This window comes from Streptomyces sp. NBC_01591, from assembly GCF_035918155.1.
Lineage (GTDB): Bacteria > Actinomycetota > Actinomycetes > Streptomycetales > Streptomycetaceae > Streptomyces.
This window is the reverse complement of sequence record NZ_CP109327.1, coordinates 7,201,454-7,259,124: the sequence shown is the minus strand read 5'-3', so window position 1 is coordinate 7,259,124 and position 57,671 is coordinate 7,201,454. Positions and strand designations below refer to the sequence as shown.

Here is a 57,671-nt window from a genome sequence, read left to right as displayed (position 1 = left end):
GGAGTGCCTTTTCTCCCAATCCCAGGTCTTCGGCCACCTGGTTGAAGAGCTGGATGCGCTCCGTCGTCAATCGTTCGACCTCGGCGTCATCGCCGTCGCAGAGGTAGGTGAGCCACTTGTTGGCGTACGCCACGTGCCTGAGCTCATCGGCCAATACGTGGTCGAACATGGCAGCGGCCTCCACGAAGCCGGCCCGCCGCAACTTGGGGATGACGTCGCTGAACGTCTCGATCGCCGCGTCCTCCCCTGTGCGGCTGAGGATGATCAAACGGTAGTCCAGTGGGCGATCAGCGATCGCGTCGTAGGTATCCGGCCGTTTCATCAATGTCTCTTGGGCATCTACGCCCAACCTGCTCATCTCTTCCACGAGCAGGTGAGTGTGTCGCATCTCGTCGTGGGCATGACGGACCATGTCGAGGTAGAAGTCCATCGGCATGTCGGCGAAGGAGGCGATGTTGCGCAACGGCACATCCGTCGAGATGAACTCGATTTGAAAGCCGATCTGCAAGAGCGCGACAACCGATGACTTCTCGAGCGCATCGAAGTTGGCGATGTTGCGTAGCGAGACATTGGACGAGATCGGCTCAGCCGTGCGCCCATCGCGCAGCCGTTCGATAGCCGGCGTCTGGTCCGCGGCGGAGTCTCGTACCTCGCCGTCCTCGGGCGTCCGTGCGGCAGCAGACCCGTCACGCGAAAATTGGAACTTCGCCCACTTCGGGTAGCTGCGGTGAGGGCAATCGAGTGCGTCCAGTTCCACTGTGCCTGTCGGCGTTTGCTGCGAAGACTCCGAACTCACGTAGAGCGCATCGCGCCGGATCTCTCGAGGGGGCAGCGTGAGGCCGTGCCGTTCGGCCACGTCCAGTGCTTCTTGGCAGAGTTCCCGACAGGCGCTGTACAACTTCCTGTCGTGGTACAGAGCCTCGGAACTGCAGCTGCGCACCATTTCGCCATATGCGGCAACCAGCTCCTGCAACAGTGAGCTGGCAAAGGAGAGCGCCTCCCCCGGAGTCGCCCGGACAATCTCACGGGCTTCGGCAACCGCCGCATCGGAGGGGCCTCCGAGTGATTCTTCGGTCACCCGCATTTCCAACAGGCGCGTCCGCAGCGCAGCGCTCTGCTGGATCAGACCGAATACCGTCTGGATGAGGAAGTGACGTTCCGGAAGTTCGGCGACCAGCGGCGCGAACGCAGCAAGCCCTCTTCCGAAGAGAAGTGTCGATTGATGGAGCGAACGAGTAACAGCCGATAACTCGGGGACCGCCATGGTGTCCATCTCACCGAATGGCGTGTGTTCACCGTTCGCCACGTCTTTCCCCCAGGTTCCCTTGGCGATTGACTCGATTCGGTCTTCGACCATGCCTGATTCGTGAGTGAAAATCCACCATTAGCGGGAATCAGCCAAATCCTCCAGGCGCAGGGCTGCGACAAGGCACACCCGCACCGCTGACGGTCGAAGCGGCTCCAACGTACGTGCCTACTGCATGGGAGTCAATGTTTTATTTACGGTCGCCCAACATACCGATGTGCAGGCAACTAGTGGTTCAGTCGGCTGAGTTGAGTCCCAAGCAAGTGCCCGTGCCTATCTGCTGGGGCTGCTGTCGAAGGCGGAGCGGAAGAACTGCCGGCAGTTGAGTTCGACAAGTCGGATACGGCCGTTTTAAGCAGGGCGGCCGGGGAACCGTGAGTTCCCCGTATCCGGTTGGAGGTGCGGGTGGCCTTGGCGGCCCGACTCGGTCGCACTCGACCCGCTACAGCCCAGGCACCCGCAGGGGCAGGTGTTCTCTGCCCCATGTTGAGCAGTCTCGTCCATCCTTTCCGCACAGGACACCGTCTGAGGCCTCCCAGAGTCGGCCGATCAGCGTGTTGCCGCTCGGTCGACGGCGACGAGCCTGAACTCGCTGGTGTACAGATCGCCGTCGGCGTCCGGCAGCCAGAGGTGTTCCCGGTCTGGAAGCATCTCGGTGACCGTCAGCTCCGCGTTGGGCCGTTCGGCGGCCCCCCGCACCAGGTGCAGGAGCGAGGTGATCAACAAGGGGCTCCGCCGGTCAACATAGACCGGCTTGCGCTCCCCGGTGACCCGGATGAACACCCGCCGCGGCAGCCCCAGACGGTCTGCGAACTGCTGATACGCCAGGAATCTAGCGGCGTCGTCGCCACTCCGTGTGAGCCCCGTCCCGGCGATGGGGACACGCCACGTCTCCCGCGCCACAACGAGGTTGTCCACGACGATTCTCGGCTGGTGCGGCAGCGGCGGCACCATGCCGAAGGCATCGACGGTCACCATGGACAGCAACTCGCCCAGGACTTCCACGAGATCGGCGTCGAAGGCGCCGCCCTCGTCCCGCACCAGCAACCGTCCGTCGTGCCGCTCGACGCACAGGCCGCCGGCCGGCAGCACGTCGTCGACCGGCGCGCCGCCGGGATCGTCGCCGATCGACCAGTAGGTGTAGTCCGGCAGCAGGTGGGTCAGAGGCGGGAAGGTCCGTGACGTCACGGCCCGCCAGTTCTTGGGCAGCATCGGCACGATGCGGCCGGTGAGGCCGTCTTCCGCCACCCGGCGCGTCAGCGACTCAGGGTCTGGGTGCTGGGCGGCGTATACCCGGTTCTCCAACGTGTTCACGGCCGTGTGCAGTTCGCCGAGGACGAAGAGGGCGCCCGTGGCGCTTCGTGCGCCGTCGGGGGTCACCAGCATCAGATCCGGGCTGTGGTACCGCGCCGCGGTCCAACCGGGACCAGGGCAGTCAAACGCCGCCCGCACGCGGTCGCGGAGCTCGGCCGACGTCACCTGCACCGGGGCCGTGCCGTCCCCGCACGCGGGTCCCAGGATGTCCCACCACCGCTGCCTCAGTTCCGCGCCCGCTCGGTCGGTTATCAGGTCCTTCCCCTCGATGAGATGGGGGCCGAGGAGCAGAGTCATGGCGCTCAGGCGGACCGGTCTCCCGTCCCCACGCGCCCGCAGTTCGTCGAAGCACCGGTCGGCGGCCTCGCGGCAGTGAGCGGCGACACGGTCGGTCAGCCATCTGGCCGAGCGCAGGACGAGATCGAGGGCGTCGCCGATCCTGGCGAGCAGATCGCCGCCAACCCGGACGTCGACGTCACGCTGCGCGTCCTCGTAGACGAGGGTCCGTCCACCGGCGAACTCCCCGGGTCTTCGAGAGGACGGCGCGTCCGTCACGTCTTCGAACACCGTGTTGAGTTCCTCAACGGCCCGGACCACGGCGTCGGCGTCTCCGGCGGCTGCGTGCGTCGCGTCCCGCGCCGCCAGCAGACGGTCCACCTCCGCGCGGGCTCGGTCCCGCAGCCGGCTGTCCCCCACCGCATCGAGGCGTGCGCAGAGGTCACGCTCGGGCCAGGATCCGAGCGGCAACACCAGGTCCCAACGCAGGAGCCTACGCTGCGCCAGGTCGTCGAGCCGTTCGAAGACCTCGTCCTCCGCGGCGGGGTCGACGAACCCCAGCCAGGCGGCCTCCTCGGCCAGGGCCACCGCCGAGCGTGTGCCGTCGGCGGCGTTGAGCAGCACGAGGGACAACTCGTCCAGGAGGACCGGCTGTCGCTGGGGCGCGGCGGCCCGGTTCCCTTCCACCGCCACGGACGGATTGCGCCGGGGCGCAAGCCAGGGGCGGAGCTCGAAGCGCCTGACGAGCGCCGCGCCGACGGCGTCGACAGCCCAGCTCTCGAAGTGCACGGACCGGCTTCTCAACAGCCTGGCGCCCGTCGTCACGCTCAGGCCGTGGCCGTCGGTCAGCTGTGCCCAGGCGACGGGGCCGAAGAAGCCGATGGTCTCGTTCTTCGTGCAGTACCGCTGCAGGTAGCGGGTGAGCCGCATCGCCTTCTTGCGATCGCTCTTGGTGAGGCGTTCCGGAACCGCCCCCGCGGAGAACGCGTCCACGTACCGTGCGAGCAGTTGGGGGTTCTGCCACGCCACGGCCTCACGGAAGCGCGGCTGCCGGATGGCGTCGCGCAGCCGCTCGAGTGTGCCGCGCAGCTCCCGCGCGAAGTGCACGGCGAACTCCCCGGGCATGGGGCCGGCCCCCGGGTCCGGGGTCAGGGCCGGCGCTTCGAGGCCGGTGACCCAGTCGAACGGCATGCCCGCCGTCCGCAGGACGCACTGGTCCCAGACGGCGAAGGTTCCGTCGGCAATCGGAACGTGGTGCCCGGGCTGGCCGGCCGTCGGCTCAGGCACTGTTCCGGGCCTCGTCGACAGCCGCCGAGAACTCCGCGAGGGTCGGGTGGTCGAAGAGCGCGGAGATCGGCAGTTCCACGCCCAGCTCCTCCCGTACCCGTTCGACGAGCTGGACTGCCGCGAGGCTGTCCCCCCCGGTCTCGAAGAAGTCGTCGTCCGGTGCTCCGGAGCGACCGAGGATCTCCGCCCATAGCAGCCGCACGTTCGCGTCCACAGCCGGTGCGGTGGGATCCGCGCTCTCCTGCGGAGGCGCCTCGCCGGCAGCCTGCGCGGACCGCGGCGACGCCGACTGCCGCACCGACGAGATGGTCAGCGCGTGGGTACGGCGCAGTTTGCGGGAGAGCCCCTCTGGAGCCACGATCACCTGGGGGCCGAGCACCGCACCGGTGAACGCCTCGAACAGCCGCCCGCCCTCGGAGACGTCCAGGAAGGTCTCGTCGCTCTCCGAGCCGCCGTCCGCCGAGAGCTCCCGGCGGGCCGGCCGGGGCTGCTCCGTCACGGTGTTCCGGATGGCCCGGGTGGCCATGGACCGCTCGACCTCGCGTAGCGCGAACCCTTCGACGGTGACCACTTCTTCTCCCTCCTCGTTCAGGAGGGCCACGTCGCGTAGGTGCATGCCCTTGGGGGCGTCCGGCCGCACCCGGATCAGCGCGGCGATCCGGTCGGGCAGTGGGCCGCGCACGACGAGTCGCCGGTAGGTGAAGGGCAGCGCATTGCTGTCACCGGGCAGGGGAACGGCGAATGCGGTAGCGCAGTCGAGCATCGCGGGATGAAGGAGGTTGACGGCGCAGTCTTCCCGGAACTCCGCCGGCAGGCGAAGCTCGGCGAGCGCGGTCCGCCCGTCGCCCCGCACCCCGGCCACGTTCAGCCACCTTGGGCCCACCGTCATCAGTCCCGAACCGTCGTTGAAGCGCGGCGGCGCCAGGGGTTCCGTGTGGGTGGCTCGCAGCGTCGCGAGGTCGTGGCGGGCCGACACGTCGTCGTCGGCCACGGCGACGCGCCCCTGTGCAAGGGCGACCCGGCGTTCTCCTTCGCTGCCGACCCGTTCGGTACGGAACCGCCAGGCGGTGCCCTCGGCGTCGGCTTCGGCGCTGAAGCTGATCGTGAGTTCCACCGCGTCGGGTACGGCCACGGGGACGGTGAACGTGATGTCCCGCAACTCGATCGGCAGCGGCAGGAACGTCCGGGCGGCGCGGAGGACGAGTTCCAGGTGCCCGGTTCCCGGGAGCACCGGCGTCTCGCCCAATCGGTGCTCGTCGACGAGCCAGCAGGCTGGGGTGAGCAGGATGCGGAACGACCGTTCTCCCGTCGAGCCGTCAGGAAGTGACACCACGACAGGTTCGTCTCGCCGCTGGTCCTCGGCGCCGCTCAGGAACCTGGACCGGTTCGCCGCCGCATCGACCGCCATGCCCCCTCCGGCCCAAGAAGGCCAGTTGACCGAGACGGTTCTGCCGGGGCGACGACGGTCCCGATCGTGGGCGAAGGCGTCGAGGAAGGCGTTGGCCGCAGCGTAGTCGGCCAAACCGAACTGTCCCGTTACGGCGGCCACGGAGGAGTAGAGCACAAAGGTCTTCGGCTCGTCCCCGAGAATCTCGTCGAGGAGGAGGGCCCCTGTGATCTTCGGGCGCAACACCTTCTCCGCCTCGTCCGGGTCCTTCACCGCGAGCATCCCTCCGCCCGCGACACCCGCGGCGTGCACCACCCCGATGACCGGGCCGAAGCGCTCACGGACCCCTTTCAAGGCTTCGCGGAGCCGATCGCGGTCGGTCACGTCCACAGCCAGCGGAACGACTGTGCTGCCGAGTTCCTCCATACGCAGCACGGCCTCGACGGCACGACGCGTGCCGACGTCGAGCGCGTCGAGCTGAGACCAGGCCGTACGGTCGGGCAGACCGCTGCGCCCCAGCAGCACCAAGGTGACCGGCGCGCGACGGGCGAGTCGTTCGGCGGCGACCAGGCCGAGTGCGCCAAGGCCCCCGGTGACCACCCATACGTCACCGGCCGCCACGGCGGGTACGGCCGCATGCACGAGGTCCTCCGCGACGGGCCGGAACGACGGAGTCCACCGCCGGTGGCCGCGCACGGCGCACCGCACGGCACCGGTGCCGTAGTCGCCCGTGATCTCGGGCCAGAACCGCGCGACCAGGGCGGAGTCGAGTTCGCCGGACGGCCCGGGCGTCAGGTCGAGGACCCGGGTGCGCAGCGCTTCGCGTTCCTTGACACCGACGTCGAGGAGGGCGGCGATCGGCGCCTTGCCGGGCTCGACGCCTTCGCTGTCCGCTCCCGACACGTCCCACAGTCCGCTCACCATGCTCGTCACCCGGACCGGCCGGTCCTTGGGAGCGTGCCTGCCGATCTCCAGGAGGAGACCCTGGAGTGGGCGGTATCCCCGCTCCAGCCAGTGTTCGGCCGCCTGGGCGTCGGAGAGTCCCTCGGGCCGCGCCCCGAACGCCCAGAGGTGCAGGATCTCCAGCGGCTCGGTGCCCCCGCGGAGACGCTCTCGGACGGCGGCGGGCAGGCCGCCGGGTGACCGCCCGTCCAGGCCCTCCACGGTGACGTGCGCCGCTCCCTCCGCGCGGAGGCGCTCGGTGAAGCGCGGCACGGCCTCGTCGGAGAGGACGAGCCAGTCGCGGCCGGCTACCGCGTCGGAGCCCTGCACTGACGGGGGCGCTTCCATCCAGGTCGGGACAGTGACGCGGTCGTCGACGGTTCCGTCCTCAGCCTCGTCCGTGTGTGCGGCCGGTGTGGTGTCGGAGGTTCCGCGCGGGTCCTCGGGGTCGGGGTGGATCCAATAGGTCTGCCGGTCGAAGACGTATCCGGGGAGGGTGACGTCCCCTCGCCGTTCGTCCCGGGTGAGCCGCGCCCAGTCGACGTCGACGCCCGCCTGCCAGAGGTTCGCCACAGCGCGGTAGAGGGTCTTGAGAGCGCCGGCCGACTCCTTGCCGGTAGGCAGCGAAGCAATCGCCTGACCACCGCGGGAGCCCGTCACCTGGCGTCGTACGAGCGGCGTGAGCTGTCCCGGGCCGACCTCCAGGAGCAGCGGCCGGCCGAGTTCCGCGGCCGCTTCCACCGCTTCGCTGAAACGGACCGGCATGGACATCTGCCGGCCCCAGTAGGCGGGGTCCGCGGCGTCCTCGTCGCTGATCCACTGTCCGGTGACGTTCGAGACCCAGGGGACGGCGGGGCGTCCGAGGGGAAGGGTGGCGACGAAGCGGGCGAGCTCATCCGCCGCGTCCTTGGTGAGCGGGGTGTGGAAGGCGTGGTTGACCTCGAGTCCCACGGACCGCTGTCCTCGGGCCGCGAGCTCGTCCACGGCCTTGCCGACCGCGTCCGGCGTCCCGGAGAGCACACAGGCTCTGGGGCCGTTCTCCGCGCTGATCCATACCTCGGGGTGCTGGGCGAGGAAGGTCTCCGCCTGCGTCCGGGACATCGACACCGCGACCATGCGGCCGTGCGGAGACCGGGCGAGCAGTTTGCCCCGGCGCACGACGAGCCGTGCCGCCGAGGCGAGGTCGAACACCCCTGAGACGGTCGCCGCAACGAGCTCGCCGATGCTGTGACCGATCAACGCGTCGGGCCGGACATCCCAGGAGGCCCACAGCCGGGTCAGGGCCCACTCGACGGCGAACAGGGCCGGCTGGGCGATGTCGGTGGCACGCAGCCGCTCCCGGTCGAGAGCCGCCGTGTCCGGGTCGGATGCGAGCAGGCAGGTGCGCAGGACGTCCGCGACCGGTGCGCCGACGGCCGTGAGGCACTCCTCGAACGCCTCACGGAAGACCGGTTCGCTCGCGTGCAACTCCGCAGCCATGCCCGGGTACTGGGCTCCCTGTCCGGGGAAGACGAATACGACCGGGCCGGCCTTCTTCGGTGCTTCTGCGGGGCGTTCGGCCAGCTCGGCGAGGGCTTCCGCCGTTTCGGTCGGATCGTCACCGACGACGGCCAGCCGGTGCGTGTGGTGGAGCGGCCGGCGCCGGAGCGCGTGGGCGACGTCGGCAACGTCGTCTCCGGCAGTGACGAGGTGCTCGCTGATCCGGCGCGCGGACTCGGCGAGTGAGGCCTGCGAAGCGGCCGCCAGCGGCAGGACGAGGGCGGGGCGGGAGGGAGTGGTGGTGCGCTGGGCCGCAGGAGGCCCCTCGATGATCATGTGTACGTTGGTGCCGCCGATACCGAACGAGCTGACGCCTGCATAGCGCGGTCCCGAGACCGGCCAGGGAACGGTGTCCGCAGTGACCACGAAGGGGGTGGCGTCGATCTCCATCAGGGGATTGGGAGTGGTGAAGTTCGCGGTGCCCGGGATCAGCCCCTTCTCGACTGCGAGGACGGCCTTGATCAGGCCGGTGATACCGGAGGCGGGGCCGAGATGGCCGACGTTGCCCTTGGCCGAGGAGAGCAGACTGTAGCCGCGCTGGTCGGTGAACTCCCGATATGCCTTGGTGAGCGCCTGCACCTCGATGGGGTCGCCGATCGAGGTGCCGGTCCCATGCCCCTCCACATAGCCGATGTGTGCCGGATCCACGCCGGAGACGGTCAATGCCTCGAAGATCGCGGCGAACTGGCCCTCCACACTGGGGGCGGTGAAACCGGCCTTGCGATTGCCGTCGTTGTTGACGGCGGATCCGCGGATGACGACGAGGACACGGTCCCCGTCCCGCTGGGCGTCCGCGAGGGGTTTGAGGACGACCGCGCCGGCACCGCTGCCGAAGATCGTGCCGTCGGCATCCGCGTCGAACGGCCTGCAGCGACCGTCGCGCGAGAAGATGCCGCCCTTGACCCAGCGGTGCCCGGCGCCGTACGGCATCTCCAACTGCACGCCACCGGCCAGGGCCACGTCACACTCGCCGTTCCGGAGGGTCTGGCAGGCGAGGTGCACCGCCAGGAGCGAGGTGGAGCACGCCGTGGCCACGGTGAACGCCGGGCCTCGAAGGTCCAATTTGTAGGCGACGATGGTGGAGATGTAGTCGTTGTGGTTGCCAGCCTGGATCCCGATCTCGCCGTACGTCTGCACGGCTTTGGCGTTGCGCCGCACGTTCAGGTCCGCGTAACGGTTGGTTACGCCCCCCGCGAAGACGCCGACAGATGACTCCGTGCGCCGGGGGTCGACGCCCGCGTCCTCGAGAGCGGCGTAGGCGACCTCAAGGAAGATCCGTTGCTGAGGGTCCCTCAACTCGGCCTCGCGCGGGGTGAACCCGAAGAGGCGTGCGTCGAAGTCGCCCGCGTCCTCCAGCAGGGGGGCGTACTTGACGTACGACGGGTCCTGAATGCTCGACTCCGGCACACCGGCCCGCCGCAATCCCTCGTCGGTCAGGCGTGAGAGGCTCACCTCTCCGGCTGTCAGGTTCGCCCAGTAGGCCGCCGCGTCGGGCGCCCCGGGGAATCGGCCAGCCAGGCCGATCACTGCTATGCGATCGTCTTCGTCAGCAATCATGTAACAGTCAAATCCCTTTGCATAGCGCTTGGTTCGTCCTGCTACCGCACATCGGCACGGCGTCGCCGCTACCTGTCGCCCCTGAGCGTCACTCCGTCGCGAGATCCTCGATCTCGGTAGTCATGACGGGGAGAGAGATGCCGCCGTCGACGGCAAGATTCACGCCCGTGATGTAGGAGGCGGCGTCAGAACAGAGGAACAGGGCAGCGAGGGCGGAGTCCTGCGGCTCCCCCAGGCGGCCCAGCGGGATGCGGCCACGGTGCTTCTCAAACGACGGCGGCACACCCGGCCGGCCCACCGCCATGTTGTTGACGGCCGCCTTCGAGGGCGTCGGGCCTGGAGCGAGCGCGTTCACCCTGATGTTGTAGCGACCCCACTCCCGCGCCCAACTCGTGGTGAGCGCAAGGACTCCGGACTTGGCGGCCGCGGCGTGGGAGAAGTGGGCGCTCCCTCGGTGCGGGTCCGTCATCACGATGTTGAGCACCGCTCCCGCACGCTGCTCGATCATATGCGGAACCACGGCACGGGTGCAGAGGAACGTACCGAGCAGGTCGATGTCGATGACGGTGCGGAACGACCGGCTGGACATGGTCTCGGCCGGCGAATAGAAGTTGCCCGCGGCGTTGTTGACGAGCACGTCGATGCCGCCGGACTCAGTGAGCGTCTCTTCCACCATCCGCGCCACGGCGTCCTCGTCGCGTACGTCGCAGCGCACGACGGCACAGCTCACGCCGAGCCCCTCGAGCCGGTTCCGCGCAGCCTCCAGGCGTTCCTCGCTACGCGAGGCCAGTACGACATGGGCGCCGTGCAGCCCGAACTCGCGGGCCATGCCGAACCCGATTCCCGTGGCGCCGCCCGTGATGACCACGACACGGCCACTGTAGAGATCTCGCCTGAAGTGAGTCACAACAATCCCGCCACGGTATCCGGAGACATCGGCAAGCACATACGTCGTCGCCCGTCTCACACATTCGGACGGGAGTGCCGGGGCACTAGACGATCAAGCCCCGGAGCCAACGTACGCAGCCGGGACCGCCGTAGTCCAGCGCTATTGGAAGAGAGATCCTGATCACCTCGGAGAACCACGACAAGACGGACCTACTGGGCTTCATCAGCATCATCGCGGCGTTGAAGACCGGCCCTTGCCGAACGGCTCTTGACCCCCCCGAGCCGATCATGATCTCCTGGATCGATGCAGCCTGAATTCGACGAGGTGGAAATACGACGACTCGTCACGAAGCAGGTGGAATCCCTGACGGGGACGTCGGCCGGAGAGGACGACGACTTGTTCGATCTCGGCCTCACATCGGCGAACGCGGCTCTGCTCAGCACCTGGATAGAAGCGACTTTCGGTGTGCCGGTGACTATGCGGACCGTATTCGAAAGACCTGAGATCGGGTTGCTCGTCGCGGCCATAGCACAGCCACCTGGCGGAGGAGACCGGACATGAAGCACGCCATCGCCGTGCGGGAATTAACCCGGACCTACACCGGAAGAACCCGGACCAGTCTGTTCCGCTCCTCGGAGAAGAAGTCCTCCACGGCACTGCACTGCATTGACCTGGAGATAGAACCCGGCGAGGTTCGGGGAATCCTGGGTCCCAACGGAGCCGGAAAAAGCACCCTCATCAAAATCCTGTCGACGGTGCTGCTGCCAACCTCCGGGCAAGCCCGGGTGCTGGGCCGCGACGTCACCACCGACGCCGCGGCGGTCCGCCGTCGGATCGGGATCGTCTTCGGCGGAGAGCGCGGGCTCTATGGCCGACTCACCGCCCGTGAGAACCTGGACTACTGGGCGGCACTTTACGGCCTGCCCAAGCGAGTCCGCGAGGCCCGCATCGGCGAACTCCTGGAACGCATCGGGCTGGGCGAGCACGCGGACACACCGGCGGACCACATGTCGCGCGGTATGAAGCAGCGCCTCCATCTGGCACGGGGACTGGTGGGGGATCCCGAGGTCATCTTCCTGGACGAGCCGACCGTGGGCATGGACCCCGTGGCAGCACGCGAGTTCCGCACGCTGGTGGGCGACCTGCACAGGGACGGCCGGACGATCCTGATCACCACCCACGACATGCGTGAGGCCGAGGCGGTCTGCGATCGCATCACCCTGATCGACCGCGGCCGAGTCGTCGGCACGGCCAGTCCCGATACCGTCGGCCAGTGGATCACCGCATTCGAGCGGGTGGAGGCGCAGCATGTCCCGGCCGAGCTGCGCGAGAAGATCGGTCTGCTCAACGGCGTCGCCTCGATCGACACGCACCCGAACGACTGGATCCAGATCAACACGGATTCCCCTGGGGCCATACGCCCGGTCCTGGAGCTCCTTGTCGCGAGCGGGGTCACCATGATCCGCACGAGTCTGCCAAGCCTGGAGGACGTCTACGTGGCCGTGGTGGGAGACCGAGGCCTCTCGGTATGAACGAGTTGTTCGCGGGGACAAAAATCCAGCTCCGCCTCTTCCGGAGAAACCCGGGCCACCTGATGGTCTTCACGACGATCCCGTTCTTCTCAGCCATTTTCCTGTCCTCGTTGAACGCGGCGGACCGAACGGACCTCGCCCCCTACGCGGTCATCGCCCCTACGCTGATGGCGCTCTGGCTGGTCTCCCTCGATCTCGCCGGCTCGGTCATCGACCACGACCGCGAAGAAGGCAGGCTGGAACTCTTCACCGCGTCGCCGGCGAACCTCTCGCTCATGCTCACGGGCCGGGTTGTCGTCGTCTCCATGGCCGGTCTCCTCGCTTTCGTCGAGGCTGCACTCACCGCCCGCGTGTTCTTCGGCGTCTCCCTGCCCACCGCACACCCATGGCACATCCTTCTGACGCTGTTGGCGACCGTACTCGCCACGGCAGGCACGGCCACGGTCATGGCGGGAATCTTCGTGACCGCCCGATCGGCGCACCGCTTCGCTAACGCCCTCGGATACCCGTTCTACGTCCTGGGGGGCGTCCTGGTGCCGGTGACATTCCTGCCGTTGTGGATCAAACCGGTCAGCTGGTTCGTCTACCTCTACTGGAGCGCCGACCTCCTGCGCTCGGCCACGAATCCGGCACCGGTTGAGGACTTCGGACCGCGGCTGGGAGCCCTGTGCCTGCTGGGAAGCGTCTCCTTCGGTCTCGGATTCTTCGTGGTGAACCGATTCATGCACCGCGCTCGCGCCCACGGAATCACGGGGACGGCATGAGACTGATTTCTGAGTGGTGCGGCGTCTTCACGACCGCGGCGCGTATCGGGTTCCGCGAGTTCACTACTTTCTACACCTGGCGTGCCTGGGTATTCGGCTGGTTTCTCCGCCTGGTGGCACAGGTCGTCTTCTTCGGCAGCATCGGACTGCTGGTCCAGTCGCCCGAGCGCATCCGGTATATGGTCATCGGAAACGCCGCCGCGGTCGTGTGCATCGAAGCCCTTGCCGTCGTCACCAGCACGGTACGAGAACGTGCCCTGGGGACACTCGCCCTCCAGGTGGCGTCGCCCACCGACTATTCGCTCACCTATCTCGGACGCGGCATCTACTGTCTGATCGTCGGCATCGTCAGCAGTACGTCCGTGCTCTTCGTCGCGGCCGCCGTCTTCGGACTCCACCTACCCTTCCCCGACCTTCTCGTGACACCGGCCCTCATGCTCGTGACGGGGGCTTCGGCCTATGCGCTGGGAATCGCCATCGGTGCTGTCGTCATGCGCTTTCCCTCAATGCAGTTCCTCGCCCTGAACCTCGCCTATCTGTCCCTCATGACGTTCTGCGGAGTGAACGTCCCCGTGGACTACTGGCCCGGCCCGGTGAGCGCGATCGCACAAGTCCTTCCGCTCACCCACGGACTCGACGCACTGCGCATGGTGCTGGAATCCGGCAGCCCTGCCGATGTCCTGTCGTCCGTCGGACAGGAGATCGCTGTGGGTGGATTCTGGCTGCTAGTCGGAATCCTCCTCCTCAAGCAGGCGGTGACGGGCGAGCGCCGCAGAGGAACTATCGAGCTGTCAGCTTGACCCCCACGGGTGCCCACCGTTCCTTATCGGGAGATGACATGAATCCTGTTGACCGTGCGATCGACCGCATTCGGTCGGCCATCTCAAACGATCGCCACCTGGGAGTGCAGCTCTACGCCTCGGTGGACGGCGAGACAGTCGTCGACGAGGCGTTCGGGGAGGGATCCCCGGGGACGCCCCTGCTCCGCAACGACGCCGTCCCGTGGATCTGTTCGACGAAGCTGCTCGGCGCGATGGCCGTGAGCCAGCTGCTGGACGAACACGGGATGAGCCCCGGCGCACCCGTCGCGGAAATCGTTCCCGAGTTCGGCCGGAACGGCAAGCACGACGTGACGATCGCCCAACTGATGTCGCACACAGTGCCGTACGCGATCGACAGCGAGGCGGCGTTCCACACGACCGACCACAAGACAGCCCTCGCGTCGTTGTGCGCGACCTCCCTCTCCGCCCCGCCCGGCTCTCGCCCGCAGTACAGCCCGTTCGGTTCCTGGATCGCCGTCGCCGAGTGGGTCGGCCGCCTGTCGGGAGTCCCGTATGAGGAGTACGTGCACCGAGACCTGCTGTCGCCCCTCGGGCTGCGTCACACGGTGCTCGGCACCCCCGAGCCGGGGACCGCAGACGAGGTGGTGCCACTACCCCTCTACGGCTGGGAGAAGGATCCGGTCGAGGGTGAGGACGCCCCCGATCTCGTCCCCTTCTCCTTCCTGGTCGGGCATCCGAGCGTCGGCGCCCACGGACCCGCCCACGAGCTGGCACGTCTGCTGGAATGTCTGGTCCAGGACGGCGAGGTGAAGGGCCACCGGGTGCTGAGGCCCGGGGCGGTCAGGACCATCGCGACCGCCCACCGCAGTGGAATGGTGGATGGCTACTTCGGCGGCCTGGACGTCTCCTGGGGACTCGGAGCCTGTGTCGACCCCATACTCTTCGGCGCGCCTCCCGGCTCACCCGTCGTGGGACACACAGGTACCAACTGCGGGATCGCCGTGGGCGACATGGAACGCGGGCTCGTGGTGTGTCATCTGGCTACCAACAAGTCGTTCCAGGGACTCGGGCCCGGCCGCCTCGAGAGCCGGGTGGTGCGGGACCTCTACGGACTCGTGCGATGACGGCCCACGGATCCCCCAGGTCCCGCTCGGTGCTGGTCCACTTCGGGTCGCCGACCCCCGGGCCCCGGCGGCTGCGGCTGCTGTGCATCGCCCATGCCGGCGCCGGCGCCGCGCCCTTCCGGGGCTGGGGCGAGCTGGTGCCCGACTGGATCTCGGTCGTCGGTGTGCGGCTGCCCGGGCGGGAGAGCCGCCTGCGGGAGCCCCTGCTCACATCGATGGAGGACGTCGCCCGGCACATCGTCGCCGAACTCGAGGGCCACACGGGTCCCGTGGCCTTGTTCGGGCACTGCTTCGGTGGGCCGGTGGCCTTCCGCGTCGCGCAGCTTCTGGAGGAGGCCCGCACATGCGAGGTCGTCCGGCTGGTCACGGCCAGCGCGCCGGTGCCGGGCCGGGTAGCGGACGGACGGCTCACGCACGAGCTGTCGTCCGACGAGCTGTACGCCTCGCTTGTCGGCACCGGCGCCATGAACGACGGACAGTTCGGGCAATCGATCTTCGGCCTCACCGAGAACGCGATCCGGGCAGACTTCCAGGCGTTCGAGACCTGGACGTCGGACGACTTCGGCCGGATCGAGGCACCGGTCCTCGCCGTCAGGGGCGAGGACGACCGCGTCCTCGCTGAGGAGAGCGAGGACGAGTGGGCGTCCTTCACCGAAGGGGGTCTTGCCACCCGGTCCGTACCCGGTGGCCACTTCCTCCTCGGCGCTGACATGCCGGGGCTCGTCGACGTTGTCGTGCGTCAGCTCGTGGACGACCACGCCGGTCGCTGAGGGCGCCCCGCGTCCGGATCCTCGGCCTCGCCGGCGTCCCCACGCGCGAGGCCGACCAGTTCGTCCCGGAGGAGCTCCATCAGCTGCTCCTCGCTCGAGAACTGGAAGAAGTGCCCGCCGGAGAACCGGCGTATCCGGAACGCCGCCGTCGTGTGCAGAGACCAGGCGTTCAGCTCCGTCATCCCGACCGACGCGTCGTCCTCTCCCCCGAGCGCGAGGATCGGCACGTTGAAGGGCCGGGGCGCGTGCTCCTCGGCCGTCTCGCTCAGAGCGAAGTCCGCGCGGATCACCGGCAGGAAGAGGTCGAGTATCTCCCGGTTGTCCAGCAACTCCTGCGGCGTGGCACCGAACTCCTCGATCTTGCAGATGAGTTCCTCCCGAGACAGGGTGTGCATCAGCGGCGGCGCTGGCTGATGCGGTGCCCGGTGCGCCGCGACGACGAGAAGTCCCGGCAGGGGGAGCTCACGCTCCGCCAGGGCGTGCACCACCCGGTGGGCGAGTCGCGCACCCATGCTGTGCCCGTAAAGGGCGTAGGGAGGCAGGCACCAGTCGGAGACCGCGTCCGCGACGTCACGGGCCAGCGCGTCGATATCGGTCGCCAACGGTTCCCGGTGCCGCTCCTCACGCCCCGGAAGTCGTACGGCATGGACGTCTGCGACGTCCGCCAGCAGGGCCGGCCAGGTGCGGAAGGCGGTCGCGCCGCCGCCCGCGAAAGGAAAGCAGAGGAGTCGTGGGCGCCCCATGCCGGAGCGCGGGGCGGGCTCCCGGATCCACCTGTTCCGCGTCTCGGTCGGTGCTCCCTGGTTCCGGATCATCGGTTGTCTCCTTCGCTATGGATGGCCGCCCTGGCGGCACGCCTGAGTTCACGGGCGCTCACGTGGCGTGCCGGTAGCGCGAAGGGGCGTTCGCCCGGCCCCGCCGGCGCCCCTGACAGGTGGTCCGTCATCCGCCGGACCGTGGAGCTCTGGAAGACCAGCAGGGGCGGCAGCTGCCTGCCGAGCTCCTCCTCCAGCCGGATGCGGAGCCGCACCGCCATGGAGGAGGTGCCGCCCAGGTCGAAGAAGTTGTCGTCCATCCCGACCGATGGACGGCTCAGGACCTCCTGCCAGACGCTCTCGACGGTCCGTTGCAGGACCCCGCGACGGGGCTCAGCGGAGGGCATCGGCGTCACGGGTGCCGCCGTCCGGCCGCTCCCGGATCCCGTACCGGTCAGGTCCGGACGGGCCGCAAGGTCCGTCAGCCGGCCGCTGTCCAGCTTCCCGTTGGGCGTGAGAGGCAGGGAGGTCAGCAGGCACACGTCGTCGGGCAGGTAGCCGCTGGGGAGGATCGTCGCGAGCTGCCGCAGGACGTCCTGCGGGTCCAGCGGGCTGTCGTCTTCGGGGACCACGTAGGCGACCAGTCGCGGGCCCGCCGTCCCTCCGTAGGGGAGTACCACCGCCGCGTCCGCGACCCCGGGGAGAGCACGCAGTTCCGCGACGAGGTGAGCGGTCGACACGCGGTGTCCCCGGGACTTCACCAGGGTGGCGGCGCGGCCGACGAACGCGACCGAACCGTCCGCGAGCCGACGGCCGATGTCCCCGGTGCGGAAGACGGTCCGCCCTGAGCCGTCCCCGTGGTCGCTCGCGTACACCAGTGCGGTGGCCGCCTCGTCATCGAGGTAGCCCATCGTCAGGAGAGGGCTGCGGACGACGATTTCACCCAGCTCACCGCAGGCGGCCAGAATGCCTCCTGCGGTGACGACGTCGAGACGCGCCTCAACGGCCCCGTGTCCGAGGGAGCTCTCACGCCGGTCGCGTCCGGGTTCGCCGGGCGGCAGGTCGTGGCAACTGGCGGCCTGGGGCGTCTCGGTGGTGCCGTAGACGGACACGATGCGCGCGGCCGGGGCGACGGCTCGCCACGCGTCGACCGTCTCGTCGGTGAGGAGGTCGCCGCCGAAGCACACCAGCCGGACGTGGTCGAGCACCACGCCGCCGCGCCGCGCGGCTTGCGCGATCAGCCGTCCGACCATCGGCGTCGAGTGGACCACCGACGTCCGGTGGGCCGCGAGCCACTGCGCGGCGCGGCCCGGATCGATCCGGTGGCCGGGCGGTGGCACCGTCAGTGTTCCCCCGTTCCACAGGGGAAGCAGCATGTCGCGCAGGTGCGGATCGTGGGATGGGCCGGACAGTGCGCAGAACCGGTCCCGCGGACCGATCCGGTACCGCGCCGACCACCACTCCAGGTAGGCGAGAAGCGGCCGCTCGGCGCCGAGCACCAGCCGTGGTTGCCGCGTCGTGCCCGACGTGGGGAGCAGGTACAGCGGGCGTCCCTTGGCCGGGGAGGCACCGCCGCCGACCCGGTGGTGCGGCGCTCGGGCCCCGGGCCGCAGTTCCTCGACGACCACACCGTCGCCGGTGTGGCGCAGCGCGAAGCGCGGCTGTGCCCTGTCTCTCAGCCGCGCGCGCCACGGGGCGGGATGGTTCGGATCCATGACGAGGAATACGCCGCCGCTCTCCCAGACGCCCAGCACCGCCGAGGTGAGGTGACGGCCGGGGGCCTCCGTGATCTCCACGAGGTCTCCGGGTTCCAGTCCGACCTCCCTGAGCCTTCGGGCGACGGTGTCCGAGGCCGAGAGCAGCTCCGCGTAGGTCCAGGCGCCCTCGTGGTCGGTGACGGCGGGATGCGCCGGCGGGTGGCGGCGGATCCTGTCAAGCACACCGTCCCGGACGGGCACGGATGCGGGACCCTCGACGGCCCGCTGCCGTCCCTCATCGAGGTCTAGGGCGTCGACGTGTACGGACACGTCGTCGGCGAAGGTGCGTGCCACGGCCAGCATCTGCGCCAGCAGGGCGCGCGCGTAGGGGCCTTCCAGGAACGCGGTGTCGTGCACGAGGTCCAGCCGTACGGCGTCCTCGTCGCGCTGGTCCACGTAGAGAGACAGACCGAAGGGCACCCCCGGGACAGGTGCCGGCAAGCGCCGCGCTGTCGCGGTCCCGAGACGGAGAGAGTGAGTCGGATAGCTGAGCACGTTGAACCACGCCGAGAACGGCGCGGCGGGATCCTCGTCCCTGGCCGGCCTTACGGCGGCCACGACGTCCTCGAAGGGCACGTCCTGATGCAGCTGGGCGCCGATCAGCATGTCGTGGGCGCGCTTGAGCAGGTCGCGACCGGAATCGGCCTCCGGGATCCGCAGGCGCAGCACGGCTGTCGAGATGAAGAAACCGACGGTCTGGAGAAGATCCGCGCCGGTCCGGCCGCTGAGCGGAGTTCCCATGACCACGTCGCGGGTCCCGCCCCAGCGCCCGAGGACGACGGCGAAGCAGGCGAGCCAGACGGCACTCGCCGTGACCCGTTCGGTCCGGGCGAGCTCCTTGATCCGCCGGACCAGTTCCGTATCGACGGGGAGGGACTCGCGGACCGCCCCGGTCGGCGCGCCCCGGTCGGCCGGTGGCAGCGTCGGGGGCTGCGGCAGGTCGCGGAGGAGCTGCTTCCAGAAGGTCGTCTGCGCCTCCAGGACCATCGGGTCGACGCGTCGGGACGCGTACGTCCGGTAGGGCGTGGGCACTGCGGGCAGCGTGGGTACCGCCCCCCGCAGCCGCGCGTCATAGAAGGAGGACAGATCGCTCAGCAGGATCTCCAGCGACCACCCGTCAACGACGAGATGGTGCGCAACGAGCTGGAGGAGATGGGTGTTCGCCCCGTTGCGGAGAACCGTCCAGCGCACGAGCGGTGCACTGGCGAGGTCGAAGGGGGTGCGTGCGATGCTCTCGGCGCGTTCGCGTGTGGCGGTCTCGTCCAGGGCACCGGGGATCACCTCCAGGCCCACCGCGCTCACGGCGTGGATCCGCTGCATCGGTTCGCCGTCGATCAGGTGGAAGGTCGTTCGAAGGGCTTCGTGGCGCTGGAGCACGTCGCTAACCGCCGCCTCGAGGGCCGTCATGTCCAACGGGCCGTCGATGGCCCAGAGGTCGACGACGTTGTACTCGGTGCGCCCCGGCCTGAGTTGCTCCGACACCCACATGCGGCGCTGCGTCGGCGCCAGGGGGACGAGGGCGGCGGCGGCCGGCTCGTCGTACGGACCGGTGAGGTGCTCGGTGACCTGCTGCTCAGCCACGGACGGCCCCCAGGACCGCGGTGCGCTCACCGGGTGCCGCCCCGGCTGGCTCCCGCGCAGCCGGCCCTGTGTCGACGGATGTGTCGTTGCGGGCCCGGCCCCAGTGGATCCGTGTCTCGTTGTGGATGTGCCAGATGTCCTCCTCGGTGAGGAGGACGGAGACGACACCGGGAAACGCTTCCTCGAAGTAGATATACGGCTTCCGGTTGTCGACGCGCGGCGAGTGGTAGTCGAGCCGATCGTGCATGCCGTGCTGCCGGGTGACGGGCGTCGCCGGGTGGTACGTGAGGATGTTGGGGCTGGCCAGGTCGATCAGGCCGTCGTCGATGAGACTGCCCACCTCGTGGATCGTCTCATCGATGCTGGAGCGTGTCTCCCCGTCCAGTCCGAACAGCACGGAGGTGCCCAGCCGCAGACCGTGCTTCTTGACGAGGGCGGTCGCCTCCCGCACCTTGGCCGCCCAGGGGCGGTCCACCTCGCGCCGGAGGTTCTTGTGGATGCCGTCCATGACCTGCGAGGACATGCTCTCGATGCCGATGTACACATATGAGCAGCCAGCATCCCGCATCAGGCGGAGGACGTCGTCTGACTCCTCCGCGGAATGCAGCGCGACCAGGGTGTCGACGGTCAGCTGCGCCCCCCACTGGAGGTTGCGCAGCCGCTCCGTGTCGTCCTCGCCGGCGAGGTACGCACGCAGACGCGGGTCGAGGGTCGCGGGGTCGGCCTCCCTGATACGGCCGAGCTCTCGGCAGAACTCCGTCATGTCCTTGTAGCGGCCGCTCCAGAACACGGAATCGTCGAAGAAGACCGCCTCCCCGCCATAGCTCACGTACTCGCATATCCGCTCGATCGCCTTCCCGATCGCGTCGTCACGGAAGCGCCTCAGCCCGTGCCCCACCCGAGCGGACTCGGAACAGAAGTTGCAGCGGTACGGGCATGCGCTGGAGACCATGAAATGCGCGGTGCGAAGCGGGTCGCCGGACTCGGCATCGTCGAAGATCGGGAAGTACGAACGGATCGCGAACGCCTCGTACGGCGAGGGAAGCGACGCGAGGTCGAGGGCGGGGCCGTCGAGCGGCACGGCATGAGAGGGTTCGCCCGCACCGCGCGGCGAAAAGAGCACGAGCGCCTTCCCCGGCCTGACACCCTCCTGCTGGAGTAACCCCTGTAGGCAGGACAGTACGCGGGCCCGGTCGACCCACCGGTCTTCGAGGTCCATGGCCAGGGCGAGCGCCCTCATCAGCACGTCGACCGTGTGGTACGCCTCCCCGGCGACGACGGCGTCGATCACCGGAGGCACCTTGCCCTCCTGGATGACGGCGGGCGTGCCGCTGGGCTTGACCAGCAGACGGCCTCCCCTGGGTGTGACAGTCACGGTCTCGTCCGCGTGACGGCCTCCGAGGACGATATAGGCGCCTGGAACCTCGGTTCTGACCAGAGCGGCGATCTCCAGCGCGTACCTGTGCGCCGGTGAGACGGCGCTGATCAGGACGACTCGGGGCCGGACCTCGCGGAGGAGCCGGAGCCACGTGGTGCGCGCCGCGTCGTCCCAGACGCGCGGATCGAAGACCGTCTGGTCCGTGTTGGGCGCGGTTCCGTAGGAGCGGACTCCGTCATGCCCCACGGAGGCCCGGTACGCCTTGGACGGGAAGGCGGTCCACTCGGGCGCGAGGTCGTTGTAGTGCGTGGCGTCCTTTAGGGGACCCGCGTCGTGCACAGCCTGGTGGACGGCGACGCTGAGCGCCGCGTAGAGGGCCATGGGGTCGCCGGGGTAGGTGATCTCCCCCTCGGCCTGGGTCATCACGGGCGCGAGGACGGCCAGCACCGGGAAGTACCGCGTGCGATCCGGTGCCGCCCCCAGGTCGTCGGCGAGCCGCGCTCGGCGTCGTCGACATCGCTCCAGGAACGATTCTGCATCGATGGAATCCCCCACTCCGTGCATTACCGTCCGGTCACTACCGCTTTCCGTCTCTTCGATGACATGGTTGATCACAAACCCTCCGTACTCGATCGCGATGTCGGTCGACTGGTAGCTGTTTCCGGGCCCGCCCTCCTCGGCATCCGACCTGATGGGATCACTGACGTCTGCGGGAGGCCGCTCCCATGCGTGCCAGCTTCTCGTCGAGCAGCGGCCCGGACGTCGCGAAGTTGAGCCGAACGAAGCCGTTGCCAGCAGCTCCGAAGGCGGGGCCGGAGAAGAGCAGCACCTTCGCTTCGTCCCGGAAGTAGGGCATGGGGTCCGGGTCCGGAAGGCCCAGTCCGCGGCAGTCGAGCCAGGCCAGGAACGTGGCCTCCGGCAGGCGGTAGCGGAGGCCGTCGGGCAGGCGCTCGGCCACGCGCCGCCGGTTGCGGTCCAGCACCCTGGTGACGTCGTCCAGCCAACCGTCTCCCTGGGTCCACGCCGCCTTCAGCGCTTCGACGCCGAGCACGCCCACCTGCCCGAACATCAGGCCGTGTCGTTCGTCCAGGGCACTCCGGACGGCTTTCGGTCCGACGTGGGCCAAGGCACAGCGCACACCGGAGAGATTGAATGCCTTGCTGCCGGAGGTGAGTGTCACCGTGCGCGCTGCGATCTCGTCGCTCAATGAGACGAACGGGATATGACGGTGGCCTGGGTAGGTCAGGTCCGCGTGCACCTCGTCGGAGATGACCAACATGTCGTGCCTGATGGCGAGTTCCGCCAGGTGTTCCAGTTCATCGCGCCGGAAGACTCGGCCGGTCGGGTTGTGCGGATTCACCAGGAAGAGGACCCTGCACCGTCCAGGGTCATGGGACGCCACCGCACGCTCCATGAGGTCGGGGTCGAACTCCCAGCCGGTGTGGTTCGCCTGCAGCGGGACGGCAAGCGGCCGGCGGCCGGTCTTCTCGATGACGTCGATGAACGGCGGGCATGCCGGGGTGTGCAGGAGAACGGCGTCCCCGGGCCGTGTGGCGACCTGGAGCGTGGCCAGCATGGCCTGATTGATGTCAGTGAACATGCGCACGTGCGTCTCGTCCACCGTGGTTCCGAACCGGCGCAGCATCCTCTCCGCGAAGACTCCACCGAGAGGTCCGCCATCGGACTGGTCGAACCAGGCGGGATATCCGAGATCGCCCTCGATCCTCCTGCGCAGCGCCTCTCGCACGGCGGGGGCGGTAGGGAAATCCATGTCGGCGACCCAGGAGGACAGCACGCCGTCCCCCGCAACAGACCATTTCTCGCCGTCTTTGCGTAAAAGGTCCGACTCGTCCAGGGCGTCGAAGAGAGAAGCTGGCCACGCGCTCATGCCGACCACCCCCCTCCGTCGCCGCAGGTAGACATCACGTGGATCTAGCGCATCACCGCTGAGTGGATCTTAGTATTGCCCCAGAGTGACGGTCGATCACCTGTGACGCACCTCACATTGAGGCGGGCGATGTGCGGCGACTACTGTCCCGACGTCCTGGCTGACGACTCAACTGCCTCCGAAACAAACCTAATCAGGGAAGGAAGAGGGATTTGAACTCCTCCGCCATTCAACTCCCCACTGATCGGCCTCGCGGCATGCTCACACCCCGGTGCGGAGCAGTCGCGGCCCAGGAGTTACCTACCCCGTATACGAACGACGTCGACGCCTTGGCGTCGGCCTGCCGGACATCCCCGACCAGCGTCCTCCTCGCCGGCTTCACCGCGCTACTCCACCGCTGCTCGGGCAAGGAGATCGTCGATCTCCACGACGCCGGCACTCCCGGAAGGCTGTTCCGTCTTCCCGTCACCGGCGTGTCGACGCTCCGTGCTCTGACCGAGGCCATCGGTAGCCCCCATGACCTGACGGAGAGCCGGCCCGGCCCGATGCCCATCGCCGTGCGCCTCGACGCGGCCAGGACCGCAGTCGATGACCGGCCGTACGAGCTCGAGTTCGCCCTCTCCCGCGCCTCGGATGCCTCCTGGCGCATCGAACTTCACTACGACGAGCGGCTCTTCGACGCCGCGACCGTGGAACGGCTACTTTCGCACTACGTGACGCTGCTCGGCGACGGCCTTGCCCACTCCGATCACGCGCTGGCGGACCTCGCGCTGCTCGGGCGGGAGGAGCTCCGGCGCATCCTTGTCGAGTGGAACGACACCGAAACGGTGCTGCCTCTGGGCGGGGGGCGCCTTCACGAGGCGTTCGAGAACCAGGCAGAGCTACGCCCCCACATGGCCGCTGTGGTCCAGGGGCCGACGCGACTCTCGTACCGGGAAGTCAATGCGGCAGCCAACCGGTTGGCACACCACCTGCGCGGTCTGGGCGTCGGCCCGGACGACCGCGTCGCGCTGTACCTCCGGCACTCCCCCGATCTCCTGATCGCCATGCTCGCCGTGCTCAAGGCGGGTGGGGCCTACGTCCCGCTCGACCCGGACCACCCGCCGCTGCGCGTCAAAGCCCTGATCGACGGAGCGGCGTGCGAGACGCTGATCACCACCGCCGACCTCGTCGACGGCCTCGCTGGTGCCCGCCCCGGCGGGAGCACCGTGGTACTGGACCGCGAGTCGGCTGTGCTAGCCGGTCTCCCGGAGCACAACCCGGCGCCTGGGGCAAGGCCGGAGAACCTCTGCTACGTCATTCACACCTCGGGGTCCACCGGCACCCCCAAGGCGATCGCCGTATGCCACCGCGGAGTCACGAACAACGTCGCCGACCTCAACACCCGCTTCGGCGTGGGCCCCGGGGACAAGATCCTCGGCCTTTCCTCGCAGACGTTCGACATGTCGGTCTACGAGTACATCGGCATCACCGCTGCCGGTGGCACGCTCGTCCTGCCCTCCCCCGGCCGCGCCAAGGACCCGGGACACTGGGCCGAACTGGCGACGGAGCACGGGATCACGATGTGGAACACCGCACCCGCGCTACTGGAGCTGTTCCTCGAACGCCTGGAGAACGGCGGCGACGACCACAAAGCGGCCCTGGCCAAGCTGCGCGTCGCCCTGCTCGCCGGCGACTGGATCCCGGTACAGCTCCCCGACCGTGCGCGCAGGCACGCCCCCGGTCTCAAGTTCGTCGCGCTCGGCGGAGCCACCGAGGCATCGATCTACTCGACCCTTTACAAGGTGGAGTCCACGGATCCGGCCTGGACCAGCATCCCGTACGGACGCCCGATGGCGAACCAGCGCGCCTACATCCTCGACGACCGGCTGCGGCCCGTTCCGCCCGGCGTCACGGGGCAGTTGTACCTAGCCGGGATCGGCCTGGCCCGCGAGTACCTGAACCAGCCCGCTCTGACCGCGGAACGCTTCCTGACCTGGTCATACGGCGACATCTCCGACGAGCGGCTCTACCGGACGGGTGACCTCGCACGGTTCGGAGCGGACGGACTGATCGAACTGCTCGGCCGGGCGGACCTCCAGGTCAAGGTGAACGGCCTGCGCATAGAGCTGGCGGAGATCGAGACAGCGCTCCTGGAGCACCCTGCGATCAAGGAAGCCGTCGTCACCGCGGAGTCCGGGACGGCGGCCGGTCCCGTACTGGTCTCCCATGTCGTCCCGCACGGGGGCGCGAACCTGCAGGCCCAGGACGTGCGCGCACACGTCGCACAGAAGCTCCCCGCCTACATGGTCCCCGGCTCAGTAGTGGCGATCGAGCGGATGCCCCTGAACCCCCACGGCAAGGTCGACCGGAGCGCCCTGGCCGCCGCCTTCCCGCAAGCCGCCCGAGGAGCGGCCGCGGCAACCACGGAGGACGGGCCGGCCTCCCCGTGGGAGCGGCGGGTCGCCGCGGTCTGGCGGGACGTCCTGGAAGTCGAAGTCGTGCACAGGGACGACAACTTCTTCTCCTTGGGCGGTGACTCCATGAAGGCCCTGCGCATCATGGCGATCGATCCGGCACTCGAATGGTCGGACGTCTATCTCCATCCCACCCTGCGCGAACTGTCGGACCACCTCCAGGCCACGGCCGGGGACGTGGACAGTTCCGCGCTCTGAGGGCAAGGGTCCCTCATTCCACCGCCGGCGCGGCGGTCCGGCCTCGTCCGCACCACCGCGCCGAAGAACTCAGAAGGAACCCTTGACTGCCATCCCGCATTCCAATCTCGACGTCTTTCCCTTTTGCCTCGGCGGCAGTGTCTTCGGTTGGACCGCCGACAGAGCGACCTCCTTCCGCATCCTCGACACCTTTGTCGAAGCTGGCGGAGACTTCATCGACACCGCCGACTCGTACTCGCAATGGGCACCTCCGAACGCGGGCGGCGAATCCGAATCCATCTTGGGTGACTGGCTGACCTCACGGCGCATTCGCGACCGCGTCACGATAGCGACCAAAGTGGGCCGCAAGAGCGACCTCATGGGACTCTCTTCGAAAGTCGTACGACAGGCCGTCGAAGCATCCCTCCGCCGCCTTCGAACGGACTACATAGACCTTTACTACACGCACGCCGACGACCCTCACACCCCCCTGCAGGAGACGCTCTTCACGCTCGACGAGCTGATATCAGAGGGGAAAGTGCGGCATATCGGCGCGTCGAACATCAGCGGTCCACGACTGGCTGAGTCTCTGGCGACCTCGAAGCGATCGGGCCTCGCGAAATGCATCGTCGTGCAGCCCCCTTTCAACCTGATGGAGCGCGAGATCTTCGAGAACGATCTCGCCCCGGTCTGCGAGCGCGAGCGTATCTCCTGCGTCCCCTACTTCTCCCTGGCCCAAGGCTTTCTGACCGGCAAATACCGCCAGAACGCACCCACGCCGGACAGCGTCCGGAGCCCCGCAGCGAGCGCGTACGGCGACACCGACCGCGGCCGGGCCGTGCTCCGGGCCCTGGACGAGACGGCCACCGAGCACGGCACCACCCCCGCGGCGGTCGCTCTGGCGTGGCTCCGCACCCGACCCCACGTGATTGCTCCCCTCGCCAGCGGCAGGACACCCGAACAACTGGCCGAGCTGCTGCCGGGAGCGACGCTCGAACTCACCGAGACTGATATCCACCGCCTGGACGCGGCCTCCCGCCCCACCCCGCACGAGAATTCACACATCGCCACCAGCGAACAGAACGCGTGACCATGAACCCACAGACCGTGTTAATCGATTTCGATTCCCTCAAATTCTTCATCACAGCGGCCCACGACGAATACCAGGCGTGCACACCGAAGCAGCCGCCATCCTGCTTCGCCATCCTCCTCGGAACCATGGAAGACGACGCGGCGACCGTCACCTCGATAGAATTCGCGACCAATGTCCGCGCCACTGATCCCGTCGCTCTAGAGGAGTTCAAGAGCTCGATAGAACCATGCTTCGGAAGCGCCTACCGCAACTCCCGACGTGGCTTCTGGTGCGCCCCCGGGGACCTGCTCCGCATCCACCGGCTCGCGGAGCGCGAGGGCATCGAGGTGCTCGGGTCCATCCACCTGCATCCCGACTGGCAACGCATCGGCCCACCGGAGGAGCGCGGACTCCTCATCAGCGAGGAACCGACGCCCATGGACCGCTACATGTTCGACAACAGCCGCTACCCGGTCAACATGATCTGCTATCTGGAATCGAGCACCCGGACGGTGTCGGCCGCGCTCGCGGCGTGGGGACCGCCACCGGAGGGCGAGCCCGATGCGCCGTGCCCCCGGCTGGCCTTGAGGTTCGCCGTCTCGTGACGGAGTCGCGGGGCCGGCCCGGGGACATCATGAACCCGAGCTCGATGCGCTACTAAGTGGTCCGTTCCGGAAGTCCTTCGGGGGTTGATCAGGCTGCCAGGGCGACGGAGGATTCTTGGTGTCGGCCGGCGGGTGTGTGCCGGTCGAGTCGGGCCAGCAGATCGTCCAGGTCGGAGGTGGTGAACCTCCACTGGAACGGCTGTGCCGTGGCGTTGTAGCGGTCTTCGAATGCTCGGAGCCGGTCCCCGACCTGGGTCAGGTCGGTGAAGTCGTTGGGTGAGACGACCTTGCGCTGCACCACGGAGAAGTAGATCTCCACCTGGTTCAACCAGGAGGCGTGCACGGGGGTGTGGACCATGACGGCGTTGGGGAACGCCGCCGTCAGCCGTTCGGCGGCCCTCTTGCTGCGGTGGGAAGAGCCGTTGTCGACGACCCAGAAGACACGCCTGGCGCTGGCGTAGGGTTCCTGTGTCATGACCTGGACGACCAGGCTCATGAACGGGTCGATGCCGGTGCGCGGTTCGCAGCGGCCGAGCACTCGGGCCTGGTGGACGTCGTAGGCGGCCAGGTAGGCCAGGGCGCCGCCGCGTCCGTAGGTGTCGTTGACGCGCATCGCCCTGGCCTGGCCCGGGGCCAGGGTCGGATGGCAGCGGCAGCGGGCCTGGATCGAGGTCTTCTCATCGCTGGAGACGACGTACTCGTCCATGCCGAGGGGTTCTCCTTCGAAGGTGCGGGCGTACAGGTCCAGGACTCGCTGGGCCTTGGCGCGGAAGTCCGGGTCGCGGATGAAGATCCAGGACCGGTACTGCCAGGACTTGAGCGCGTCCTGGCGCAACCAGCGGCGCACCGTGGACGCGGAGATGCTGTCGGTGATCTGGCGCGCGGTCAGCTCGGTGGCCAGCTCTGGGCACGACCAGCGCGACAACGGGACCCCGTTCTCGGCCGGGAGCTGGCAGGCCAGGGCCTTGGCCTCGGCGACCTGCACGGGGGTGAAACGGGCCGGGCGCCCCGAGCGCCTGCGGTCGGCCAGGGCTGGCAGCCGGCCGTCGGCGAAGCGGTTGCGCCAGGTCCGCACGGTGTCCAGGTGCAGGCCCGTCTCGCGGGCAATGTGCGCATTGGGGCGCCCGCGGGCCGCGTGCAGCACGATCGCGGCCCGCTGCCGGGCCTGGTACGCGGTCTTGTGACCGTAGGCCGCCTTCTTCAACCGCTCACGTTCGGCGTTGGTCAGGACGATCGGACGGGCGAGGGCAACAGGCATGGCAGGCAGGCCGATCGGGAGAAGTGGATCACCGGGACCGCAGTCTGCCGTGCCCGTGCCAGGACTCGTCGGGCAGGATGACCGTCATGCCCACGCCCCCGGATTACACAACGCCACCGTCCTATTGTTGGCTGATGCGCGCACACCATATTGACCGCCCAGCCGATCTCGACGTCGTCCGTGAGTCCTATGACCAGGTGGCCGACAACTACGCCCACATGGTGGTGACGACGGGTATGGGTGACATCCGTCGCCATCCCTGGCTCAAGGCGTCGATCGACGCCTTCGCCGACACCGTGGGCGAGCTCGGGCCCGTCCTCGACGTCGGTTGCGGCCCCGGCACGGTGACCGGCTACCTCGCCGAACGCGGACTCGACGTATCCGGGGTAGACCTCTCTCCCCGCATGATCGAGAACGCGCGCCGTCTTCATCCGCAATGCCGCTTCAGCGTCGCCTCCGCCACCGAGCTCGACCTCGGTGAAGCCTCCCTCGGCGGCGTGCTCGGGTGGTGGTCACTGTTCAACCTTCCCCGCGATGTCCTTCCACAGGTCCTCGCCCATTTCGCGCACGCCCTGAAGCCGGGCGGGCACTTCATCGCCGCCACACACGTCGGCGACGAGGATGCGGTGCGCACCGAAGCCTACGGAGGAGTGCCCGTTCGTTGGACCACGCACAAGTGGCGGCCGGAGCAGCTCGTGGACCTGATCGAGCAGGCCGGACTGCACCCGGTCGCCGAACTCCGGCTCCCTGCAGATGAGCAGACCGGGCCGGGCGTGGTTGTCATGGCCAAGCGCCCCGTCTGAGGACCTCAGGCCCCGGAGGCGGCACGCTCTGGACTGCGCCTGCGCCCTCTACCTCGCAGCCCCCGACATCCGACCAGCCCCACACGACGCCGCCTCCGGAGTCAACCCCCGAAGGACCTCCGGAGGCGACCACTAAGCCTCGATCCGCCGACGTGGTCTGGAAGTGATCTCCTGACGGGCTTCTGAGCCGGTTTTGGGTCGACCGATGGGCATGGGCGTGCTGCATCCGCTGGTCTGCCCAGCTTTTCCACGGTTTTGGTTCCGGTCGGGCCCTGGCGGGCGGGGTGGGCAGAGACTGTCAGGCGGGTTCGGGTGGGCGGTGGACGGTGTCGAACAGGTGCGTCCAGGCTTTTTTCCAGCGCCAGTTGCGCGGAAGGTGCAGGGTGACGCGCCGTGCGGAGCGGGCGATCCGGGCCGGGACCTGGACCAGGTGGGCGCGGAGGGTGGCGGTGGTGGCCTTGGCGTGGAAGGCGGAGGTCAGTGCCCCGGCGGCCCGCAGCAGGTTGTAGGCCATCGCCCACTGGATCAGCCAGGCGGCATTGGCGTGGAAGTGTCCCGACGGCAGGTGGGCCAGGGCGGAGGCTTTGCTGTCGGCGATGACCTGCTCGACGACGGCGTGGTGGCGGTGCTCCCGCTCGGCCTCGAGCGTCGGCGCGGGGGTGTCGGTGAAGAACGGGTGGTAGCGCCAGACCGGGAACAACTCGCCCTGCTCGCCGACGACGGCGGGTTTGGCCAGGTCACGGACCCGGCGCACGATCAGCCGGGCCGTGACCCGCTCGCCTTTCTTGCGGCTGGCGAAGGCGGTGCAGGCGGGTATCTCGGCGACCTCGGCGTCCGAGATGAGCTTGCCGGTCTCAGGGTCGGGTACCGCGGTCGGGTAGGTGATCTGCTGCCACGCGGTGTCGGGGATGCTGTGGATGGCCCGTTTGATGGAGGGGTTCATCCCGGTGGTGAGGGAGAAGCGGGCGCCGGACCGGCGGCAGGCGGCGATGACACCGGCGTTGTAGAACTGCGAGTCCGCGCGCAGGATGCGCATGCCGGTGCAGCCGGCCTCGACGGCGGTGGCCAGCGCCTCGCTGACGAATTTCGGGGCGCCCCGGGAGTCGGCTGCCTTGCCGCGGCGCATCCGCACGGTGGCGATCACCGGTCGGGAGGTGGGGGTGCAGATCGTGGCGAGCAGAGGGTGCAGGGTGCGGATGCCCTTGAACCGGCCGTACTCGCCACCCTGCTTGGTGCGGCCGTAGACGCGTTTGTGGGTGGAGTCGACGTCGATGAACGCCTTCTCGCCGGAGCCGGGCAGCAGCGGGGTGTGCGCGGCCAGTTCGCCGAGGAACCTGCGGTGTACCGCGTGCAGTTGGAGGGCGTGACCGTGGGTGAAGGAGCGGAGGAAGGTGCCCAGGGTGGACGGGGCACGGACCCCTTCGAACACGGCCGACATCGCACCGTGGCGCAGAACGTCGAGGTCGTCGATGCTGTCCGCTCCTGCGGCCATGCCGCCCACGATGCCGGTGACCTTGGCGTCCGCCGAGGCACCCGCGCCGTTCTTCGTCCCGGTCAGCCTCACGTTCTCCCTCACCAGCCGGGGCAGACCGCATCGCTCGGCCAGCCGCATCACCGGGACCAGCCCGGCATGCGCGATCAGGTTCGCGTCATCGAAGGCAGCGGAGACCGCCGCCCGTGTGTGGGAAACTTGCATCTCGGAAGTGCCTTGCCGATTGTGCGTGCTGGAAGCCTGAAGAACTCCCATCATCGCAGGTCACAAGGCACTTCTTCGTTTTCCGAGACGTCATCCACAAGGCACGGGTCGGTGGATCGAGGCTAAGGGCAATACCGTTCAGTTAAGCCCTGCTGGGTTATCGTGGGTGCATGCCGCGTTCTGGTTGGGTGAAGCCGTCTTCTGATGTCCGGTTGTCGGATTTGGTGTCTGTGGGGTTGCTGACGCGGGTGTTTCCCGCGGACGTGGTTGACGCGGTGATCGAGGAGGCGGGGCGTACTGAGCGGCGTCACCGGTCGTTGCCTGCCCGGGTGATGGCGTACTTCTCGATGGGGATGGCGTTGTATTCGGATGGTTCCTACGAGGATGTGTTCGCGCAGCTCACGGACGGGCTGTCGTGGGCGTCGGGGTGGTCGGAGTCGTTTCCGCCGCCCTCGAAGTCGGCGATCTTCCAGGCCAGGGCTCGTCTGGGGTTCGAGCCAGTGCGGGATCTCTTCGCCCGTGTCGCGCGTCCGCTGGCGGGGCCGGACACGCCGGGGTCGTGGCTGGCCGGGCGTCGCCTGGTGGCGATCGACGGGACGTGCCTGGACGTGGCGGACACGGCGGCCAACGCGGAGTTCTTCGGGCGGCCCGCTTCCAGCAGGGGGGAGCGGTCCGCGTTTCCGCAGGCCCGCCTGGTGGCATTGGCGGAATGCGGTACTCATGCGGTCTTCGACGCTGTCACCGGCCCGTGCAGTGTGTCGGAGATCGAGTTGTCCCGGCAGCTCGTCGGGCGACTTGAGCCGGGCCAGCTGGTCCTGGCCGACCGGGGCTTTTACGGGTTCCGCCTCTGGCAGCAGTCCGCAGCCACGGGCGCGGATCTGCTCTGGCGAGTGAAGACGAACCTGAGGCCCCGGTATCTGGAAACCCTGGCCGACGGGTCGTGGCTGGCCAGGATCGTCCCGACGTCGGGCCCGAACCGGGCCACGACGGATCCACTCACGGTCAGAGTGATCGACTACACGGTCGATGACGGCCGGGACAACCCCGAGGAATACCGTCTGCTGACCACGATCCTCGACCCGGCCGAGGCCGGCGCCGAGGACCTCGCAGCCGCCTACGTCCAACGGTGGGAAATCGAGACCACCTTCGACGAACTGAAAACCCACCAGCGCGGGCCCCGCGCGGTACTGCGCTCGAAAGCCCCCGAGCTCGTCCAGCAAGAAATCTGGGGACACCTGTGCTGCCACTACGCCATCCGCACCCTGATGGCCGACACCGCCGCACACGCCGGCCACGACCCCGACAGAGTCTCCTTCGTCAAAGCCCTCCGCATCGCTCGCCGTTCAGTCGCGCAGAGCGCATTTCCCCCCTCCGAGCACTGACACGGCCGACACGATCTGGCATCACGCCATCCGATGGCTCACCCAACACCTCAACCCACCACGCCGAAAGCGCACACACCCACGAGTCGTCAAACGCAAGATCCTGAAATGGGCCGCGAAACGCTCCCACCACACACACTCGCCCCAACCCAAACACAACCCCCACATCACCATCCAAATCCACTAACTGAACGGTATTGAGGCTAAGGGCTCGTAAAGAATCAACACGTTGCTTCACGGTCTCCCTGTCGTTGGTGTGGTATGCGCATACCGAGTGAGGTTCGTGACCAACTTGCCCTGAGATTCGGAGTGTTGTTCCCTCATCTGAATGAGCGGCAGCAGCGGCTGGCGCTGGCCGCCGAGGCCCGGCTGCTGGGGCACGGTGGGGTCCGGGCCGTCGCGCGTGCCGCAGGGGTGAGCGAGACGACGGTGCGGAAGGGTGTCTTCGAGTTGGAGGGCGGTGAGGACCCACTGCCCGATGGCCGGGTCCGCCGGGACGGCGGCGGTCGCAAGAGCGCCGAGAAGCTTGACCGGCTGCTCGTTCCGGCGTTGCTGGCGCTGGTCGAGCCGGATGAGCGGGGGATCCGATGTCGCCGCTGCGGTGGACGACCAAGTCGCTGCGGTCTCTGGCCGGGGAGCTGACGCGGCAGGGCCATACCGCGTCGGCGCCGACCGTGGGCAGGCTGCTGCGGGAGAACGGTTTCAGTCTGCAGGCCAATGCCAAGACCCTTGAGGGCGCTCAGCACCCCGACCGGGACGCGCAGTTCCGGTACATCAACGACCAGGTCAAGGACCATCAGGCGGAGGGCGAGCCGGTGGTCAGTGTGGACACGAAAAAGAAGGAAGTCGTCGGGGATTTCAAGAATGCGGGACGTCAATGGCGGCCGGCCGGTGAACCCGTGCGGGTTGACGTCCATGACTTCCCCAGCGATGCACTGGGCAAGGCCCTGCCTTATGGCATCTACGATCTGGCGGCGGACACCGGCTGGGTGAATGTCGGTACGGATCACGACACCGCAGCCTTCGCGGTCGAATCGATCCGCCGTTGGTGGAACGGGCAAGGACGCCTCGACTACCCGCAGGCCAGACGTCTGTTGATCACTGCCGATGCCGGCGGCTCCAACGGCTACCGCACCCGGGCCTTCAAGACCGAGTTGGCCGCGTTCGCCGCCCGGACCGGCCTGGCCGTCACGGTCTGCCACATGCCGCCGGGCACATCGAAGTGGAACAAGGTGGAGCATCGGCTGTTCTCCGCGATCACCATGAACTGGCGCGGCAGAGCGCTGAACAGCCACGAGGTCGTCGTGCAGTCCATCGCCGCGACCACCACCCGCACCGGTCTCACCGTCCACGCCGAACTCGACACCGGCACCTATCCCACCGGTGTGAAGGTCAGCGACACCGAGCTGAACGCGGCGCCGGTCACCGGACATGCCTTCCACGGCGAATGGAACTACACCGTGCACCCCCACCCCGCCAGCCCGGCAGACCCCACCAGGCCGACGCCCGGGCCGGCGGCGGTCTTCGACCGCGGTGCCCTGTCACATCCCGCGCTGACCGGCATGACCTGCACCGCACTGGCCGAGCTGACCGAGACCCTGACCCCTGGCTGGCAGGCGCTGCAAAACAGGACCCGGCCACCCGACGCGACGGCGGCACCCGGCGCCGGGCCCCGGGCGGCGGCCGCAAAGCCAAACTCGACCTGGCCGACCGGGTCCTGGCCACCGTGCTGCAACAAAACCTCGCTCTGCCGCCTACCGTGCTGGCCCACCTCTTCGCCGTCAGCAAGGACACCATCCGCCACACCACCAGCGAGATCCGACGACTGATGGACCAGCACGCACACACCCCAGCCCCCAGCAGCACACCTCAGCACCCTGGCAGGACTCCTCGTCCACGCCACCGCACACGGCGCGACCCTCACGACAGAGACCAAACCAACGTGTTGATTCCTTACGAGCCCTAAGGATCTTCAGAGTGGTCACCGATCGGGTGACGGGGCTGTCAATCAAACGGCTCTGGCCCGTAGTCGGTGGTGACGCCGGGTAACCGTCCGCAATCATAATCTTGTGATGGATGTCAACTCCCTTGTGGGGATGGTGCTTTCCTGGCTGCCGGTGCTGGTCGTCGAGAACGTGGCGGACTGTGATGACACTGTGGTGGTCTTGGCCCGCACGCGGGATGTGGCGGTGCCATGTCCGGTGTGCCGGACGCCGACGGCGAAGGTGCACGGGTATCAGAGCATGCCGACCGTCGTCCCCAGCCCGGTCGGGCCCCGGCGCATCCACTCCTCCCTCGGGCACTTCTACCGGAACCTCGCCCGGCGAGTGATCCCATCCGGCGACGAGCCTGAGGGCAGCATGATGGCGCTGGCGCCCTTCGGCGATGCCCAGCGCTACGGAGCCCCCGAGACCTGGTCCAGTTCGGCGACGACGACGAGGTCCGCATCGACCACCCCTGGGGCTCGGCGGACAACAGCACACCGCTGCTACTCGGCGGCCGAGCCTGGACCGCCGACAACGTCGCCGAGCAGCCGGAACACAAGCGGGCCGACCTGGCCGCCGCCGTCCAGGAGATCTTCGGCAAGTCCGTTGTCCACATCGCCCGCCACCTGCAACGGCTCGCCAGGGCCTCGACGTTGGTGTTCTCCGGCGGGTGCGCCCTGAACTCCCACCTCAACGGCCAGCTGGCCGCCGACAGCTGGCTTCGAAACGCTCTTCGTGGCGCCGGCCCCGCACGACGCGGGCACTGCCGTGGGCGCCGCGCTCTACGGCTGGCACTACCAGCTCGGACAGGAGCGCCTCCCCGTGCCGACCGATGCGGCCTGGGGCCCGCATCCGGGCGCCGTGCCGACGACGGCGGTGACGACTGGGTACCGCGCCTTGACCGGCCTCGGGCCGGGACTGGAGCCCACCGTGGCCGCGCTGCTCGCGGAACACCACATCGTCGGCTGGGTGCAGGGGGAGCTCGAGTTCGGGCCGCGAGCACTCGGTCATCGCTCGATCCTCGCCCATCCCGGCGATGCCGCCACGCATGACCGGCTCAACGCGATCAAGAAGCGAGCCACGTACCGCCCCTTCGCCCCGGCCGTCCTCGCCGAGCACGCCACAGAGTGGTTCATGTCGGCGGGCGACCCCTTCATGAACCGTGTCGCCCGCGTCCGCCGATGCCGAGCGGACCGCATTGCCGCGGTCACCCACCACGACGGCACCGCCCGCGTCCAATCCGTCGCCGCCGACCACCAGGGCCTGCGCGAACTCCTGGAGCACTTCCACGACCGCACGGACTCCCGCTGCTGCTGAACACCTCGTTCAACCGCAAGGGCACCCCGATCCTGCGGACCGCTCCGCCACCTCGCCCGCCTGGCCCCGACGGTCCGGGCGCTGGACGACGCCAGCGGCACCTTCGTGTGGGACGACCTGAGCCTGCTGCTCTTCACGCCCGAGATGCGGGCCCGCGCAGTCTTTCTTCCTCCTTCACCACTACGAGCCGTTGCAGCACGACTCGGCCCCCGTCGAGGCCATGCTCTGGGAAGGTCTGTTCCAGCTGCTACCGCAGTGCGCCGCCGTAGTGTGCGTCGACCCCTGGGCCGACTTCCTCCGCACCCGAGGCGTCCGCGACGTACGGGTGATCTACAACGCCTTCCACATGACCAAGGTCGAGCGGGCACGCGACTTCGACCGAGCCGAGTGCCGCGCGGAGTTCGGCCTCCCCCCGGACACGATCGGCGTCTACGCGGGCAAAGCCGTGCACTGGAAGGGAATCGAGAGGGTCTCGGCGGCCCTGGCCGACGCTCCCGAGCTATGGGTGATCACCAGCGGCAGCAACACCATCGGCTTCGACGGCGCGCACTTCGACGTGGAGCGTGAGCGGTACCTGCGGCTGCTTTGCGCCTGCGACGTCGGCGTCTTCCTCCCCCGTATGCGGGAGGGCTGGAGCCGCTGCGCGGCCGAGCCCTGCTGCTTGGCCTGCCCTGCCTGATTCGCTGGTGGCAGGCCTGGGCGACCTCGCCGCGCTAACCGGCCAGCCGACATCGGACCTCGGCCGCCTGCCGACGCAGGTCCGGGAACGAGCGGAGGCGCGCCAGACAGAGGCCAAGGCGCGTACGAGCCCCTGGCCAGGTTCGATCTGACCTACTTCGGCAGCGCCTGGGGCGGCCTCCTCGCGAAGGTCGCCTGACCAGCGGCTACGCCTGCGCGGCCAGCCTCTTGGCCGCAGCGTCCAGACGGGCCAGCACGCGGTCCCGGCCGAGCAGCTCCATGGACTCGAACAGCGGGAGTCCGATCGTTCGGCCGGTAACCGCGACCCGGATGGGCGCCTGGGCCTTGCCCAGCTTGAGGCCGTGCTTCTCGCCGACAGCGAGCAGGACGGCCTTCAGGTCGTCCGCCTTCCAGTCCGCGACGGTGGTCAGCTCAGTGCGGGTGTCCGACAGGATGTCGATCGCGCCCGCCTTCATCGCCTTGTTCCACGACGCCTCGTCCTCGACCGGCTCGTCGAGGAACAGGAAGTCCACGTAGCTGGTGATCTCCGACAGCAGCGCAATCCGGGTCTGAGCCAGCGACGCCGCCACCTCGAAGACGTCCTTGTCGAACGCCTCCGGCTGCCACGGCGCGCACGCGGCGGCGAACTGCTCCGGCGCCAGGGCGCGGATGTAGTCGCCGTTAAACGCCGTCAGCTTCTTCACGTCGAAGAAGGCCGGCGCGGTGTTGACGTCCTCGATCCGGAAGAGCTGCTCCAGCTCCTCGTACGGCATGATCTCCCGGTCGTCGCCGGGGCCCCAGCCCAGGAGCATGAGGTAGTTCACCACCGCCTCGGGCAGGAAGCCCTCGGCGAGGTAGTCCTCCAGCGCCACCTTGTCACGGCGCTTGGACAGCTTCTGCCGCTTCTCGTTCACGATCACCGGCAGGTGCGCCCACACCGGCGGCGTGGTACCAAGCGCCTCCCACAGCAGCTGCTGCTTCGGCGTGTTCGACAGGTGCTCCTCACCCCGGATGACCTGCGTGATGCCCTCGTCCAGGTCGTCGACGACGTTGGCGATCAGGAAGACCGGAGACCCGTCACCACGGGCGATCACGAAGTCCTCGATCGCGCTGTTCGGAAACGCCGGCTCCCCGCGGATCAGGTCGACCACGACGGTCTCGCCCTCGTCCGGCGTCCGGAACCGCAGCGCCCGGCCCTCCTCGAAGGCCAGCCCCCGCTCCCGGCAGAACCCGTCGTACCCGAGGTGATCCGAGCCCGTGCGCTCCTTCAGCTGCTCCCGGGTGCAGTCGCAGTAGTACGCCCGCCCGGCCGCGAAGAGCTGCTGAGCCGCCTCGCGGTGCCGGTCGGCGTTGTGCGACTGGAAGTACGGGCCCTCGAAGGCCGCGTCCTCGCCGTGGATGCCGATCGCCGCGAGCGCGTTGATGATCCCGTCGATCCATTCCGGCTTGTTCCGCGCCGCGTCGGTGTCCTCGATCCGCAGGACGAACGTGCCGCCAGACTGTCGCGCCACCGCCCAGTTGTAGAGAGCGGACCGTGCACCACCGACATGGAACATGCCGGTCGGGGACGGGGCGAAACGAACGCGAACCGGAGCAGTAGACATGCGCTCCAGGGTACCGCCGCCGGACGCCCCCTCTGGCCCCCGCCCACCCCGCGCCATCGTTTTCGAGCCTTCTTCGCGTTCTACTCGTCCGCCTCCTTCCACCGCTCACTACTAACGAGCTGGTGCGTGATAGCGGTTGAGGGGCAATCGCGCGAGGGTGGGATGATCCAGCCCGTGGTGATCATGATCAACCGACACATCCTCGTGCATCAGGTGTTCACAGGGATATCCCGGCAGCATCTGGCTTGCTTGGTAGAGGAGTTGGCCGCCCCGTGGCAGGCTGCTGTGGAGGGTCGTCGTCACGAGGCACGTGGCGGGGCCAGGAAACGTGAGGCGGGGGCCGGCGCCCGGCATCGCCTGGTGTTCGTCGACCGGCTGGTCGTCACTCTGATCCACCTGCGGCACGATCTCCCGCACTCTGTCCTCGCCCTGTTGTTCGGCGTCGACCGCTCCACTGTCACCCGTGCGATCGGAGAGATACGCAGGCTCCTGGCCGAACGCGGATGCGCCGTCCCCGACCGTCCTGGCCTGCGGCTGCGGACCCTGGCGGACGTCTTCGCTTATGCCCAGGCCGAGGGCATCGAGCTGCGGCTGGATGCCACCGAAGTCCAGGTCCGCCGACCCTTGGCCGGCCGCGGCGGACGCCGCGCGTTCGTCTCCGGCAAGAAGAAACAGAACACCATGAAGGCCACCGTCGTCGCCGACCACCAAGGCCGCACGCTCTGGACCGATGCCCTGCGACCAGGTCGGATGCACGATGCGACCGCCGCACGCAACGAAGGCATCGGGACCTGTTTCCAGCACTTCTCGGACGTGGAAGTGCTTCTGGACGACGGCTACCTCGGGCTCCGGCGCGACCATCCCGGCCAGGCGATCACACCGCCCAGAAAACCGAACAAGATCGCTTTGCCGCACGTACATGCAGCCAGAGAAGAGGCCCGGCACCGACACTCATCGAAGCGCATCACCGTCGAGCACGCGCTCGCCGACCACAAACGCTGGAAGCAGCTGACCCGCTGGACGCACCGGCGAGATGTCCTGCCCGACACCTACCGGGCCATCGCCGGCCTCGTCTCCGACCGCAGCACCACCGCCTGACAAAACCACCAGCTCAGGCCCGCCCATCTCCAACGCAATCACGCACCAGCTCGTTACTCCTCCTTCAACCACTTCCCGGTGCCCACCGTCGGGCTGCCTCGCGTCCAACAGCTCAGCCGCACGGCGGGCGACCGCTTCCCTGGTGCGCTCATCGCCGTTGCCTCGAACGGACGGTTCTCACGCCCCGCACGCCGCTACGCCCGGGAACACCGGATCCTCCTCATCGACAGGGACGATCTACGGCGCTGGATGGAGTGGGGTACCCCCCTGTCCGAGATCCTCGGCTCCGGCAAGCCTCCCCAGGCGTCTTCCGGCCGGGCCCTCCGGCAGGGCCCGCCCACCGCGCTGCGCATCCTGGAGCCCGATAGGGACGGCCTTCTCGCCGCGTTCACCTGGACCACCGAAATGGAGCTGGTCCAAGACGCAGCGGAGCAACTCCAACTGCACCACGACATGATTGACCGGGAGCTCACCCACGCGAGACGGCGGGAGCTGTACCGACCGGACTTCGATGAACCGTGGTGGACGCCGCTGGACGACCCCTGCCGACTTGCCGCCGGCCGTTTGCGAAAAATCCTCGCGGACGAACTGGAGAACGCACGAACGGCGTGCGCCGCGGCCGAGGAAATCTCGGACGCGCTGCGCCGCTGGTACGGACGCGACCTACGGGAACGCTACCGCCACAACGCCTTGAACAGTCCGTCCGAACTCGACGAGGCGGCACGCCTCCTCGACGCGATACGGGGCCGCGCCGCACGCATCTTTGAAGCACTGGCTCGGGACCGCGAATCCCTGCACGGCCTGGCCATGCGAGAAGCACGGGGCCTGAGATTCACCACCTCGCCGGGCAGCGTCTCGCTGGCAGCCATCCTTTCCATGTCACCGCGCGGGTTCGAGGAGATGGTCGCCGCTCTGCTCCAGCGCGACGGATTCAACGTCCTGCAAAGACACGGCGGAGCAGGCGATCGCGGCGCCGATGTCATCGCGGTCGCGCCCACCGGCGAGAAGCTGGTCGCGCAGTGCAAGCTCATCACGACCGCTCGACGCGTCGAAGTGGGCGTCCTGTACGGGTTGAACGGCACCGCACGTCCGGTACACGGCGCGGACCTCGTCGTGGCCGTCACCAGCAGCGAGTTCACCAAACCTGCATTGAAGTTCGCGCGGGAACACAACATGGTCCTGCTCGGCAACCAGGTGCTGGCACACTGGGCCACCTGGGGTGAATCTCTGCAGGAGGTCCTCGGCCTGGGCAAGGCGAATGGCCTGGACAACGCTCCACATTCACCGTGAGACTCCCCTGTCCAGGAACCGCGTCGAGTGAACGACCTCCGCAGGTGTTCCACCTCTTGCGATGCCCGACTGCCTCTCTGAGGGCGCCCTGCTTGGGCTTTTGGGCGGGGCAGAACGGACCGGACTTGGCAGAGAAGACGGAACCGGTCGCCTCGGCGGGGCCGGGGACGAGATGGCCGGTGGGGCCGTAGAGGTGTTCGGGGCTCGACCACCACGAGGGTGCACGAACGAAGGCGCGTAGCCAGTGCTGGCTGATTGCTGCTTTGAACGTGCTGCTGAAGGTTAGGTCGTGTGGCTGGGTCTTGGTCATGCGGTGCCTCAACCGAACGGGCGCCGCCGCGCCCGACTTGGAAGAGCTTGTCGACCGCAACGCAGCGGACGCACCTCGCTGGACTACGGACATAGAACCGGAGGCACCTGAGAACGCAACCAGCACCGGACAGGCACAGGGCGCCGATGCCTCCAAGCCCGACCCGACCAGAGGGCTGACCTGCCCAGGCGGCGAACTCAGGGCCTAGCGAACGCGCGTGCGGAATTCGACGAAGGACGAGCGGCTGCTGAAGGAGGTGAGCTGACTGCGGACAGGTGTCGCGTTAGAGTGGGTGCGGTTTGCTGTCCACCGCCGGCGACGGTTGTGAGCGTGAGGCCGAACAGAAGCCTGTTCATCTCCTCGCTCGTCAGCCCCAGTCCCGCGGCTACGGCGGAAGGCCTCACACCCTTTGTGCGCAGCGCCGCGAATACCTTGGTCAGCACTTGCGATGTTTCCCGCTCCCCCATGCCCTCGGGTTCGGCGGAACGGTATCCCAACCGGCTCAGTTCCGCGCAAGTCGACCTGTACTGCCAGTCCGTGAGCAGGCCCAAATCGTGCAGGCGGTAGGTCAGGGCCATGGCGGAGACCTTCCAGATCCGCTTGCCGCGGATGATCTGGTCGACGTGGGCACCCGACGGCATGTGGCCCAGGACGCTTGCCCTAGGCATGAGGAACGCGGATGCGAAGGCGTTCGCTTGGCGTTCGGCTTCGGGACCCGAACAGGCGTGCTCGTTACCATGCATCACAAGGTGCCCAAGTTCGTGAGCGGCGTCGAAGCGGCCTCGTTCGGCCGATTTCAGGGTGTTGAGGAATACGAAGGGCACGCCGTCACGCCAGACGGCGAACGCGTCGACCTCGGCGTGATCGGGGTCCAGGGAGAACACGCGCACTCCATGGGCTTCCAGAAGGTGCACCATGTTCGGTGCCGGTGCTTCCCCCAGCTCCCAGCGGGTGCGGACCATCGCGGCGGCCGTTTCCGGATCCGGCCTGCCCAGGGATGGCACGTCCACAACTGGAAGGTGGAAGCTCTCGGCGATCCAGGCGTAAAGCGTCGCACCGAGCGTTCCTGCAGCGCGGGCGGCATCCAGCACCCGTGGAGAGGTCTTACTGCGTGCCCGCCACGAGATTCCGTCGGCGGGGAGTTCCTCCAGCGGCGGCCCTTGGAAGAAGGCTGCGGGGAAGTCCAGGGCGGATGCCAGCTTGTTCAGGGTGGTGGAGCGCGGAGCGGTTCGCCCGGTTTCGTAGTTCGACAGGCTTTGCAGCGAGATACCAGACCGGTCCGACAACTGGGCGAGGGTCATCCCTCTGCGCTTGCGTGCCAGTGCGATACGGGACGGGGTCACCATGTGGGGGCTGCCTCAGCTATCGGTGGTGCCTGGTGGGGGCGGCGGACTCCGACGCCCCCACCATCGGACTCAGCGGAAATCGACAGGGATGTCGATCTCCCCAGGCCCATCATCGTTCAAAGGTTCGATTCCGTCCATCGTGAGCGCGGGAAGCGGAATCCGCCTTCCCCATTCGACCACGAATCCGTCCACGAACCGCTTAGGCCGCGACAGCTCGCAGTCGACGCGTACCGCGTCCCCGGCCTTCGTGCGGTATGACAGAAGAAACCACGTCTTCAGCGCGGCGGCTTCCTCCTCGCTGAGCGACACGCCCCTGGGCCCTGCGCCCGCCACGAACAGGGCGGTCTGGACATGTGCCGCCCCCTCGCCCTCGTTGGCTCGAGTGACCTGTCCGGTGGCGGCGCCCCGACTGCGCCCGTTCTTCGGGAACAGGCTCGCCTGGCCGGTGGCGGCGTCACCGACCATGACGCCCATCGCCATCGACCGATCGGCGTTGCAGACCAGCTCCAAGCGGCCGTGCACGAGCCGCGCCCACCCCTCGCGCTCGATATGCAGCTCCCGAATGGTGCGCACGTGGGCCTCGTAGGCCCTCCGTCCCCCAGTCCCCGTCGGGTCGTTGGGGACTGCGGTCCGCCGCGCCGCCTCGCCCGCGCGCAGAACGTCGTTCAGGTACTCCAACCTTGTCCCCATTCCGCCAAGTTGAGCCCGAACGTCGTCGGGTTCCAAGGGGGACATCGACAGGGAGAGTGGCAAGAGGACCTCCGATACACGGCAGTTGACTGGTGGAGACCTTACCTCAAACAAGGGTCCATCTTTATAAGATTTTGCGGCTTCGTCGCTGCGGACTGCGTCGGTGGGTTGCGAGAGAGATGACGGGCGCGACCTGGCTTCCGCGAACCTGTGCCCTTCCCCGCCGCGGCGGCACAGCGATTCACATGTGCCCGAGATGGACGGGCCGTCGTCGGACGAGAAGCTGGCGCTCGCCGAGCGGCGCCTGGCTGGAGACCGCGAGCCCGAGGAGGCCCGACCGGCACTGATGGCCCTGCTGTGGTCGGGCCGGCTGACCACGGACCTGGCGGCGGGACCACTGTCAGGTGAATGCGTACTGCGGAGAAACGGATGAGTCAGTGGACGACGACGCTGAGGCCGGGGCTGCCGTTCGCCTGCGAGGGTGAACAGCTCACCGTCGCGGAAATCGAAGGACGCAGCATCCTCTTGCGCCAGTCCGCGGTGGCCGGGCCGCCGAAGCTGCGACAGGTCGACATCTCGGTACTGCTCTCCCATCCCTCAACCGGGAGCCCAACGCGGGCTCCCGCCGAGACGACGGCCTCCGCTGCTTTGCTGAGCGGCCTGGCGGATGAAGAGAACGACGAGCGAGACGCGAGGGTCCAGCACCTGCAACAGGTGCTGGACCGACTTCCCGCTCGGGGATCCTGCACTGGCACTGCAAGTGGAGACGCGTGCGGCATTCCCGCCTGGAATGCCACTGCTGCAGCGATATGCGATCAAGGCTGCGCGGCTGAGTGCGCGGGTCAGTCAGCACGCCCACCGGGTCTGTACCGGCTGGAAGCCTCGCCCTGCAGTACCAGCTCTTCCGGCCAGGTCCCGCCCGCGCCCACGTCGCCCCCCCTCCTCGACCCTCTGGACGCTTATCCCGACCTTCTGCTCACGCTGACCGCCCTCCTGCGCCACGATTTGGACCGGCGCGCCGCCGCCGAAGCCCTCAAGGGTGCGTTCGCGCCGGTGCCGGCCTTGCTATCCGGGATGGTGTTGGCCTTCTGGACGACGGCACCGCTCGGCCCGGCCGAGGCCGCAGCGTGGGCGCAAAGGGCCCTGACGGTGCTGGTGGTGTCCGCGGCTACCGCGATCCCCACCTTGGACAGCAGATGGCCTATCAGGAAGACCGCAGTCAGCAAGCAGGGATGCGACAAGAGACATAACTGCCCGCAGGTGTTGGGCCAAGCCAGTGGGCGCCGTACGGGCTCCAGCCTCGGAGGAATGGCTTCAGATCGTCGGCGTGAGGTTCGGGGATGTCGAGGAGCCGAAGCGGTCGAGCCATCGGATGCTCCCGCGCCACATGCCCCATCGCCCATTCGATCCATTCCTCGGCCCTCGTTCTTTCCAGCCCAGGTGGAAGGGTCTCCGCGTGTGTACGGGCTGCCTCGAGGAACTCACTCAAGCGCGTGGCTTGACGCCAGGCCGTCTCTTGAGATTCCAGCTGCCTGACGCGGTAGTCCTCGGCGTACTGGGCGCGTGCCTCTGCCATCGCGGCTTCCCAGCGTAGGCACCTCTGCCTCGCCTCCTCGACCTCAGCCAGACGCTCGCGCTCGCTCACCTCACCGCGCAGCCCGATCTCATGGACGATCTCTGCGAGCTGGTCCTCAACGGAGCGCTCGCTGCTGTTCGCCCACTCGGACCCGTAATGCGCCTGGCCGCCGCGAAGGTCAACGCGCAGCCGCTCGGAGGGTGTGTAGTCGTACCGCGGAATCCTTGCCCACGAGTACTTCTTGGCGTCCGCGAGCTCCTTGTCCGTCGGAATGTGCTCGCTTCGGTCCATCTCCTGCACCACACGGAACTCAACCGTCTGCCCTTGCGCTGTGATCATGAAGTGCGGATCGTGCGGAAGCCAGCGGTTGTCCCCCGGCCCCTTGCCCAAGGCGCCGGCGCTACAGGTATGACCGTTGCGTTCGCTTGCGGTGAGGAGCGCGTGCACGATCCGTAGAGCGCGTTGCTGGACTGACCGTGTCAGCCCGAGCGGTTGTTTCGCCTTCAGCATCGTCCGAACAACAGCATGCGGACGGACCAGCCGTACCGGCACCTTTACCGGTTCTAGAACAGCCAGGCGCCACGCGGGAGTGTCCACGAGCTTGATCTCGACGCCATCACGGTGTCTCCCCCAGCGCAGTTCCTTGATCTTCGGGATCCGTCCGGATCTGCTCGCCGAGGCGGCACGGCGCAGCCAGGCATCGGCGTCAGGACCCGACTTGAGAACCCTGCCGCCGGCTGCGTCCAGCTCCTCCAGGAGCTGGACGGTGTACGTCTTACGCGGCTGCCGCGGAACGCGAGGTGTCGATGGTGGCGTGGTGATCTTGGGCAGCCGGGGGGCGGGAAACGCTCGCGCCGGGCTTTTCGGCTCCGGGTAGGTGCCATGTGCCAGATAATGGCGCCCGGCGTCGGTCAGCACCGCATTCCACACCCCGCCGCGTCTGGTTACCTTGGCCAGCCCACGGTTCTGCAGGGCCGGGCAGCTGGTCTTGTAGTAGGCGGAAAACCCCTCTGGGCATCCCTTTCCGACCCACTCCAGCACCGCCAGCTGCCGTTCGTTGAGTGTCCGCTTCATGCCACGCGCCTTACTACCGGTCGACAAGGTCGGCCCGGATGCTTCCAGGGACACAACCACTCGGTGCGCCATACCGAGCTGATTAACCCGAAAGGATGTGCTCGTGGGGATCGGGCGGGACTCAGCTGACCTGCCATCGGGGTTCAAGCTGCGGCTTCCCTCAGACCCTCGCCGAAGCGGGGCAGAACATCGGCAGCAGCGTCCAAACGCAGGCGTACGTAGCGAACCGCGGGTGACGGTGCCGGGGCGGTGCCGGGTGACGGTCCTGAGCTGGGAAAGGGCCCGAATCCCCGGATGGACGGGAGAACGGGAGAACGGGCCAGCATCCCGGGATCTGGGTAGAACCGGAGACGGAGCCCGGGGACGGCGCGCGCAGGCGAAGTCCCACTGACCACCTCCGGCAGCGGGAGCCCCGCCCCCGGGCCCCCACCCCGCCCCTTGACCGCCTGTACGGGCCGCTGAGCTCGTCGGCAGGTGACTTACCGCAGTGACGGCCGGAAACCCTGGAGCCGGTCGACCCGGATTTGCCCTTCGGGGTCAGGACGTAAGGCTCGTGCGCTCCCATGTCGGCCAGAAACTCGGAGACCAGTGCGCAGGCCACGACGACGGCCTCTGGTTGGTCGGTGACAATGGCGGCGAGATCGCCGGTGGTCTGCGCAGGAATCGTTGGGAGCGGCGTCGCGGGGCCATGGTTGAAGGCCTGCTCGGACGCGGTCAAGTGCACGGGTTTGTCGCTGTCGTCGAAGCAGTGCAGTGCGGCGGACAGCATCACATCGCCGGCTGCTCCGGTTTCCGCCCCCAGGCGGCGGCAGCCTGTACCAGGGCCACGAGGTCGAGTTCGAGTCCTCGTTGGAACAGCCGCTTGGGACCATCCGGGTTGGAGTGGTCGCTCTGGAGGTTGATGGGCACCGCCGCGTAGAAGCTGCCGTCCTGGTGAAGCTGGCCGGTCGGCACGCCCTCGAAACGGACTTGGCGGTGGCCAACCAGCACAGGGTGGGCCGGCTGCACGTTGGCGGTCACGCACTTGTCGGTGAGCTTTACGGAGCGGTCGAACGTCGCCTCCCGATCCGCCCATGTGCTCACCGGATGGGTACCGCGGACTGCCGGAATGACGGCCAGTGAGGTGTGACAACAGCACGGAGCGGGGCAGGCGGGCGAAGGTTCCCGGCGACCTGGTCGGGGCGGAGAACTGTCCCCCAGGTGCGCAGTGCGGCCACATTTTGGAGGAAAGGACACCAAGTAGGGAGCGGATGTCCGAGTAGTGCGCTAAAAAGCAGTACGGGACAGAAAATGTGGGGGGTGCGTGATGTTACCAGTCACCTGTAGTGGGGTCCGCGGTCGCCATTGGGCCACGACCGAGGGTCCGCTACGGAGTCGCCGGTGATGGGGTTGCCAGCGACGAGTGCGCCGTTCTTCTTCCATGAGCTGACTCTGGGCCTCGACGCTCTGCCGGCTGGGGTGAAGGAGGAGTTGATCTCCTTCCTCGAAGAGGTGGCGCAGGTACGGCGTGGGCCTTTGCATGTGTGCACCGCGTTCAACGCCGTGTACTTCGGATATGACCTTGATGCCGGCGCCTACAGCACAGACATCCTTGACCCGGAGGCGTTTACTCTCCTGGGACCCGATGTTCGGAATCTGCTGCCGCCTGTGGGTTCCTTTGTACGAATAGAGCGTGGGGCACACTCCCTATGGGGAGAAGTCTGTGCGTCGTTCGGTGCCTCGCCCGACGTCGAGGAAGACGGATGGACTCCGAGAGGACTGTCGGGAGCGCCGTTTTCGGATGGGTCGGAGGTCGCGCTCGCGCGTGCGGTGATCGACTGGGAGGCTCTGGGACCGTTGACGTCCGTTGAGTACAAGGAGCTTGCCCGCATTCGCCGGTCGCCTACTGGGGCAGTGGACCGGTGGGGCCACTTGGTGGGGACGGGCGACACGAGCGCTCTACTGTCGGGGCGTGACCACAGTGGGCTGTACCAGCAGTTCCTCATGGGCCCGGGACAGCGGTTGCTGGCGGAAGGAGACCTGGGCCCGCTGCTCCAGGACTCTGCGGACACCGTGGCGGCGGAGCGTGCTCTGCAAAGGTGCTTCAGAACCTTGGAGGAGTTGTTGCGCCAGGCTCCAGGTTTGGCTGTATGGGACCTGTATGCGCAGCCGGTTGAGCGGCATCAGCAGTTCGCATCCGGCCCGGTGGCGGCAGAGATGGTGGATCGTTTCACACGACCGGCCCCGGGAGGTACACCACGCTACACCGCGGTATGGCCGGTGCTGGTTGGTTGGGAACACAAGGTGGGTGATGAGCATGCGTTGGAGCTGACTGCGGCGGCCTCCGCAATGATTGATGCAAACCTTGCTCTGGCTTTCCAGGTCACTGCAGGCAGTCTGCGCCGCAACGTGGACTTGCGGATCGATGACAGCTGGCAGCAGGGCGGCGTCTGGCGGGCTCAAGCGCTGCCGGTCGACGCAGTGTTGGTGGACTGCGACCCATTGATCCCCGCCGGTTTGGGGCATTTGGAGCATCTCCTACCTGACGTCGCCAAATTCACGGACGACTCCAAGCCGAGGCAGACCGACTCTGTGGTGCATGTGGAGCATCTGGACGAAGCACTGCTGGTGGTTTCAGTGGCTCTCTCGGAAGCAGACCTGTCGGCCGGGCGACTGCCACTGCCAGGTGCGGTGCCGTCGCTGTTGGGCAAGGGGCCTTTGATACTGGAGGTACATCACAATCGCCAGCTGCTGAATCGTGCTCTAGCCCGGCAGTATACGCAACAAGAGCCGGGCGGACTGTCATCTGTGAAGTGGCCGGAGTCCTTCTATCCCGGCATCAAACTCACTGTGGCTGCTGCGCGTTCCGGCCGGCAGTTGATAGTCACCACGACGCTCCTACCGGCTCCCATGCAGGTGAGGGACGCTGTCCTGCACTGGTACTTCGACCCGGTGCTGCTGGCCGAGGCGTGGGGCCCGCTGGATATCCCATCCCTGGTAGGTCCCGAGCTGCCGACGCAGCGGCCGATCGGCGGGGGGCATCGGCCGCCGGTGTCGGCGCTGGAAGTACTGATCACGGCGGCATTGTTGCGTGATGGCAGGATCGGTACGGCCCGCTCCCGGTCGTTGGACGGTCAGCAGTTGAGTGCGGCAATGTTCGGCCCGGATGTGGTCACGCCGCCCTTGTTGTGGACGGTGATCCACACCTGTGAGGACATGGCGGCGGCTGGTCTCCTTACCCGGACGACGGTCGCTCACGGCGGCGTGCTGCCGGAGGTGTTCACTTGGTGGCCCGACACCGATGAGGCCCGGGAAGCACAGCAGGCCATCGTCAGAAACGTCGATGGGGCCACGCGGCAACTACGGCACTGGCGGCGTCCCTGGGAACGCAGGCTGCCTGACGGACACAACGCCACCCCCGCTGCACGTGCGCGATATGCCCAGTGGCGTATCGAGGTTGACGGCCCTGAGGCTGACACCGAGCTACCCGAGGGACACACATTTGTACGCGGCCATCGCAGGGGCGAGGGACAGGCCCCTGCCTGGCACCAACATCTGCGCCGCTGAACTGCTGAACGTCTGAACTACTGAAAGGAATCCTGTGGCACGCCGTACGCCGCGTACCCCGCATCACACGCTTGTCGAGCCGCAACGCACCCAATACCTGGCCCTGGAGCAGGCCGTCGCGGAACTGTCTGACCCCGTCGGGGATGTATTGGCATTACTCACCGAGAAGCAGCTCTCCTCAATGCTGGAGCGACTGAGCCGTAAGAGCCGCACAGCGGTTCTGCAGGAGTTGCGCACTCCGTCGGTCGGACAACCGAGCATCCACGCGGTGCGTCAAGCGCTGGGAGCCTTGCGGCGCTGCGAAGGGGCTCAGCAGACATACATCATCGGCACGCTCACCCAGCCCACGCTCGACGGTATGTGGGACGGACTGTTCACCTGGCTGGAACAAGGTTCTGACCAAAACCTTTCCGAATTGGAAGAGCTGGCTCCGGACCGGACCGTATTGCTGCTCACCGGTCTGGTGCAGTGGAGGGTCACACATCATGCGGTCCCGTTGCTGCACTTGGTGTTGCGCGACCATCCCTTGTCGTCGTGGCCTGCCGAAGGTGCCGACGCCGTTGTGGGAGCCTGCCAGGCATTCGAAAAAGCCTATCGAAGCCGTCCAGCGGACAGCACGCCGTCCAAGCCAGCGCCTCGGCCGGTGGGCATGCCCGCCGATAGCGAGGAATCCGCAGTTTCGGGTGAACCGGTCAGCACCATCGATCTGGGTACCACAGCAGCCTCTGCGACCCAGGCAGAACGATTGCGTGGTGCCTTTGCCTTGGCCATTGAGGTCGTGTCCGAAGCTGCGATGTTGTTGACGGCAGGCAGAGTGGTGCCCGCTGAGCTGCTACAACCGGTCGGGAAGGTAGCGCAGGTTGTCGATGAGGTGCACGCGGCAGTAGTGCGGGCACTACACGAGCCCGGAGCCTATCCGGAGCAGGACCTTCCGAGCTTGTTGGAGGCGCTGGAGGCGTTGGCAGTTGCGGCTGACCAGGATCACGCCATACGGGAGATCCTGCAGCGCGTCGCAGTGGCGAGCGGCCCGGTGGGACACCCCGCCATCGCACAGCTTCGTGCAGCCGCGGAGTCATTGTTGGCCGTCGGCAAGTGGACTCCGCGGCAGGCTCAGGAGGCTGAATGGCTGGCAACGGTCGCGGGACTGGCGGACGCGGTGGAATCGGACGATGACGATGGTGCCGATGCGCTGACCGAACAACTGCGTCAGGCGCTGCCCCCGGCCATCGCGCCCGTGTTGACCTTGATCCTGCGCGGCAAGGCTGTCGTTCCATCTGTTCCCAACAGCTCCGACCCTACAAACGGGAATGATCCTGAAGGCCCTCACGAAACAGCACCACAAGAATCGGCACCCATCGGGCGCCCACCCCTCCAGGAACTAGGCGGTATCCCGAACAGCGACGGTGAAATGTCTCCAGACACTGATGCAGCATTGATCCCAGTTCCCCGTCACGGGATCGACTCCGAGCCAGGAGCTCTGGCGGCTGGTCCTTCCAAGCCGGCACCGTCCTCAGCGTCGCCGTCGGTGGACCGCGCGATGACTGTCGACAGGCAATTCGCACCAGTACAACCGGCTGTTGCCCACACCACGGCACAGCTGTCAGCTACGAAGCCAGATACGCCTACTGCTCCGGCTGTCTCTCCTGTCCTTGCAGATCTGACAGGACGGGGGCAGCTGGCCCTGGCTCACCACGCCGCCAATGCCCTCGGCCACCGCCCCACCGCCTCGGCGCTGCGCGCCCTGGCTCTGGCAGAGGCCATGCGCTCAGACACAGGCGCCTGCGCCCATGAACTTCGTGCGGCGGTGACCGATCAGCTGCAGCGCGGCGTGCCCGACTCCCTGGCCGACCAGCTGATCGTGTTGGCCGCGGCCGTCCGGTCCGGTCTGCTCGCCGGAGATCCCGACAGTGGCGAGCTCGCCTTGAAGATCGCTGCACAGTGGCACGACCTACCGGGAACAAGCGCGGTTGCTACCGCGATCGGTAACGCCTCCGCCCGGGGACAGTTGTCTGGACGAACCACTCTCAACGTCCTGGCCGCCCGGCCCGACACTGGTGATGACCTCGCCGTCATCTGCGACACCGCCCGCGCCGAGCTGCGCACGGGCCCCAACCTCAGCAATCTGCGAGCCAAGCAGTTCGCCGAACAGTGGTGGGCGCCTGACGGCCGGATCGGCGCCCTGCTGCATCCAGTCGCCGACGACCGGCGGGACTTGGCAGCCGTCACTCGACAGCAACTGCGGAACCTAGGCGCGCCAGGGTCGCTCTCCGCCTTCTTGGATGCTGACGACAAAGCAGCCCGAGGCACATCCCGCAAACTCAAGAACGCTGCCCGCTCGCGGATCCTGCAGCACGCCGCCAACTCTCTGGACGTCGTCCAACAGTGGCTGGTCCTGATCGCTCAAACCCAGCCCCGTGCAACCGATCCTCTCTCGTTCCTACACGAGGCGGTCCAACCGCACCGCCAGCGCATGATCGATGAGCTGACCGCTCTGGCCGAGACCAACCCAAAGTCCCTGACTGCGGCAGCGGCGCGGAGCTGCTTGGTGAGCCTTGAGACAACAGCTCGACTGTTGGCTGGCGGAACCCTCACCGGTACTGAGCCTGAACCGTCCACCGTACTGAACAGTGACCTGCTGCGGGCCCCCGAGCTGGACTTCAGCACCCACCTGGTCCCGTCCCGTACTCCGACGCTGGACGACGTGTCAGCTGCCGACCGCGCTGACTGGGCTCAGGGTGTCCGTACGAGTATCGACCGCGAGAACTACGCCATCGCCCGGATCGCTCTGGACGCGTTGGAACAAGCGGATACCACTTCCCCAACCCTGACAGACGAACTGCGTGCCACGTTGCACACCCGGCGTGCCCATAGTGGCAGCGCGATCAGGGCCCTGCATGTCGAGCTGGCCCGCGATATCGATACCGCTACCCGGCTGGGCCGGGTACCCGAGCCCGGGCGCGCCCGGATCACTGCCCGAATGGAAGCCACGTACAGCGCTCTGGCCGGCGATGCTCTCGGTGCTGTCCGCCGCGAGTGTGAGGCCATTCAGATGGAACTCGCCGTATTGGGTGCCGAGGCCGCCCGGTCCCTGCAGGAACGGGCCACCGTCGAGCTCAACGAAGCTGACGCGCCCACTCAACTGACCGACGCTGTCCGGCAGCTGATCGTCGAAGGTGACCTCGCGACGGCCGAAGAATACTTGCTGGCGGCCCGCGAGGGGAACACACCGCCCCATGCGCAGCACACCGCGCTGGCCGACTTCGCTGCCTTTTTCCCTGCGGTCCCACAAGCCTTGTCCGACGGCATCACCCCCGCAGTGATCACCGCGGCGGAAAACGGCACGAGCCTTGGCCCTCTAAATTTCGGCCCTCTGTCCCCTGGCGACCGTAAAATCGCCGTGGCCGCACTGACCGCCTGGCACCACGTCGCCACCCGGTGGGCCCAGGTCCGCACCAACACCTACGTACTGAGCCCGGCCCTGCGTCTGGCCGGCATCGAATACGAGCGCGAGGCCGATCCCGGCCTGCCTGTCGCCTCGAACCTGCGCCGGTGGGTTGATCTGCGCGACGTGACGCTGATCGGCAAGGTCCGCCTGCCGGCTTTCGGTACGCAAGCAGACGGCCGGCTGCGGCTGCTGATGACGTCCGAGGTCACCGACGCTGCCAAACTCATCGCCTGGGTTCAGCAAGACCCCAGCTCCATCCCCGTCATGATCGCCTTCATCGGCACCCTGTCTCCCACTCAGCGCAGAGCCCTGGCCGCCGCGTGCGCCGAACATCCCGCTAAACCCGTCCTGGTACTGGATGCTGCCGCCCTGGCCTACCTGGCCTCCCGCGGCAGCGGCCAGTTCACCCTGACCGAACGCATCCTGGCCCCGTTCAGCGCCATCAATCCGTACACCCCCGACGCCAACGAAGCCGTGCCAGAGGAGATGTTCTACGGTCGCGCCGAAGAACTGTCCGCCGTCACAGACCAGCACGGTGTCAGTCTCTTGTACGGTGGGCGCAGACTGGGTAAGTCGGCCCTCCTACGGGCTGCCGGCCGCCGCCACGCCCTTACCGAAGGGCATGTCGCGCTCTACCTACCGCTGCCCAGCAACCTGGCCTCGGGCACAGAGGAAATCTGGGACATGATCTCCACCGAGCTGGGTCGGGCGGGGATCGGCCTGGCCCCCGGCCGACGCGCCTCCACCGCGTTTCGGCGTGTTCGGGATGCCATCACGGCCTGGCTCGATCAAGACCGGACCCGACGGTTGCTGCTCCTGCTCGACGAGTGCGACTCCTTCTTCGACGCCGAAGCCGACGCCGGCTTCCCTCAGACCACCCGACTGAGGGACCTGATGAGCGCGACCGAACGCCGCTTCAAGCCCGTCTTCGCCGGCCTGCACCAGGTCCAGCGCTTCGCCGGCCTCCCCAACCAACCGCTCGCTGAGGCTCACTTCGGCAGAGCCCTCGGCATCGGGCCCCTCTCCCCCGGCCCTGCCTACCGCCTATTGCAGGAGCCTGCAGAGGTTTTGGGGATCAACTTCGCGCACGACAGCCTCATCCACCGACTACTGGCTTACTGCAACTACCACCCGAAACTCCTGCAGGTCGCCGGCGAGGCCCTCGTCAGTGAAGCGCTGGCCAGCCGCACGCCCGACGGGCCACCCTGGACCATCGACAACGACATCCTCGAGCGCGTTATCGGCTCCCCGGACCTGCGACGTCGTATCCGCGATACGGTGCGCCTCAACCTCAACCTTGACCCCCGCTACAAGGTCATCGCGCTACTCATCGCGCACAACGCCCACACACACGGCATCGAACACAGCATGAGCACGCGTGCTCTGCGCCACCAGTGCGCGGAATGGTGGCCTGAGAGTTTCACCCACCACACGGCCGACGAGTTCCGTGTCCTGCTGGAAGAGATGGTGGGCCTGGGCATCCTGGCCACCGAACGTGACGGCTGGCGCCTGCGCTCCTCCAACGTCCTACGGCTTTTGGGTACCCCGGACGCCATTGAGGAAGAACTACACGCTCACGACCCCAACGACACTTCCACCCGCCTATCCATCAGCCAGGCTCGGCGGCCGCTTCCCGGCGCCCGTATCAGTCCCCTGACGGAACAGCAGATCGCAGGTCTGGTACGCCGCGATAACGCACTACGCATCGTGCTCGGCACCGACGCCACCTGCCTCGATGACGTCACCACCGCGCTGACCGACCAGCAACAACGCACCCCCAGCGAACTGGCACCCCTGATCAAACCGGCCACACCCCACGCTTACCGCCAGGCGCTGAGTGCAGGCAAGGCCCGCAGCCCTCACCGGCTGATCGTCAGTGACATGCGAGGTTTCAAGCCGGACCGCGTCGAAACCGCTCTGCGTGACGCCATCACCCGCCAACCCGCCTCGGGCGTAACTCGCTGCGTCATCGGCCTCATTGACGCCGGGAATCGCGAACACCTTGAGGTCCTGTCCCACTATGCGGAAGAAGACATTCTTGTTCCCCTTCAACGCGCCACCATCGATGGCATTCGCAGTTGGGTCACCCCCACGGACGTCCTGACCGCCTTCAATGCCCCGGAAGACCGTCGCCGCCTCTTCTCCACGACCGGCGGTTGGCCAATTCTGCTCAATCAAGCCGCCGAGCTGGCCGCCACCAGGCACAGCGCACCGGACATCTGCCGCACCCTGCACGATGCCCTCGCCACACCCGCCGGCGCCAACCAGTTTCTGGAAGCAGCCGCCCTCACCGGTCCGGCGCTGCAGGACATCTTGCACGACCTGTCCGAACTCGACGAGCCCCTGGCCGTAGACGATCTCGTGGACCTCCTCGCTTCAGACCACCCAACCGCCGCCGACGCTCTCGCTACCCTGCGCCACCTGTCAGCCCTGACCGAGACGCCCGGCACCGACGACTCCGCATTGGAAGCAATTGTTGCCACGGCCTGGCGCGCACACGGACCACGCTGACCATCGCAGCGACATGCGAAAGAGTCGTTGCCTGCACCTCGCCGTTGAGCGGGCCGTCCGCCAGCCACAAAGTCAATCCATGGTGGCAAGCCTAATAATCATGGAGGTCGTCCTCTCCAACGGGCAGCGCGACGAGTACACAGACGAGGGAACCGTCTTCCCCTGTGAGGCGCCCAGGATCGTCAAGCACATCGCCGCAACAGGTTCCTGGGCTGCGGACGCGCCATGGGTGGTCGATCGCTGAAGCGATGGTCTTATTGCCGGGCCAGAGATGGATGGCGTCGAGCCTGAGCCCTTGACAGCGTCGTTCGCCTCGGCGGCGGCGCGCTCCAGGTTGATCAGGTTATCGCCGCGCAGATCTCCCCCACGGACGACCACGTGGTCCGTGGCGGAGATCTGCGCCCCGACCCGCGCCGAACGGAGTCGTGTAGTGCTTGCTGAGCGCCTGGGTGCTGTCAGCCGCGCCGAGAATCGATGCGCCCCCAACCTTCGGTGCTGCCGCATCCCCGTTGCTCGTTAGACCCTCGCTGGACTCGGTGATCGGGGTTCTCGCTGGCGCGGGAAGATCAGTGGCTGCGTGTGCGCCAATCCTGGGCGGTATCGGGGCGCTTGCCGGCCGTCCGTGAGGTCGTCGCACGCCCGGTTGCGGCAGGTCAGTGGCGACCGCGTGAGGTATTGGAGACGAAGACCCTTTTGGCCGCGGCGGAGGTGGCGAGTTCGAGCTGACCGCATCGGACCTGTGTCGCCTGTTCCTGGGGTCGACAAGGTGTTGCGCAGAAATCGACAGCTTGCGTGATCTCGTCGCCTACCTGTAGACCCGTTCGCCAACAGTCCCTCTCGCTACCGGAGTTCTGCGAATGTCTGATGAGCTCGTTAAGACACACATCCGTAAGTGGCTTGCCGCCAACGTCAAGGCTCAGGAGGCGTTCGCCGCAGAGATTGCCAAGCTGGAGGCTGCAGGACATCGGATGATCTACGGCGGTCAGAGAGGAGCCTTCTCCGATGGAAACGAGTGGCCTTGGACGGTCAGCGACTGGCGCACTGATGAGGTTCTGGACACTGGCAAGGCAACGGTCAAGGAGTTCGAAGCGCGACTGTCGGAGCTGGACCCCGGCAACAAGTGGCTCTTCGTTGACGACGTGAAGCAGGACTTCGGTATTGCCCGGGTCGCTCCAACACCCGGCCTGCCACAGGCCCTGGCTGATGTGCTGATCGATTGGCTAGAGGGCGATGCCGACGCCCAGGACTTTGCCGCTTGGCTGGGGGAGCCCGTCGACGTGATCGACGAGCAGATGCGCGACCCGGATGCGAAATGTCTCAACGGTTGACCTTGCGCCCAGTCGATCACGCTGAGCCGGAAGGCGGCCCCATACGCCTTCTCCTCGCATGTCCACGTCCGGGGCGCTGTTCCCCCGCTGTCCTGCCCAAGTCCGCTACGTCCATGAGAGGCACCCGCATGTCCGACGAACTCGTCAAGGCCCACGTCCGCAAATGGCTGGCTGCCAATGTCGCCGTCCAGGAATCGTTCCGAACGAAGGTCCGGGATCTGGAAGCATCCGGTCTGCTCATCGTCGACGGTGGCCAGATCGGCAGTTACGACGAGGATGATCGTGCTGACTGGGAGATCAGGGACTGGCGCACAGGCGAGGTTTTGGCGTCCGGGCACAGCACCTTCGACGGGATGGATGAAGTACTTGCACAGTTCGACCCGGAGCAGCGGTTCAGGTTCCTCGACCGCCTGTCGGAGGAGACCGAGCTTCCGGACCCGGGAGCAACGGACGGCCTTCCCGAAAGTTTGTCCGAGGCATTGGTCCAGTGGCTTGAGGAGAAAGCCGACGTTGACGAGGTTGCCGAATGGCTCGGTGAGCCCGTCGAGGTGATCGAGCGGCAGATGCGGAACGAGGTCGATGCGGCTCGCGCAGACGCGGAGCCCGCAACCAAGTGACGGCCTGATTTGGAGGGGAGGGCGGCGTGTGCCACCCTCCTTTCGTGTCCGGGCCCGGGGCACCGTTCGCCGTCCAGCCACCAGCGAAGGTCGTCGTCAACGGCGAGGCCGAGGGCCTGGTCCCAGTCGACGGGAAACCGACCTCCTCGATTCTTCGGCGAGTGGCCGGGCTGAGGGTTGTCCTCGCCGACGCCCGGAAGATCGTTACACTCCACCGAACGGACCGGCGAACAACAGCTGCTCACGATGGAGCCCCGCTCCGGCCTGCCCAGCCCTGCTGGCAGCTCCCTCGTTGACGAGCGTCGCGATCTCTCACACAGATCTCACAGACTGGCCGGGCTCCACCGGGACGTCAGGCTCCGACCTGGACCTACGCGATCGACTTGGACCAACTGGATCTCACAGGACGCGATGCACTACCTGTGCCATGAGGTACCGAGGGAGGGGCCCAGGACCAGGACCGGTGCGTCTTCTGGCCCGTCAAAGCGGTATTGCAGGGTTTCAGTCGTCGTCTCACTCACCCGCCCACGCTCCCACAGCGCACATTTTCCGGCGGGAGAGGGGGTCGGGCACTCGCCGGACCTCCCCATATGTCCACCGCATGTGTGCACCGCCCCACGGAGATCCTCCACATTCGGCTTCGCATTCCCGCGTTGCCGTTGGCGTCGCAGAGGGCGGCCGGCCGTCCTCTGCGACGACGCGAGCGTTCACCGCCTCGACGCGCTCAACCCGCGAACCGGGCCATCCACTCCTCGACCTCGTCCGCCGACCGCGGCAGGCCGGCCGAAAGGTTCTCGTGGCCGTCGTCGGTGACGACCAGGTCGTCCTCGATCCGGACGCCGATGCCGCGCCACTCCTCGGGCACGGTGAGGTCGTCCGGCTGGAAGTACAGGCCGGGCTCGACGGTGAGCACCATGCCCGGCTCCAGCGCGCCGCCGACGTACTCCTCGTTCCGGGCCTGTGCACAGTCGTGGACGTC

Annotated in this window: 36 protein-coding genes and 2 pseudogenes (2 of these 38 running past the window's edge); 22 read left to right on the top strand and 16 right to left on the bottom strand. The window is 67.6% G+C overall.

The genetic code is table 11. From position 1 onward, the window contains the following. The 4 genes from OG978_RS33400 to OG978_RS33385 all read right to left on the bottom strand — a co-directional run. On the bottom strand, positions 1-1,357 hold the 5' portion of the coding sequence (locus OG978_RS33400; protein WP_326768781.1) for a DUF455 family protein. 107 nt of this gene lie to the left of the window's left edge; 1,357 of the gene's 1,464 nt are visible here — the first part of the coding sequence; the start codon lies at positions 1,355-1,357; its stop codon lies off the left edge, out of view. A gap of 498 nt (positions 1,358-1,855) precedes the next feature. Further along, the gene (locus tag OG978_RS33395; RefSeq protein WP_326768780.1) at positions 1,856-4,183 is read right to left on the bottom strand and encodes a lantibiotic dehydratase; all 2,328 of its coding nucleotides are present in this window, start codon (positions 4,181-4,183) and stop codon (positions 1,856-1,858) included. Next, complete coding sequence (locus OG978_RS33390) at positions 4,176-9,608, bottom strand: SDR family NAD(P)-dependent oxidoreductase (protein ID WP_326768779.1); 5,433 nt, start codon at positions 9,606-9,608, stop codon at positions 4,176-4,178. The genes OG978_RS33395 and OG978_RS33390 overlap by 8 nt, the downstream gene beginning before the upstream one ends. An 88-nt stretch (positions 9,609-9,696) precedes the next feature. Beyond that, the gene (locus OG978_RS33385; protein WP_326768778.1) at positions 9,697-10,476 is read right to left on the bottom strand and encodes an SDR family oxidoreductase; all 780 of its coding nucleotides are present in this window, start codon (positions 10,474-10,476) and stop codon (positions 9,697-9,699) included. 324 nt (positions 10,477-10,800) lie between these two features. Between OG978_RS33385 and OG978_RS33380 the strand changes: the two genes are divergently transcribed. From OG978_RS33380 to OG978_RS33355, 6 genes are read left to right on the top strand one after another with little or no spacing between them, the layout of a single operon-like run. Further along, positions 10,801-11,058, top strand: a complete 258-nt coding sequence (locus OG978_RS33380) for an acyl carrier protein (protein WP_326768777.1) — start codon at positions 10,801-10,803, stop codon at positions 11,056-11,058. Then, entirely contained in the window at positions 11,055-12,029 is a 975-nt protein-coding gene (locus OG978_RS33375) for an ABC transporter ATP-binding protein (RefSeq protein ID WP_326768776.1), read from the top strand. Before OG978_RS33380 ends, OG978_RS33375 begins: the two co-directional genes overlap by 4 nt. After that, complete coding sequence (locus tag OG978_RS33370) at positions 12,026-12,793, top strand: ABC transporter permease (protein ID WP_326768775.1); 768 nt, start codon at positions 12,026-12,028, stop codon at positions 12,791-12,793. Before OG978_RS33375 ends, OG978_RS33370 begins: the two co-directional genes overlap by 4 nt. Next, positions 12,790-13,593 carry an ABC transporter permease gene (locus OG978_RS33365; protein WP_326768774.1) on the top strand — a complete coding sequence of 268 codons (804 nt, stop codon included), beginning with the start codon at positions 12,790-12,792 and terminating at the stop codon, positions 13,591-13,593. The genes OG978_RS33370 and OG978_RS33365 overlap by 4 nt, the downstream gene beginning before the upstream one ends. 38 nt (positions 13,594-13,631) lie before the next feature. Then, a complete protein-coding gene (locus OG978_RS33360; RefSeq protein ID WP_326768773.1) occupies positions 13,632-14,699 on the top strand; it encodes a serine hydrolase domain-containing protein in 1,068 nt (355 codons plus the stop codon). After that, positions 14,696-15,469 (top strand): thioesterase II family protein, encoded by a 774-nt coding sequence (locus tag OG978_RS33355; protein ID WP_326768772.1) that lies wholly within the window; start codon positions 14,696-14,698, stop codon positions 15,467-15,469. The genes OG978_RS33360 and OG978_RS33355 overlap by 4 nt, the downstream gene beginning before the upstream one ends. Here the strand turns inward: OG978_RS33355 and OG978_RS33350 are convergent. The 4 genes from OG978_RS33350 to OG978_RS33335 all read right to left on the bottom strand — a co-directional run bounded on the left by OG978_RS33350 (position 15,439) and on the right by OG978_RS33335 (position 22,828). Beyond that, a complete protein-coding gene (locus tag OG978_RS33350) occupies positions 15,439-16,284 on the bottom strand; it encodes a thioesterase II family protein (RefSeq protein WP_326768771.1) in 846 nt (281 codons plus the stop codon). The genes OG978_RS33355 and OG978_RS33350 overlap by 31 nt on opposite strands. After that, positions 16,281-19,562 (bottom strand): condensation domain-containing protein, encoded by a 3,282-nt coding sequence (locus OG978_RS33345; RefSeq protein ID WP_326768770.1) that lies wholly within the window; start codon positions 19,560-19,562, stop codon positions 16,281-16,283. The genes OG978_RS33350 and OG978_RS33345 overlap by 4 nt, the downstream gene beginning before the upstream one ends. Continuing rightward, positions 19,555-21,495, bottom strand: a complete 1,941-nt coding sequence (locus OG978_RS33340) for a B12-binding domain-containing radical SAM protein (protein WP_326768769.1) — start codon at positions 21,493-21,495, stop codon at positions 19,555-19,557. The genes OG978_RS33345 and OG978_RS33340 overlap by 8 nt, the downstream gene beginning before the upstream one ends. A gap of 142 nt (positions 21,496-21,637) precedes the next feature. Next, the gene (locus OG978_RS33335; protein ID WP_326768768.1) at positions 21,638-22,828 is read right to left on the bottom strand and encodes a MalY/PatB family protein; all 1,191 of its coding nucleotides are present in this window, start codon (positions 22,826-22,828) and stop codon (positions 21,638-21,640) included. Positions 22,829-23,085: 257 nt separating this feature from the next. Here OG978_RS33335 and OG978_RS33330 point away from each other — a divergent pair, with 257 nt between their 5' ends. The 3 genes from OG978_RS33330 (at position 23,086) to OG978_RS33320 (ending at position 27,138) form a co-directional block, all read left to right on the top strand. After that, the gene (locus OG978_RS33330) at positions 23,086-25,482 is read left to right on the top strand and encodes a non-ribosomal peptide synthetase (protein ID WP_326768767.1); all 2,397 of its coding nucleotides are present in this window, start codon (positions 23,086-23,088) and stop codon (positions 25,480-25,482) included. 82 nt (positions 25,483-25,564) lie between these two features. Beyond that, on the top strand, positions 25,565-26,551 hold the full coding sequence (locus OG978_RS33325; RefSeq protein WP_326768766.1) for an aldo/keto reductase: 987 nt from the start codon (positions 25,565-25,567) through the stop codon (positions 26,549-26,551). 2 nt (positions 26,552-26,553) lie between these two features. Further along, positions 26,554-27,138 carry a hypothetical protein gene (locus OG978_RS33320; protein ID WP_326768765.1) on the top strand — a complete coding sequence of 195 codons (585 nt, stop codon included), beginning with the start codon at positions 26,554-26,556 and terminating at the stop codon, positions 27,136-27,138. A gap of 88 nt (positions 27,139-27,226) precedes the next feature. Here the strand turns inward: OG978_RS33320 and OG978_RS33315 are convergent, their stop codons facing one another. Beyond that, complete coding sequence (locus OG978_RS33315) at positions 27,227-28,396, bottom strand: IS630 family transposase (protein ID WP_326768764.1); 1,170 nt, start codon at positions 28,394-28,396, stop codon at positions 27,227-27,229. 134 nt (positions 28,397-28,530) lie between these two features. On the opposite strand from OG978_RS33315, the gene OG978_RS33310 reads away from it, so the two are divergent. Then, a complete protein-coding gene (locus OG978_RS33310) occupies positions 28,531-29,199 on the top strand; it encodes a class I SAM-dependent DNA methyltransferase (protein ID WP_326770244.1) in 669 nt (222 codons plus the stop codon). Between the two features lie 298 nt (positions 29,200-29,497). On the opposite strand, the gene OG978_RS33305 is transcribed toward OG978_RS33310, so the two are convergent. Continuing rightward, the gene (locus OG978_RS33305; protein ID WP_326768763.1) at positions 29,498-30,895 is read right to left on the bottom strand and encodes an IS1380 family transposase; all 1,398 of its coding nucleotides are present in this window, start codon (positions 30,893-30,895) and stop codon (positions 29,498-29,500) included. A gap of 170 nt (positions 30,896-31,065) precedes the next feature. Between OG978_RS33305 and OG978_RS33300 the strand changes: the two genes are divergently transcribed. The 4 genes and pseudogenes from OG978_RS33300 (at position 31,066) to OG978_RS48405 (ending at position 36,258) form a co-directional block, all read left to right on the top strand. Beyond that, the gene (locus OG978_RS33300) at positions 31,066-32,277 is read left to right on the top strand and encodes an IS4 family transposase (RefSeq protein WP_326763669.1); all 1,212 of its coding nucleotides are present in this window, start codon (positions 31,066-31,068) and stop codon (positions 32,275-32,277) included. 261 nt (positions 32,278-32,538) lie between these two features. Continuing rightward, positions 32,539-34,226: pseudogene (locus OG978_RS33295) on the top strand (ISAzo13 family transposase). A 123-nt stretch (positions 34,227-34,349) separates the two neighbouring features. Then, positions 34,350-35,623: pseudogene (locus OG978_RS33290) on the top strand (carbamoyltransferase C-terminal domain-containing protein); the annotation flags it as partial. A 146-nt stretch (positions 35,624-35,769) separates the two neighbouring features. Further along, positions 35,770-36,258 (top strand): hypothetical protein, encoded by a 489-nt coding sequence (locus OG978_RS48405; protein ID WP_442817873.1) that lies wholly within the window; start codon positions 35,770-35,772, stop codon positions 36,256-36,258. A 205-nt stretch (positions 36,259-36,463) separates the two neighbouring features. Here OG978_RS48405 and gltX read toward each other — a convergent pair whose 3' ends face one another. Then, the gene (gene gltX / locus OG978_RS33280) at positions 36,464-37,813 is read right to left on the bottom strand and encodes a glutamate--tRNA ligase (protein WP_326770243.1); all 1,350 of its coding nucleotides are present in this window, start codon (positions 37,811-37,813) and stop codon (positions 36,464-36,466) included. Positions 37,814-38,044: 231 nt separating this feature from the next. Here gltX and OG978_RS33275 point away from each other — a divergent pair, with 231 nt between their 5' ends. Both OG978_RS33275 and OG978_RS33270 read left to right on the top strand, forming a co-directional pair. Continuing rightward, entirely contained in the window at positions 38,045-38,959 is a 915-nt protein-coding gene (locus tag OG978_RS33275) for a transposase family protein (RefSeq protein WP_326770242.1), read from the top strand. A 78-nt stretch (positions 38,960-39,037) separates the two neighbouring features. Beyond that, positions 39,038-40,249 (top strand): restriction endonuclease, encoded by a 1,212-nt coding sequence (locus OG978_RS33270; RefSeq protein ID WP_326768762.1) that lies wholly within the window; start codon positions 39,038-39,040, stop codon positions 40,247-40,249. A 507-nt stretch (positions 40,250-40,756) separates the two neighbouring features. Here OG978_RS33270 and OG978_RS33265 read toward each other — a convergent pair. Both OG978_RS33265 and OG978_RS33260 read right to left on the bottom strand, forming a co-directional pair. Next, positions 40,757-41,905 carry a helix-turn-helix domain-containing protein gene (locus OG978_RS33265; protein WP_326768761.1) on the bottom strand — a complete coding sequence of 383 codons (1,149 nt, stop codon included), beginning with the start codon at positions 41,903-41,905 and terminating at the stop codon, positions 40,757-40,759. A gap of 69 nt (positions 41,906-41,974) precedes the next feature. After that, on the bottom strand, positions 41,975-42,583 hold the full coding sequence (locus OG978_RS33260) for a hypothetical protein (protein ID WP_326768760.1): 609 nt from the start codon (positions 42,581-42,583) through the stop codon (positions 41,975-41,977). 259 nt (positions 42,584-42,842) lie between these two features. Here OG978_RS33260 and OG978_RS33255 point away from each other — a divergent pair, with 259 nt between their 5' ends. Continuing rightward, positions 42,843-43,028 carry a hypothetical protein gene (locus OG978_RS33255; protein WP_326768759.1) on the top strand — a complete coding sequence of 62 codons (186 nt, stop codon included), beginning with the start codon at positions 42,843-42,845 and terminating at the stop codon, positions 43,026-43,028. A gap of 786 nt (positions 43,029-43,814) precedes the next feature. Here the strand turns inward: OG978_RS33255 and OG978_RS33250 are convergent. Then, positions 43,815-45,245 (bottom strand): hypothetical protein, encoded by a 1,431-nt coding sequence (locus OG978_RS33250; protein ID WP_326768758.1) that lies wholly within the window; start codon positions 45,243-45,245, stop codon positions 43,815-43,817. Between the two features lie 768 nt (positions 45,246-46,013). Further along, on the bottom strand, positions 46,014-46,328 hold the full coding sequence (locus OG978_RS33245; protein ID WP_326768757.1) for a hypothetical protein: 315 nt from the start codon (positions 46,326-46,328) through the stop codon (positions 46,014-46,016). Positions 46,329-46,628: 300 nt separating this feature from the next. On the opposite strand from OG978_RS33245, the gene OG978_RS33240 reads away from it, so the two are divergent. From OG978_RS33240 to OG978_RS33220, 5 genes are all read left to right on the top strand, one after another. Continuing rightward, complete coding sequence (locus OG978_RS33240; protein WP_326768756.1) at positions 46,629-48,791, top strand: hypothetical protein; 2,163 nt, start codon at positions 46,629-46,631, stop codon at positions 48,789-48,791. Between the two features lie 34 nt (positions 48,792-48,825). Then, positions 48,826-54,747: a hypothetical protein gene (locus OG978_RS33235; RefSeq protein WP_326768755.1), complete on the top strand. Its 5,922-nt coding sequence runs from the start codon at positions 48,826-48,828 to the stop codon at positions 54,745-54,747. Positions 54,748-54,826: 79 nt separating this feature from the next. After that, complete coding sequence (locus tag OG978_RS33230; RefSeq protein WP_326768754.1) at positions 54,827-54,991, top strand: hypothetical protein; 165 nt, start codon at positions 54,827-54,829, stop codon at positions 54,989-54,991. 613 nt (positions 54,992-55,604) lie between these two features. Next, positions 55,605-56,075 (top strand): hypothetical protein, encoded by a 471-nt coding sequence (locus OG978_RS33225; protein WP_326768753.1) that lies wholly within the window; start codon positions 55,605-55,607, stop codon positions 56,073-56,075. Between the two features lie 128 nt (positions 56,076-56,203). Next, positions 56,204-56,692: a hypothetical protein gene (locus tag OG978_RS33220; RefSeq protein WP_326768752.1), complete on the top strand. Its 489-nt coding sequence runs from the start codon at positions 56,204-56,206 to the stop codon at positions 56,690-56,692. Between the two features lie 724 nt (positions 56,693-57,416). Here OG978_RS33220 and OG978_RS33215 read toward each other — a convergent pair. After that, positions 57,417-57,671, bottom strand: partial view of an aminopeptidase P family protein gene (locus OG978_RS33215; RefSeq protein WP_442817783.1) — the final stretch only. The gene runs 1,158 nt beyond the window's last position; the window shows 255 of its 1,413 coding nt (coding positions 1,159-1,413); its start codon lies beyond the right edge, outside the window; the stop codon is at positions 57,417-57,419.

Bases quoted from the DNA above. Each gene is read 5' to 3' on its own strand.
- OG978_RS33390 (WP_326768779.1), bottom strand. From the start codon at position 9,608: ATGATTGCTGACGAAGACGATCGCATAGCAGTGATCGGCCTGGCTGGC.
- OG978_RS33380 (WP_326768777.1), top strand. From the start codon at position 10,801: ATGCAGCCTGAATTCGACGAGGTGGAAATACGACGACTCGTCACGAAG.
- OG978_RS33375 (WP_326768776.1), top strand. From the start codon at position 11,055: ATGAAGCACGCCATCGCCGTGCGGGAATTAACCCGGACCTACACCGGA.
- OG978_RS33370 (WP_326768775.1), top strand. From the start codon at position 12,026: ATGAACGAGTTGTTCGCGGGGACAAAAATCCAGCTCCGCCTCTTCCGG.
- OG978_RS33365 (WP_326768774.1), top strand. From the start codon at position 12,790: ATGAGACTGATTTCTGAGTGGTGCGGCGTCTTCACGACCGCGGCGCGT.
- OG978_RS33360 (WP_326768773.1), top strand. From the start codon at position 13,632: ATGAATCCTGTTGACCGTGCGATCGACCGCATTCGGTCGGCCATCTCA.
- OG978_RS33355 (WP_326768772.1), top strand. From the start codon at position 14,696: ATGACGGCCCACGGATCCCCCAGGTCCCGCTCGGTGCTGGTCCACTTC.
- OG978_RS33350 (WP_326768771.1), bottom strand. From the start codon at position 16,284: ATGATCCGGAACCAGGGAGCACCGACCGAGACGCGGAACAGGTGGATC.
- OG978_RS33335 (WP_326768768.1), bottom strand. From the start codon at position 22,828: ATGAGCGCGTGGCCAGCTTCTCTCTTCGACGCCCTGGACGAGTCGGAC.
- OG978_RS33330 (WP_326768767.1), top strand. From the start codon at position 23,086: ATGCTCACACCCCGGTGCGGAGCAGTCGCGGCCCAGGAGTTACCTACC.
- OG978_RS33320 (WP_326768765.1), top strand. From the start codon at position 26,554: ATGAACCCACAGACCGTGTTAATCGATTTCGATTCCCTCAAATTCTTC.
- OG978_RS33315 (WP_326768764.1), bottom strand. From the start codon at position 28,396: ATGCCTGTTGCCCTCGCCCGTCCGATCGTCCTGACCAACGCCGAACGT.
- OG978_RS33310 (WP_326770244.1), top strand. From the start codon at position 28,531: ATGCGCGCACACCATATTGACCGCCCAGCCGATCTCGACGTCGTCCGT.
- OG978_RS33305 (WP_326768763.1), bottom strand. From the start codon at position 30,895: ATGCAAGTTTCCCACACACGGGCGGCGGTCTCCGCTGCCTTCGATGAC.
- OG978_RS33300 (WP_326763669.1), top strand. From the start codon at position 31,066: ATGCCGCGTTCTGGTTGGGTGAAGCCGTCTTCTGATGTCCGGTTGTCG.
- gltX (WP_326770243.1), bottom strand. From the start codon at position 37,813: ATGTTCCATGTCGGTGGTGCACGGTCCGCTCTCTACAACTGGGCGGTG.
- OG978_RS33275 (WP_326770242.1), top strand. From the start codon at position 38,045: ATGATCAACCGACACATCCTCGTGCATCAGGTGTTCACAGGGATATCC.
- OG978_RS33265 (WP_326768761.1), bottom strand. From the start codon at position 41,905: ATGGTGACCCCGTCCCGTATCGCACTGGCACGCAAGCGCAGAGGGATG.
- OG978_RS33250 (WP_326768758.1), bottom strand. From the start codon at position 45,245: ATGAAGCGGACACTCAACGAACGGCAGCTGGCGGTGCTGGAGTGGGTC.
- OG978_RS33240 (WP_326768756.1), top strand. From the start codon at position 46,629: ATGGGGTTGCCAGCGACGAGTGCGCCGTTCTTCTTCCATGAGCTGACT.
- OG978_RS33230 (WP_326768754.1), top strand. From the start codon at position 54,827: ATGGTGGCAAGCCTAATAATCATGGAGGTCGTCCTCTCCAACGGGCAG.
- OG978_RS33225 (WP_326768753.1), top strand. From the start codon at position 55,605: ATGTCTGATGAGCTCGTTAAGACACACATCCGTAAGTGGCTTGCCGCC.
- OG978_RS33220 (WP_326768752.1), top strand. From the start codon at position 56,204: ATGTCCGACGAACTCGTCAAGGCCCACGTCCGCAAATGGCTGGCTGCC.